Annotated in this window: 61 protein-coding genes, 1 CRISPR repeat array and 1 riboswitch (2 of these 63 running past the window's edge); of the genes, 32 read left to right on the forward strand and 29 right to left on the reverse strand. The window is 56.8% G+C overall.

The window, feature by feature from the left end:
* The 16 genes from rpsN to CPH17_RS13670 all read left to right on the forward strand — a co-directional run.
* On the forward strand, positions 1–300 hold the 3' portion of the coding sequence (gene rpsN / locus CPH17_RS13595; protein ID WP_074397840.1) for a 30S ribosomal protein S14. The gene continues 6 nt to the left of window position 1, outside the view; only the last 300 of its 306 coding nucleotides appear in the window; the start codon falls outside the window, past its left edge; its stop codon occupies positions 298–300.
* A 32-nt stretch (positions 301–332) separates the two neighbouring features.
* Entirely contained in the window at positions 333–725 is a 393-nt protein-coding gene (gene rpsH, locus CPH17_RS13600) for a 30S ribosomal protein S8 (RefSeq protein ID WP_074397839.1), read from the forward strand.
* Between the two features lie 9 nt (positions 726–734).
* Positions 735–1,265, forward strand: a complete 531-nt coding sequence (rplF, locus tag CPH17_RS13605) for a 50S ribosomal protein L6 (protein WP_074397837.1) — start codon at positions 735–737, stop codon at positions 1,263–1,265.
* Between the two features lie 9 nt (positions 1,266–1,274).
* Positions 1,275–1,625, forward strand: a complete 351-nt coding sequence (gene rplR, locus CPH17_RS13610) for a 50S ribosomal protein L18 (protein WP_027337520.1) — start codon at positions 1,275–1,277, stop codon at positions 1,623–1,625.
* A gap of 12 nt (positions 1,626–1,637) precedes the next feature.
* The gene (gene rpsE, locus CPH17_RS13615; protein ID WP_074397836.1) at positions 1,638–2,138 is read left to right on the forward strand and encodes a 30S ribosomal protein S5; all 501 of its coding nucleotides are present in this window, start codon (positions 1,638–1,640) and stop codon (positions 2,136–2,138) included.
* A gap of 6 nt (positions 2,139–2,144) precedes the next feature.
* Positions 2,145–2,327: a 50S ribosomal protein L30 gene (gene rpmD, locus CPH17_RS13620; RefSeq protein ID WP_074397834.1), complete on the forward strand. Its 183-nt coding sequence runs from the start codon at positions 2,145–2,147 to the stop codon at positions 2,325–2,327.
* 3 nt (positions 2,328–2,330) lie between these two features.
* The gene (gene rplO / locus CPH17_RS13625; protein ID WP_074397833.1) at positions 2,331–2,765 is read left to right on the forward strand and encodes a 50S ribosomal protein L15; all 435 of its coding nucleotides are present in this window, start codon (positions 2,331–2,333) and stop codon (positions 2,763–2,765) included.
* The gene (secY, locus tag CPH17_RS13630) at positions 2,766–4,097 is read left to right on the forward strand and encodes a preprotein translocase subunit SecY (protein WP_074397831.1); all 1,332 of its coding nucleotides are present in this window, start codon (positions 2,766–2,768) and stop codon (positions 4,095–4,097) included.
* A gap of 29 nt (positions 4,098–4,126) precedes the next feature.
* Positions 4,127–4,240 (forward strand): 50S ribosomal protein L36, encoded by a 114-nt coding sequence (gene rpmJ / locus CPH17_RS13635; RefSeq protein ID WP_008959154.1) that lies wholly within the window; start codon positions 4,127–4,129, stop codon positions 4,238–4,240.
* Between the two features lie 122 nt (positions 4,241–4,362).
* A complete protein-coding gene (gene rpsM, locus CPH17_RS13640; protein WP_074397829.1) occupies positions 4,363–4,719 on the forward strand; it encodes a 30S ribosomal protein S13 in 357 nt (118 codons plus the stop codon).
* A 39-nt stretch (positions 4,720–4,758) separates the two neighbouring features.
* Positions 4,759–5,145 (forward strand): 30S ribosomal protein S11, encoded by a 387-nt coding sequence (gene rpsK, locus CPH17_RS13645; RefSeq protein WP_027337525.1) that lies wholly within the window; start codon positions 4,759–4,761, stop codon positions 5,143–5,145.
* A gap of 12 nt (positions 5,146–5,157) precedes the next feature.
* On the forward strand, positions 5,158–5,778 hold the full coding sequence (gene rpsD / locus CPH17_RS13650; RefSeq protein WP_074397827.1) for a 30S ribosomal protein S4: 621 nt from the start codon (positions 5,158–5,160) through the stop codon (positions 5,776–5,778).
* A gap of 97 nt (positions 5,779–5,875) precedes the next feature.
* The gene (locus CPH17_RS13655) at positions 5,876–6,871 is read left to right on the forward strand and encodes a DNA-directed RNA polymerase subunit alpha (RefSeq protein ID WP_074397826.1); all 996 of its coding nucleotides are present in this window, start codon (positions 5,876–5,878) and stop codon (positions 6,869–6,871) included.
* 39 nt (positions 6,872–6,910) lie between these two features.
* On the forward strand, positions 6,911–7,297 hold the full coding sequence (rplQ, locus tag CPH17_RS13660; RefSeq protein WP_096299871.1) for a 50S ribosomal protein L17: 387 nt from the start codon (positions 6,911–6,913) through the stop codon (positions 7,295–7,297).
* 159 nt (positions 7,298–7,456) lie between these two features.
* The gene (locus CPH17_RS13665) at positions 7,457–8,785 is read left to right on the forward strand and encodes a D-alanyl-D-alanine carboxypeptidase (protein ID WP_096299873.1); all 1,329 of its coding nucleotides are present in this window, start codon (positions 7,457–7,459) and stop codon (positions 8,783–8,785) included.
* An 81-nt stretch (positions 8,786–8,866) separates the two neighbouring features.
* Positions 8,867–9,742, forward strand: a complete 876-nt coding sequence (locus CPH17_RS13670) for a DMT family transporter (protein ID WP_231898031.1) — start codon at positions 8,867–8,869, stop codon at positions 9,740–9,742.
* Positions 9,743–9,749: 7 nt separating this feature from the next.
* Here the strand turns inward: CPH17_RS13670 and CPH17_RS13675 are convergent, their stop codons facing one another.
* The 6 genes from CPH17_RS13675 to CPH17_RS13700 all read right to left on the reverse strand — a co-directional run bounded on the left by CPH17_RS13675 (position 9,750) and on the right by CPH17_RS13700 (position 13,879).
* Positions 9,750–10,487: a DODA-type extradiol aromatic ring-opening family dioxygenase gene (locus CPH17_RS13675; protein ID WP_096299875.1), complete on the reverse strand. Its 738-nt coding sequence runs from the start codon at positions 10,485–10,487 to the stop codon at positions 9,750–9,752.
* 55 nt (positions 10,488–10,542) lie between these two features.
* The gene (locus tag CPH17_RS13680) at positions 10,543–10,944 is read right to left on the reverse strand and encodes a DoxX family protein (protein ID WP_197703494.1); all 402 of its coding nucleotides are present in this window, start codon (positions 10,942–10,944) and stop codon (positions 10,543–10,545) included.
* A 93-nt stretch (positions 10,945–11,037) separates the two neighbouring features.
* On the reverse strand, positions 11,038–11,958 hold the full coding sequence (locus CPH17_RS13685) for a LysR family transcriptional regulator (protein ID WP_096299879.1): 921 nt from the start codon (positions 11,956–11,958) through the stop codon (positions 11,038–11,040).
* On the reverse strand, positions 11,955–12,569 hold the full coding sequence (gene thiE / locus CPH17_RS13690; protein ID WP_096299881.1) for a thiamine phosphate synthase: 615 nt from the start codon (positions 12,567–12,569) through the stop codon (positions 11,955–11,957). Before thiE ends, CPH17_RS13685 begins: the two co-directional genes overlap by 4 nt.
* Complete coding sequence (gene thiM / locus CPH17_RS13695; RefSeq protein ID WP_096299883.1) at positions 12,559–13,368, reverse strand: hydroxyethylthiazole kinase; 810 nt, start codon at positions 13,366–13,368, stop codon at positions 12,559–12,561. Before thiM ends, thiE begins: the two co-directional genes overlap by 11 nt.
* A 23-nt stretch (positions 13,369–13,391) precedes the next feature.
* A riboswitch (TPP riboswitch) is annotated at positions 13,392–13,488 on the reverse strand.
* 46 nt (positions 13,489–13,534) lie between these two features.
* Positions 13,535–13,879: a hypothetical protein gene (locus CPH17_RS13700; RefSeq protein WP_074397813.1), complete on the reverse strand. Its 345-nt coding sequence runs from the start codon at positions 13,877–13,879 to the stop codon at positions 13,535–13,537.
* Between the two features lie 329 nt (positions 13,880–14,208).
* On the opposite strand from CPH17_RS13700, the gene gloA reads away from it, so the two are divergent.
* Together gloA and CPH17_RS13710 are read left to right on the forward strand one after the other, a co-directional pair.
* A complete protein-coding gene (gene gloA / locus CPH17_RS13705; RefSeq protein WP_096299885.1) occupies positions 14,209–14,742 on the forward strand; it encodes a lactoylglutathione lyase in 534 nt (177 codons plus the stop codon).
* Position 14,743: 1 nt separating this feature from the next.
* Positions 14,744–15,106, forward strand: coding sequence for a DUF6164 family protein (locus CPH17_RS13710; protein WP_096299887.1), 363 nt, complete (start codon positions 14,744–14,746; stop codon positions 15,104–15,106).
* On the opposite strand, the gene CPH17_RS13715 is transcribed toward CPH17_RS13710, so the two are convergent.
* Both CPH17_RS13715 and ampC read right to left on the reverse strand, forming a co-directional pair.
* The gene (locus CPH17_RS13715; RefSeq protein ID WP_096299889.1) at positions 15,098–15,778 is read right to left on the reverse strand and encodes a cupin domain-containing protein; all 681 of its coding nucleotides are present in this window, start codon (positions 15,776–15,778) and stop codon (positions 15,098–15,100) included. The genes CPH17_RS13710 and CPH17_RS13715 overlap by 9 nt on opposite strands.
* Before the next feature lie 100 nt (positions 15,779–15,878).
* Complete coding sequence (gene ampC / locus CPH17_RS13720) at positions 15,879–17,051, reverse strand: class C beta-lactamase (RefSeq protein ID WP_096299891.1); 1,173 nt, start codon at positions 17,049–17,051, stop codon at positions 15,879–15,881.
* 144 nt (positions 17,052–17,195) lie between these two features.
* Here ampC and CPH17_RS13725 point away from each other — a divergent pair, with 144 nt between their 5' ends.
* Entirely contained in the window at positions 17,196–18,071 is an 876-nt protein-coding gene (locus CPH17_RS13725) for a LysR family transcriptional regulator (RefSeq protein ID WP_096299893.1), read from the forward strand.
* Positions 18,072–18,095: 24 nt separating this feature from the next.
* Here CPH17_RS13725 and CPH17_RS13730 read toward each other — a convergent pair whose 3' ends face one another.
* Genes CPH17_RS13730 through CPH17_RS20050 form a run of 4 tightly spaced genes read right to left on the reverse strand, consistent with a single transcriptional unit; the run spans position 18,096 to position 20,977 of the window.
* The gene (locus CPH17_RS13730) at positions 18,096–19,181 is read right to left on the reverse strand and encodes a metal ABC transporter solute-binding protein, Zn/Mn family (protein ID WP_096299895.1); all 1,086 of its coding nucleotides are present in this window, start codon (positions 19,179–19,181) and stop codon (positions 18,096–18,098) included.
* A 41-nt stretch (positions 19,182–19,222) separates the two neighbouring features.
* Entirely contained in the window at positions 19,223–20,113 is an 891-nt protein-coding gene (locus CPH17_RS13735; protein ID WP_096299897.1) for a metal ABC transporter permease, read from the reverse strand.
* Positions 20,097–20,831, reverse strand: coding sequence for a metal ABC transporter ATP-binding protein (locus CPH17_RS13740; RefSeq protein WP_096299899.1), 735 nt, complete (start codon positions 20,829–20,831; stop codon positions 20,097–20,099). Before CPH17_RS13740 ends, CPH17_RS13735 begins: the two co-directional genes overlap by 17 nt.
* Positions 20,828–20,977, reverse strand: coding sequence for a hypothetical protein (locus CPH17_RS20050; protein WP_172822112.1), 150 nt, complete (start codon positions 20,975–20,977; stop codon positions 20,828–20,830). The genes CPH17_RS13740 and CPH17_RS20050 overlap by 4 nt, the downstream gene beginning before the upstream one ends.
* Positions 20,978–21,205: 228 nt before the next feature.
* Here CPH17_RS20050 and cas1f point away from each other — a divergent pair, with 228 nt between their 5' ends.
* From cas1f to cas6f, 6 genes are all read left to right on the forward strand, one after another.
* The gene (cas1f, locus tag CPH17_RS13745) at positions 21,206–22,180 is read left to right on the forward strand and encodes a type I-F CRISPR-associated endonuclease Cas1f (protein ID WP_096299901.1); all 975 of its coding nucleotides are present in this window, start codon (positions 21,206–21,208) and stop codon (positions 22,178–22,180) included.
* Positions 22,177–25,521, forward strand: a complete 3,345-nt coding sequence (gene cas3f, locus CPH17_RS13750; protein ID WP_096299903.1) for a type I-F CRISPR-associated helicase Cas3f — start codon at positions 22,177–22,179, stop codon at positions 25,519–25,521. Before cas1f ends, cas3f begins: the two co-directional genes overlap by 4 nt.
* Before the next feature lie 224 nt (positions 25,522–25,745).
* A complete protein-coding gene (csy1, locus tag CPH17_RS13760; RefSeq protein ID WP_096299905.1) occupies positions 25,746–27,110 on the forward strand; it encodes a type I-F CRISPR-associated protein Csy1 in 1,365 nt (454 codons plus the stop codon).
* Positions 27,103–28,104, forward strand: coding sequence for a type I-F CRISPR-associated protein Csy2 (gene csy2 / locus CPH17_RS13765; protein WP_096299907.1), 1,002 nt, complete (start codon positions 27,103–27,105; stop codon positions 28,102–28,104). The genes csy1 and csy2 overlap by 8 nt, the downstream gene beginning before the upstream one ends.
* A gap of 15 nt (positions 28,105–28,119) precedes the next feature.
* Positions 28,120–29,160 carry a type I-F CRISPR-associated protein Csy3 gene (csy3, locus tag CPH17_RS13770; RefSeq protein WP_096299909.1) on the forward strand — a complete coding sequence of 347 codons (1,041 nt, stop codon included), beginning with the start codon at positions 28,120–28,122 and terminating at the stop codon, positions 29,158–29,160.
* Between the two features lie 3 nt (positions 29,161–29,163).
* Positions 29,164–29,733 carry a type I-F CRISPR-associated endoribonuclease Cas6/Csy4 gene (gene cas6f, locus CPH17_RS13775; RefSeq protein WP_096299911.1) on the forward strand — a complete coding sequence of 190 codons (570 nt, stop codon included), beginning with the start codon at positions 29,164–29,166 and terminating at the stop codon, positions 29,731–29,733.
* Between the two features lie 129 nt (positions 29,734–29,862).
* Positions 29,863–34,630: direct repeats of the CRISPR family, unit length 28 nt; unit sequence GTGCGCTGCCGCCCAGGCAGCTCAGAAA.
* Between the two features lie 17 nt (positions 34,631–34,647).
* Here cas6f and CPH17_RS13780 read toward each other — a convergent pair.
* Positions 34,648–34,950, reverse strand: coding sequence for a hypothetical protein (locus CPH17_RS13780; protein ID WP_074397791.1), 303 nt, complete (start codon positions 34,948–34,950; stop codon positions 34,648–34,650).
* Positions 34,951–35,014: 64 nt separating this feature from the next.
* Positions 35,015–35,950, reverse strand: a complete 936-nt coding sequence (locus tag CPH17_RS13785; protein ID WP_096299913.1) for an alpha/beta hydrolase — start codon at positions 35,948–35,950, stop codon at positions 35,015–35,017.
* A gap of 118 nt (positions 35,951–36,068) precedes the next feature.
* Between CPH17_RS13785 and CPH17_RS13790 the strand changes: the two genes are divergently transcribed.
* Positions 36,069–37,103 (forward strand): acyltransferase family protein, encoded by a 1,035-nt coding sequence (locus tag CPH17_RS13790; protein WP_096299914.1) that lies wholly within the window; start codon positions 36,069–36,071, stop codon positions 37,101–37,103.
* Here the strand turns inward: CPH17_RS13790 and CPH17_RS13795 are convergent.
* Positions 37,100–37,675, reverse strand: coding sequence for a hypothetical protein (locus tag CPH17_RS13795; protein ID WP_074397789.1), 576 nt, complete (start codon positions 37,673–37,675; stop codon positions 37,100–37,102). The two genes, CPH17_RS13790 and CPH17_RS13795, sit on opposite strands and share 4 nt — an antisense overlap.
* Before the next feature lie 545 nt (positions 37,676–38,220).
* On the opposite strand from CPH17_RS13795, the gene glnA reads away from it, so the two are divergent.
* The 4 genes from glnA (at position 38,221) to ntrC (ending at position 42,932) form a co-directional block, all read left to right on the forward strand.
* On the forward strand, positions 38,221–39,627 hold the full coding sequence (gene glnA / locus CPH17_RS13800) for a glutamate--ammonia ligase (RefSeq protein WP_074397788.1): 1,407 nt from the start codon (positions 38,221–38,223) through the stop codon (positions 39,625–39,627).
* An 80-nt stretch (positions 39,628–39,707) separates the two neighbouring features.
* Entirely contained in the window at positions 39,708–40,244 is a 537-nt protein-coding gene (locus CPH17_RS13805) for a DUF4124 domain-containing protein (RefSeq protein ID WP_231896475.1), read from the forward strand.
* Positions 40,245–40,449: 205 nt separating this feature from the next.
* Positions 40,450–41,508, forward strand: coding sequence for a nitrogen regulation protein NR(II) (gene glnL, locus CPH17_RS13810; RefSeq protein WP_074398582.1), 1,059 nt, complete (start codon positions 40,450–40,452; stop codon positions 41,506–41,508).
* Positions 41,505–42,932, forward strand: a complete 1,428-nt coding sequence (gene ntrC / locus CPH17_RS13815; RefSeq protein ID WP_074397787.1) for a nitrogen regulation protein NR(I) — start codon at positions 41,505–41,507, stop codon at positions 42,930–42,932. The genes glnL and ntrC overlap by 4 nt, the downstream gene beginning before the upstream one ends.
* A 26-nt stretch (positions 42,933–42,958) precedes the next feature.
* Here ntrC and CPH17_RS19975 read toward each other — a convergent pair whose 3' ends face one another.
* The 3 genes from CPH17_RS19975 to CPH17_RS13825 form a co-directional block, all read right to left on the reverse strand.
* Positions 42,959–43,135, reverse strand: a complete 177-nt coding sequence (locus CPH17_RS19975; RefSeq protein ID WP_156524136.1) for a DUF6435 family protein — start codon at positions 43,133–43,135, stop codon at positions 42,959–42,961.
* A gap of 65 nt (positions 43,136–43,200) precedes the next feature.
* The gene (locus CPH17_RS13820; RefSeq protein ID WP_096299915.1) at positions 43,201–43,749 is read right to left on the reverse strand and encodes a YqiA/YcfP family alpha/beta fold hydrolase; all 549 of its coding nucleotides are present in this window, start codon (positions 43,747–43,749) and stop codon (positions 43,201–43,203) included.
* A 7-nt stretch (positions 43,750–43,756) separates the two neighbouring features.
* Entirely contained in the window at positions 43,757–43,888 is a 132-nt protein-coding gene (locus tag CPH17_RS13825) for an entericidin A/B family lipoprotein (RefSeq protein WP_096299918.1), read from the reverse strand.
* 771 nt (positions 43,889–44,659) lie between these two features.
* Between CPH17_RS13825 and CPH17_RS20400 the strand changes: the two genes are divergently transcribed.
* Positions 44,660–44,785 carry a hypothetical protein gene (locus tag CPH17_RS20400; RefSeq protein ID WP_269457706.1) on the forward strand — a complete coding sequence of 42 codons (126 nt, stop codon included), beginning with the start codon at positions 44,660–44,662 and terminating at the stop codon, positions 44,783–44,785.
* A gap of 36 nt (positions 44,786–44,821) precedes the next feature.
* Here CPH17_RS20400 and CPH17_RS13830 read toward each other — a convergent pair whose 3' ends face one another.
* The 3 genes from CPH17_RS13830 to CPH17_RS13840 all read right to left on the reverse strand — a co-directional run bounded on the left by CPH17_RS13830 (position 44,822) and on the right by CPH17_RS13840 (position 48,054).
* Positions 44,822–46,273, reverse strand: a complete 1,452-nt coding sequence (locus tag CPH17_RS13830) for a sodium/glutamate symporter (protein WP_096299920.1) — start codon at positions 46,271–46,273, stop codon at positions 44,822–44,824.
* Between the two features lie 115 nt (positions 46,274–46,388).
* Positions 46,389–46,928, reverse strand: a complete 540-nt coding sequence (locus CPH17_RS13835) for a phosphatase PAP2 family protein (protein ID WP_074397783.1) — start codon at positions 46,926–46,928, stop codon at positions 46,389–46,391.
* Entirely contained in the window at positions 46,891–48,054 is a 1,164-nt protein-coding gene (locus CPH17_RS13840) for a glycosyltransferase family 4 protein (protein ID WP_096299922.1), read from the reverse strand. Before CPH17_RS13840 ends, CPH17_RS13835 begins: the two co-directional genes overlap by 38 nt.
* Before the next feature lie 128 nt (positions 48,055–48,182).
* Between CPH17_RS13840 and CPH17_RS13845 the strand changes: the two genes are divergently transcribed.
* Entirely contained in the window at positions 48,183–48,848 is a 666-nt protein-coding gene (locus tag CPH17_RS13845; RefSeq protein ID WP_096299924.1) for an SDR family oxidoreductase, read from the forward strand.
* Here CPH17_RS13845 and CPH17_RS19980 read toward each other — a convergent pair.
* The 8 genes from CPH17_RS19980 to ugpA all read right to left on the reverse strand — a co-directional run.
* A complete protein-coding gene (locus CPH17_RS19980) occupies positions 48,834–48,977 on the reverse strand; it encodes a hypothetical protein (protein ID WP_156524135.1) in 144 nt (47 codons plus the stop codon). The two genes, CPH17_RS13845 and CPH17_RS19980, sit on opposite strands and share 15 nt — an antisense overlap.
* A gap of 153 nt (positions 48,978–49,130) precedes the next feature.
* Entirely contained in the window at positions 49,131–49,499 is a 369-nt protein-coding gene (locus CPH17_RS13850; protein WP_074397780.1) for a DUF1428 domain-containing protein, read from the reverse strand.
* Positions 49,496–49,885, reverse strand: coding sequence for a YciI family protein (locus CPH17_RS13855; protein ID WP_074397779.1), 390 nt, complete (start codon positions 49,883–49,885; stop codon positions 49,496–49,498). Before CPH17_RS13855 ends, CPH17_RS13850 begins: the two co-directional genes overlap by 4 nt.
* Complete coding sequence (locus CPH17_RS13860) at positions 49,882–50,727, reverse strand: YciI family protein (protein ID WP_074397778.1); 846 nt, start codon at positions 50,725–50,727, stop codon at positions 49,882–49,884. The genes CPH17_RS13855 and CPH17_RS13860 overlap by 4 nt, the downstream gene beginning before the upstream one ends.
* Positions 50,728–50,805: 78 nt before the next feature.
* A complete protein-coding gene (locus CPH17_RS13865) occupies positions 50,806–52,035 on the reverse strand; it encodes an RNA polymerase sigma factor (protein WP_074397777.1) in 1,230 nt (409 codons plus the stop codon).
* A 121-nt stretch (positions 52,036–52,156) separates the two neighbouring features.
* Entirely contained in the window at positions 52,157–53,212 is a 1,056-nt protein-coding gene (locus CPH17_RS13870) for a sn-glycerol-3-phosphate import ATP-binding protein UgpC (RefSeq protein ID WP_096299926.1), read from the reverse strand.
* Position 53,213: 1 nt separating this feature from the next.
* Positions 53,214–54,056: a sn-glycerol-3-phosphate ABC transporter permease UgpE gene (gene ugpE, locus CPH17_RS13875; RefSeq protein WP_027337570.1), complete on the reverse strand. Its 843-nt coding sequence runs from the start codon at positions 54,054–54,056 to the stop codon at positions 53,214–53,216.
* Between the two features lie 22 nt (positions 54,057–54,078).
* Positions 54,079–54,330: the 3' end of a sn-glycerol-3-phosphate ABC transporter permease UgpA gene (gene ugpA / locus CPH17_RS13880; RefSeq protein ID WP_027337571.1), read on the reverse strand. 633 nt of this gene lie beyond the right edge of the window; 252 of the gene's 885 nt are visible here — the last part of the coding sequence; its start codon lies off the right edge, out of view; its stop codon occupies positions 54,079–54,081.

Here is a 54,330-nt window from a genome sequence, read left to right on the forward strand (position 1 = left end):
AAGAAGAGCATGGTAGAGCGTGAGCTTAAGCGCACCAAGCTGGTCGAGAAATACGCGGCCAAGCGCGCTGAACTCAAGGCAATTATCATCGATGTGAACGCTTCTGAGGAAGATCGCTTCGAGGCGACGCTGAAGCTGCAGCAACTGCCGCGTGACTCAAGCCCGGTACGTCAGCGTAACCGCTGCCGCATTACCGGACGTCCGCACGGTTTTTACAACAAGTTCGGCCTCGGCCGTAACAAGCTGCGTGAAGCCGCCATGCGTGGCGACGTTCCTGGTCTCAAAAAGTCCAGCTGGTAACGCCACGTAGAATCATCAGGAGCGCACATTAAATGAGCATGCAAGACACTCTGGCGGATATGTTTACCCGTATCCGCAATGCGCAGATGGCCACCAAGGAGACGGTTACCATGCCGTCTTCCAAGTTGAAAGTGGAAGTGGCCCGCGTGCTGAAAGAAGAGGGCTACATCACCGATTTCGCGGTGGCTGAAAGCACCAAGCCCGAACTAACCGTAACGCTCAAGTACTTTGAGGGTAAGCCGGTTATCGACCATATCCAGCGGGTTTCCAAGCCGTCTCTGCGCCGTTACATGGGCAAGGACAACCTGCCTAAGGTCGCCGATGGCATGGGTATCGCGATCGTTACCACCTCTAATGGGGTGATGACCGATCGTGCCGCTCGCCAGGCGGGTGTTGGTGGCGAAGTCATCTGCACCGTATTCTAGGAGGCTGGAATGTCCCGCATAGCGAAATATCCGGTTAAAGTGCCTGCCGGCGTTGAGATCAAAATTGACGCTGACCAGCTGACCGCCAAAGGCGGCCAGGGCACGCTATCAATGACCATTCACCACGATGTGGTAGTGGCTCAAGAAGATGGCCAGCTGACCTTCGCCCCGAGTGAATCTGCCAAGAGCTGGGCAATGGCCGGTACAACCCGCGCCTTGGTTCAGAACCTGGTGACGGGCGTATCCGAGGGTTTCACAAAGACTCTCGAAATTGTTGGCGTCGGTTATCGTGCCCAAGCAAAGGGCCAGACGCTCAATCTTTCACTGGGCTTCTCGCACCCGGTCGACTACGAACTGCCGAAAGGTGTCTCAGCGGAAACGCCGAAAAACACCGTGATCGTGCTGAAAAGCGCGGACAAACAGCAGCTCGGCCAGTGCGCCGCGGAAATCCGCGCCTTCCGTCCTCCCGAGCCGTATAAAGGCAAGGGTGTCCGGTACGCCGACGAGCAGGTGCGTCGCAAAGAAGCCAAGAAGAAGTAAGGCAGGGTTATGAACGCGAAGAAAGAATCTCGTCTCCGTCGTGCCCGCCGCGCTCGCGCCAAGATCCGCGAGCTGGGCGTGTATCGCCTGTGCGTCAACCGTACCCCGCGTCACATCTATGCGCAGATTATCTCGCCGGATGGTGGCAAAGTGTTAGCCAGTGCTTCTACGCTGGACAAAGCACTGCGCGAGGGTGCGACTGGTAACTCAGAAGCCGCCACGAAAGTCGGCGAGCTGATTGCCAAACGCGCTAAAGAAGCAGGCATCACCCAGGTGGCCTTCGACCGTGCTGGCTTTAAGTATCACGGTCGCGTCAAGGCTTTAGCCGACGCCGCACGTGAAGGCGGCCTGGAATTCTAAAGGGTTTTTACGATGGCGAAGAACGAACAGCAAAGCGGTGATCTGCAGGAAAAGCTTGTGCAGGTCAATCGCGTCGCCAAGGTGGTCAAAGGTGGTCGTATTTTCGGCTTCACCGCGTTGACCGTCGTTGGTGATGGTAAAGGTCGTGTCGGTTTCGGTCGTGGTAAGGCGCGTGAAGTGCCGATCGCGATTCAGAAAGCGATGGATCAAGCTCGTCGCAACATGGTCAAGGTCAACCTTTCAGGCCACACGCTGCAATACCCGGTTAAAGCCCGTCACGGTGCTTCAAAGGTATACATGCAGCCGGCGTCTGAAGGTACCGGCATTATCGCCGGTGGTGCTATGCGCTCTGTACTAGAGCTCGCTGGCGTCCACGACGTACTGGCCAAGTGTTACGGTTCCACCAACCCGGTTAACGTGGTTCGGGCGACTGTTAAAGGTCTCTCTTCCATGCAGGCACCGGAAGACGTGGCCGCCAAGCGCGGTCTGTCTGTCGAAGCGATCACGGGGTAAGACACCATGGCAGCAACGATCAAGGTTACCCAGATCCGCAGCACCATCGGCGTTCTGCCCAAGCACAAGGCTACTATCAGTGGTTTGGGCCTGCGTCGCATCGGTCATTCGGTTGAGCTGGAAGACACCCCTGCCGTACGCGGCATGATCCACAAGGTGAACTACCTTGTGCGCGTTGAGGGAGAGTAATCCATGAAACTCAATACCTTGAGCCCGGCACCGGGCTCTAAACACGCTGCAAAGCGCGTTGGTCGTGGTATCGGTTCCGGTCTGGGTAAGACCGCTGGCCGTGGCCACAAAGGCCAGAAAGCACGTAGCGGCGGTAGCGTTAAGCCAGGTTTCGAAGGCGGTCAGATGCCATTGCAGCGCCGTCTGCCGAAATTTGGTTTTACCTCGGCCAAGTCGCTGGTGTCAGAAGAAGTGCGCTTAGCTGAGCTGGCTCAAGTAGCTGGTGACGAGGTAACCCTCGACACGCTGAAGCAAGCTAACGTGCTGAAGGATGCGACGCTACACGCGAAAATCATCCTTTCTGGCGAACTGAAAAAAGCGGTTACCGTTCGCGGAATCAAGGTCACCAAAGGTGCCCGTGAAGCGATCGAAGCCGCTGGCGGCAAGGTAGAGGACTAAATGGCCAAGTCAGGAAACATGCCGGCGATGGGCAGCGGTCTGAGTGAACTGTGGGCGCGTTTGCGCTTCGTGCTCCTCGCCATCGTGGTGTACCGTATCGGTGCCCACATTCCCGTTCCCGGTATCAATCCTGACCAGCTTGCTGCCTTGTTTAGGGAGCAACAGGGCACCATCCTGGGCATGTTTAACATGTTCTCGGGTGGCGCCCTGGAGCGCATGAGTGTCCTCGCCCTGGGTATTATGCCCTATATTTCGGCGTCGATTATCATGCAGCTGATGACTGCGGTCTCTCCTCATCTTGAACAGCTCAAGAAAGAGGGTGAGGCCGGCCGCCGCAAGATTAGTCAGTACACCCGCTACGGCACGGTGATACTGGCCTTTGTTCAGGCTGTCGGTATGTCCGTCGGTTTGGCTAGCCAAGGTATCGCGTACACGGCTGACTTCAGCTTCTATTTTACCGCCGTGATTACGTTCGTATCAGGCGCGGTATTCATGATGTGGCTGGGTGAGCAGATTACCGAGAAAGGCATCGGCAACGGTATTTCGTTGCTGATCTTTGCCGGTATTGTGGCTGGGCTTCCCAGTGCCGTGGGCCAGGCGTTTGAATTGGCCCGCAACGAAGGGGCCTGGAACGTACTGCCTCTGTTAGCGTTAGCGGCACTGGGTATTGCCACTGTAGCGTTTGTGGTGTTCATCGAGCGCGGTCAACGCCGCCTGAAAGTGAATTATCCGCGACGCCAAGTCGGCAACAAGATGTATGCAGGGCAAAGCAGCTACCTGCCGCTGAAAGTGAATATGGCGGGCGTTATTCCCGCCATCTTCGCTTCCAGTATCCTGCTCTTCCCGGCCTCGATCGGCCAGTGGGTAGGTGCAGGCGATGGTATGGAGTGGTTGCAGCGTGCCTCGCAAGCATTAGGCCCCGGCCAGCCGCTTTACATCTTGCTTTTTGGGGCGGCAGTGGTATTCTTCTGCTTCTTTTACACAGCGCTGGTCTTTAACCCCAAGGATGTAGCTGACAATCTGAAAAAGTCAGGTGCGTTTCTACCGGGTATTCGTCCTGGTGAGCAGACCGCTCGCTACATTGACAAGGTCATGACGCGTTTAACGTTGTTTGGTGCCTTGTACATCACTGCGGTTTCCCTGATGCCCCAGTTTTTGATCGTAGCGTGGAACGTGCCGTTCTTCTTTGGCGGTACCTCGTTACTGATCGTGGTTGTGGTTATCATGGACTTCATGGCCCAGGTGCAGTCGCACCTCATGTCGCATCAATATGACTCAGTGATGAAGAAGTCCAACCTGAAAGGCTACGGTAGTGGCGGCATTATGCGCTAAGGCGCGTGCCGTCCGTATTGGAGAGAACGATGAAAGTTCGAGCTTCCGTAAAGAAAATGTGCCGTAACTGTAAGATCATTCGTCGCAATGGCGCAGTTCGCGTCATTTGCAGCGAACCACGGCATAAGCAGCGTCAGGGTTAATTTCCTGGACTGTATTAAGCGGGTGCCGGCATACCCCTTGCCTTTTGGCAGCTAAAGGGGTATGCTGTTGCGCCTTTTAAAGATGATTAACGAGCAAGCCGCTCAAATTTCGGAGTAAGCTGATGGCCCGTATTGCAGGCGTCAATATCCCGGACAACAAGCATGCGGCGATCTCGCTGACCTATATCTTCGGGATTGGCCGTACTCGTGCAGAGCACATCTGTGCTGCTGCCGGTATTGCGCTGACTGCCAAGATCCAGGACCTGTCTTCTGAAGAAGTCGACACCCTGCGTTCTGAAGTTGGTAAGTACACCGTAGAAGGCGACCTTCGTCGTGATGTTACGCTGAACATTAAGCGTCTCATGGACTTAGGCTGCTACCGTGGTCTGCGTCATCGTCGTAGTCTTCCGCTGCGTGGTCAGCGGACTAAGACTAACGCGCGTACCCGTAAGGGCCCGCGTAAGCCGATCCGCAAATAACACGCACGTTCTGGCGTAAAGACAGGAATAGACATCAACATGGCTAACCCGCGTAGTAACCGTAAAAAGGTTAAAAAGCAGGTAGTGGATGCGGTTGCGCATATCCATGCCTCTTTTAACAACACGATCGTGACGATCACAGACCGCCAGGGCAACGCTCTGTCATGGGCGACTGCCGGTGGTTCGGGTTTTCGTGGTTCTCGCAAGAGCACCCCGTTCGCTGCTCAAGTGGCAAGCGAACGTGCAGCAACTGCTGCAGCCGAGTATGGTGTGAAAAACGTCGACGTGCTGGTCAAAGGCCCCGGTCCCGGTCGTGAATCCGCCGTGCGCGCACTGAATGCCGCCGGCTTCCGCGTGCAAAGCATTATCGACGCGACGCCCATCCCCCATAATGGCTGCCGTCCGCCGAAGAAACGCCGCGTTTAAGGAGACAGATTCATGGCCCGTTATATTGGACCGAAGTGCAAATTGTCTCGTCGTGAAGGCACCGATCTCTTTTTGAAGAGTGGCGTGACTCCCTTCGAGAAAAAGTGTAAATCCGAGCAAATCCCGGGTGTACACGGCCAGCGCCGTCAGCGTCTTTCAGACTACGGCTTGCAGCTTCGCGAGAAGCAAAAAGTACGTCGTATGTATGGCGTACTCGAAAAGCAGTTCCGCAACTACTACAAAGAAGCCGCTCGCCTGAAAGGCGCGACCGGTGAAGTATTGTTGCAGTTGCTCGAATCCCGACTGGATAATGTCGTCTACCGCATCGGCTTCGGCTCGACTCGCTCTGAAGCGCGTCAGCTGGTCAGCCACAAGGCGATTGCCGTGAACGGTCGCACCGTTAACGTGGCTTCCTACCAAGTGAAGCCGGGTGACGTTGTTTCCATTCGCGAAAAGGCGAAGAACCAGGCTCGCATCCAAAACGCGTTGTCCATTGCGGCCAACCGTGGTGATGTGGCGTGGATCGAAACCGACGCCAAGAAGATGGAAGGCACTTTCAAGGCTCTGCCTGAACGCGGTGACCTGACTGCCGACATCAACGAAAACCTGATCGTCGAGCTGTACTCCAAGTAAGCAAAGTCTGCTTCTTGTTGATCTGGTGCAGGTCTACTGCCAGCACCAGGTTATCCCGAGTACCAAGTATCCGTTTGGCAGCCTGAAAGGTGTTCATATGCAGCGTTCAGTGACAGAGTTTCTCCGTCCTCGTGACATCAAGGTCGAAGAAATCAGCGCACATCACGCCAAAATCGTCCTCGAACCGTTCGAGCGTGGTTTTGGTCACACCCTGGGGAATGCACTGCGCCGCATTCTGCTTTCGTCAATGCCCGGCTGTGCCGTGGTAGAGGCCGAAATTGCGGGTGTCGAGCACGAATATAGTGCCCTCGAAGGGGTGCAGGAAGATGTCATTGAAATCCTCCTGAACTTGAAAGATGTTGCGATCAAGATGCACAGCCGCGATGAGGCGGTGCTCTCGCTGAACAAGCAGGGCCCAGCCGTCGTCACCGCTGGCGACATTGCGCTTGATCATAGCGTCGAAATCGTCAACCCGGATCACGTCATTGCACACGTCAATGAAGGTGCCGAGCTGAAGATTCAGCTTAAGGTAGCGCTGGGTCGTGGTTACGAACCGGCTGATGCCCGTGGCTCTGATGAAGAGACCCGTGCTATTGGTCGCTTGCAGCTGGATGCCACCTTCAGCCCTGTCCGCCGTGTTTCCTATGCGGTTGAGGCTGCTCGTGTTGAGCAGCGCACCGACCTCGATAAGCTGATTATCGACTTGGAAACCGACGGTACCCTGGATCCGGAAGAGGCTATCCGCCGCAGTGCGACCATCCTGCAAGAGCAGCTGGCCGCCTTCGTCGACCTGGAAGCAGATAAAGAGCAGGTAGTCGAAGAGGAAGAGGATCATGTTGATCCTATCCTATTGCGCCCCGTAGACGATCTTGAGTTGACCGTTCGCAGCGCGAACTGCCTAAAAGCCGAGAATATTTACTATATTGGTGATCTTATCCAGCGCACTGAAGTTGAGCTGTTGAAGACACCGAACCTCGGCAAGAAATCCCTGAATGAAATCAAGGATGTTTTGGCAGCGCGTGGCTTGTCCCTCGGCATGCGGTTGGAAAATTGGCCGCCGGCTAGCCTGAAGGACGACAAGGCCTCCGCGTGAGTGTCGACTCGAGTCCCAGTTTGGTAAGGAATCACAACCATGCGTCATCGTAAGAGTGGTCGTCATCTGAATCGTACCAGCTCGCATCGGCAGGCCATGTTCAAGAACATGTCTGTCTCGCTGGTCGAACATGAAGTTATTAAGACAACCCTGCCTAAGGCCAAGGAATTGCGTCGCGTTATTGAGCCGCTAATCACCTTGTCTAAGCAGGACAGCGTTGCCAATCGTCGTTTGGCATTTTCCCGCACGCGCTCTAAAGAAGCCGTCGGCAAATTGTTCAACGAGTTGGGTCCGCGTTACGCCGAGCGTCCGGGTGGTTACGTCCGTATTCTCAAGTGCGGTTACCGCACCGGCGACAATGCGCCCATGGCGTTCGTTGAGCTTGTCGATCGTCCCGTCGTTGAAGAGGCCGTGGCAGAGGAGTAATTCGCTGCTGACGCCCCGTCAACGCTAAAACCGACCCCTTACGGGTCGGTTTTTTTTATATCGCCGTTTAGCCAGTTCTGCGTATATACTCAGGACGTTAGCCTGATACGCAGATTAAACAAGATCGCGGTGGTTAAAAGTACAATTCTAGGGGGATGTATGATAGCGAGGCGATGGCGGCTCGGCGCGTCTATTCAAAGCGGCGCGCTGTTTATAGGATTACTGTTAATCGTCACCGCATTGCCCCTTCAGGCGGCTAACCCTCGCTATGCTGGGATGGTCGTTGACCTGGATGAAGGTGAAGTTCTCTACTCGGAAAATGCCGATGCTCGTCGCTATCCCGCTTCGCTAACCAAAATCATGACGCTCTACCTAGCCTTTGAAGCGCTCGACGAAGGGCGTTTGCGTTTGGATCAGGCGTTGCCGGTATCTTCCCAGGCAGCGTCCATGCCCGCGTCAAAATTATGGCTATCGTCTGGCAGTTCAATTTTAGTTGATGAGGCCATTCGAGCCTTAGCCGTACGTTCGGCCAATGACGTGGCGGTCGTCATGGCGGAGGCAATCGGAGGAAGTGAGGGTCGCTTTGCCCAATTGATGACCGAAAAAGCCCGGGAACTGGGGATGCCCAACACCACCTTTCGCAATGCCTCAGGGCTTCCCGATGACCAGCAGATAACCACGGCTCGGGATATGGTGACGCTGGCGGTTCGGGTAATGCAGGATTTCCCCGATTATTATCATTACTTCGGCCTGCAAGAGTTCACCTATCGGGGTACCAAGCACACCAGTCACAATCGCCTGGTGCGTGATTACCCCGGTGCGGATGGCTTGAAAACCGGCTTTATCCGCGCCTCGGGTTTCAATGTGGTGACGACCGCGATGCGCGGTGATCGTCGGCTGATGGGCATTGTGATGGGCGGTTTTACTGCGCAGTCGCGAGACAAGCACATGGCCAGTCTGCTGGATCGAAGTTTTGCCCGGGCAACGCTACGGGACCAGCGTAATTGGGTGGCCGATTTGAGCTTTTCCGACGAGTATATGGCCTTTTCATCGGCACCAAAAGACATGCCAGCACCCCCACAGCCGTCAGAAACGTCACCCGTGGTAGCGACTTATACGCCGGAAGCGGAGCCGTCTGAGCCAACCCCAGAGGCGCCTACCGAAGCGCAGGATCGCGAGCCGCAAGAGGACCCACTGCAAGCTTTTATTGATCGCGAGCGTGTTATGGCATCGCGTGCCTCAGCAAGTGGCTGGGGTATCCAGGTGGGCGCTTTCAGTCAAGAAGATCAAGCTCAGCGCTATGCGCGTGAAGCGGCCGGGTATTTGCCCCGTGATGTAGAAGGGCAAGTGGCAGTCGATGCATCGGTAGGCCAAACGCCGGTATTTCGTGCTCGGCTCATGGCGCTCGAAGAGCAGCAAGCGCGTCAAGCCTGCGAGCAATTGCGTTCGCGAGGAATGGATTGCTTAGTCGTTAACGCCAGTCTCTAGCGCGGTATGGTGCGATCACCCCGCCAAAGGCTTTTGGCGGGGTTTTTTGCTTTTAGGTGAGGAAGAACAAAGGAGATCGCGGTGACCACGTCCCTGAAAGGCATCCTCTGCATGTGTCTGGGCGTTTTGTTCCTGGCGCTAGGGGACGCCGTTTCCAAATGGCTAGGTGAGGTGCACTCGCCGCTGCAGATCATTTTTTTCCGTACCCTGATCTCGCTGCCGCTGATTGCCCTGCTCGCTCACTTTGCCGGTGGCCTGCGCAAGCTGCGCACCAAACGACCACGCGTACACCTGCTGCGCGGGTTGATATATACCGCTACGATGGTCTGTTTTGTACTGGGGTTAACGCTATTACCGCTGGCTGAGGCGACCGCGATTGCCTTTGTGGCACCGCTGTTTGTCACCCTGCTGTCGGTACCGTTGCTGGGTGAGCGTATTGATCCCCCGGTGCTGATTGCGTCGCTTGTGGGGTTTGTTGGGGTGCTGATTGTCGTGCGCCCCAGTGGCGATGCGTTTCAACTGGGTGCCTTAGCTTTGGTCGGAGCGGCACTATTCTATGCCTTGATGATGATTACCGCGCGCCGCTATGGGGGGCGCGAGCACCTTTGGGCAATGTTGTTTTACATGACCTGTGTGCCCTTGGTGGTGACCGGGCTGACATTGCCGTGGGTGTGGCAGACGCCGCAGCCATGGCACTGGGTCGGTTTTTTGGCTTCAGGCGTGTTGGGCGTGGCGGCCACCGCCTTTATCACCTTGGCGTTTCGCTTTACGCCAGCGGCGATAGCCGCCCCGTTCGATTACACCGCCATGCTGTGGGCTGTGCTGCTCGGCTGGTGGTTCTGGGGGGAGCTACCCGACCTGTGGGTATGGGTCGGCAGTGCGTTGATTATGGCCAGCGGCCTGGCGATTGCCTACCACGACCGACGCACGACCCTGAAACGTCGTCCAACCGCCTAGCCTGGGCCTAAGCGAACTGGTAGACATCCATGGCGAGAACGCCATGCTCTACGCTATGGTGCAGCTGTGTGGCTTCGCCACCGGCGCCCATGGCCACCAGCAGCGGCTGGAAGTGCTCAGGCGTCGGGTGATTTTGCCGGGCATGGGGTGCGCTTTCCCAGTCGAGCAGGGCTTCCCGGTCGCCGTTGCTGAGGCGCGCGTTGACCCACTGGGCAAAGGCATCCACCCAGAGCGGCATGGGGCTGTCCGGCGGCATGATTTCATACAGGTTGTGGGTCAGGCTGCCCGAGCCGATTACCAGGATGCCCTCATCGCGCAGCGCCGATAGCTGTTCACCCAGCGTCACGAGCGCTGCATTGCTCCAGCGTACGGGAAGCGACAGCGACACAACCGGCACATTGGCGTCAGGAAACATCAACGAAAGGGGCACCCAGGCGCCGTGATCCAGGCCGCGTTCGACCCGCTCGGCGTCGAGCAGCCTGGCCAGTCGCTCTGCCAGCTCAGGGTCGCCGGGAGCTGGATACCGACAGTCGAAAAGCGCCTGAGGGAAGCCGCCAAAATCATGAATCGTCTCCGGCTTGGCGCTGACGCTGACTTTGAGCGCGGTGCTCTCCCAATGGGCCGACACCACGATCACTGCCTTGGGGGAAAGCCGCTTGCCCAGCCCGCGCAGAAACGCGTGGGCTGGCGTCTTATTCAGGGCCAGCATGGGCGAACCATGGGAAATAAACAGGCTAGGTAACATGGGGAAACTCCATCGTGGGCCGACACCAGCAACCAGGCCAGTGCCAGCGTCAAGCTTATGCCAATCGGCGGTTCAACACCCAGCTGCCACTGCCCAGGCCTGCCTGAACGAGCAGCGCAATCGCCCAGAATACCGGAAACTCCCAGCCACCGCCGGGGTTGGAGAACACCCAGCCATTGCCAAGGTGTGCCCAGGCAGCGCCGAGCAGTACCGGCACCAGGGCCAGGCTCACCCAACGGGTATACACGCCGAGCACCAGGGCGATGCCGCCGCCCACTTCAGCAGCGATGGTCAAATAGGCCATGAAACCGGGTAAACCCAGCGACTCGAAGTAGGCAACGGTGCCGGGTAGGGTGAATACAAAAACTTTCATCAGGCCGTGGGCCAGGGCCATCACGCCCAGGCTGATGCGCAGCAGGGCAGTGGTGTGACGGGGTAGGGAAGACGAAGGGGTCATGGCGGTCTCTCTCGTGGTAGTAGGCATCACGCGGGATGCGATGGCACCACTATACGACCGCGCGGGAGCTCGATAATCCCTTGGCCAAGCACTTCACTGTTGCGCAACAGGCGACAATCCCATTTCCGTTTCCCACGACGGCGGGTCGCCCCAGGCGTCCGCGAGTATATCAATGAAACGCGCCACCTTGGCGGGCAGGTGGCGCCGGGCGGGATACAGAGCGTGAATCTCCAACAGCGTTGGTGGCGCCTTCAAGAGAATGGGCACCAACCGCCCGCTGGCGATGCTCTCGGGCAGCAGAAAGCTAGGCTGCTGGGCAATTCCCAGGCCTGCCTCGGCGGCCTGGGTCAGCATATCGCCGTTGTTGCTCTCAAGCGGCCCCGAGACGGCCAGCGTTTGTTTGCCGACGTACCAGTGGCCGCTGTTCTGGCCGCTGCGATAGCGCAGGCAGCGGTGCTGCGAGAGGTCTTCAATACGCGCTGGCGTGCCGTGCTGCGCCAGGTACTCAGGTGAGGCGCAAAACACCAGCTGACAGCGGGTAAGGCGCTTTGCAATCAGGCTGGAGTCGGGCAGGCTGCCAATCCGGATGGCCAGATCGTAGCCTTCTTCCAGCAGGTCTACCCGGCGATCGTTCAGGTCCAGGCGGATGTCGAGGCCGGGGTGCGCCTGCATGAACCGGGCGACCTGTGGTGCGAGGTAGCGTGTGCCGAAACTCATGGGGCCGTTGATGCGCAGCCGCCCGCTGACGGTACAGGTGCCGCTGCTCACTTCAGCGGCGGCTTCTTCCAGAGCAAGCAAGATACCCTGCGCCCGGGCCAGGTAACGCTCGCCGGCCTCGGTAAGATGCAGCCGCCGCGTGGTGCGCTGAATCAATCGGGCGCCCAGCGCTTCTTCCAGTGCCATTACCTGTCGAGATACCCGCGTTCGTGAGAGATCGAGCGCTTCAGCGGCGCGGGTGTAGCTACCCAGCTCGGCGACTTTGACGAAAGCCGTGATGTCATCAAGGCGATTCATTGGTCGCTAAACGCCAGCGCCGCCTGGCGTGGATCAGGCTGACCGCAGATCGCCGATATGACCGCCAGCCCATGGGCACCGGCGCGCCGCACGGCGCTTGAGTGGCTGGCATTGAGCCCGCCGATGGCCACACTGGGTAGCGGGCAGGCATTGACCAGGGAGGCGAGCCCGCCAAAACCAATCGGCTGGGCGTGATCTTGTTTGCTGGGCGTGGCAAACACCGGCCCGATGCCCACGTAATCAAGCAGGTCGGTGGGTACTGCCTGAAGCTGCTCCACTGTGTTGATCGAAAGTCCCAGTATGGCCTCCGGCCCCATTGCCAGGCGTGCCTGGTGCACGGCCGTATCGCTTTGCCCGACGTGCAGTCCATCCGCCTGGCTTGCCAATGCCACCTCGAGGCGGTCATTAATAATCAGTGGCACCCCGCTACCCGCCAGCACGGCTTTCAAGCGCCGTGCCTGGTCGATCATGTCGGCGTCACTGGCATGCTTGTCGCGTAGTTGTACAATGCTAACGCCGCCGCTGACGGCTTCGCGGACGGTGTTCTCAAGCCCATGGCGCTGACACAGCGTTGCATCGGTGACCAAATAGAGCGACAGATCAAGCAGCATGCGACACCTCCCGCTGGGCGAACTGGCTGAGCTCGTCCGGGGTGAGTTGGTACAGTGCATCCAAGAAGGCAACGTAAAAACTTCCCGGCCCCTTAGTTATAGCCCCTGCGCGTTGACCGGCCAGGGCAAAGCACGCCATTGCTGCACTGCTGGCGTCCAGCGGCGCGTCGGGGGTTGCTGCGACAAACGCCGCCACCAAGGCGCTAAGCCCACAGCCTAGCGTTGTAACTCGGGGCATCATTGGGTGGCCGCCGTTGATGATGTAGCACTTGTCGCCATCGGTAATCACGTCCCGCTCCCCGGTCATGGCGACCACACAGCGATACTGCTCGGCTAGAGCCATGGCGGCTGCCAGGGCATCCTCGGTAGCGGCGGTCGCATCGACGCCGCGGCCCTGGTGGTTTAATCCATTGAGCGCAAGTATTTCGGAGGCATTAGCGCGAATAACGCTGGGTTGGTGGGTCAATAGTGCTGTGCAGACGGTCTGGCGATAGCCGGTGGCACCAACGGCCACTGGGTCTAGAACCCAAGGAACGCTACAGGCATTCGCGGTCTTTGCGGCGATAAGCATGGCATCGGCCCAAGGAGCTGAAAGGGTTCCGATATTAATCGAGAGCGCACCAGCTAGCTGGGTAAACTCTGCCACCTCTTCTTGGGCATGTAGCATGGCGGGGGAGGCGCCAGCGGCAAGCAACACATTGGCGCTGCTGTTCATCGCCACATAGTTGGTAATGCAATGGACTAGCGGAGTGCTAGCATGAAGTTTTGCGAGGGAGTCACCAAGTGGGGGTAGCGTCATAGCATCCTCCCGACGGGGGAGGTGGCAAGCGCGCCACGACTCCCTACGCCGGTATTAGCCGGTTCAGGTTATAAGGGTGCGTCTCAGCCCGTTCTGTCACGAGCGCCCCTGTCGTGTTGATACTATCTTCGTGTTGAGCCGGTCTGTAAAGCCCTGGCAGCGGCATCTAGCGAAACGAGATGCGTGTTCCGTAGGTGAGCATTTCATCAGGTGTCATGGCTTTTCCCTCAACGCCAATCATTTCGTCGCCGCATTGATCAGCAAACGTCAGGATGCCGTGGGTTAAGCCTAATTCACCCAGCGTATCGCGGATTTCGCCAGTGCCCAGGAAAGTGCTGACGTGTCCTTCGGCATTGGATAAATCGGAGACACCGTTGGCATGGTGAAAACGGACTTTATAGATACCGTCCATGGATTCCACTTCCACAATTGGCGAAAAACCGTTGCGGAGCGCTTGGGAAAGCTGCTTCAACGTGATGTGATCGCCAAGGGTCATATCAATCGAGGTCATTACCGGCTCCTGATGGACGCGCTCAGCTAGATATTACCTAGCGTCTTGTATAACGACATAATTAAAGCGTAGGACGTTTGCATAGGAATTCCAGAGCAAGACGCGTTAGAAGCCGGCTTTGGGGCGTGGTAGCACGGGGTGGGCGGTGCACTCAGTACATTGAGCTCGAGGGACATAAGGCCTCTTGTCCAGGGTTGGTAATTTGTCAGATTGCCCTCATGATGAAGCGATAGACACCGAAATTGGGCAATCATAAGGGTAAGTAGAGACATTGTGCAGAGTCTCTAAAGGCTTATACAAAGTAACCGATACGTCAAAGGAGATAGCGCATGCCGTTTCAAGGTGAACAGCATCCAGGAGTGAAACCTGCCCCTAAGCAGACCCAAGGCTTCCGCCTGAACCACACCATGTTGCGGGTCAAGGACCCCAAGCAGGCGCTGTCGTTTTATTCCCGGGTGTTTGGCATGCAGGTGATGCGTCGGCTCGATTTCGAGGAAATGCAGTTCTCGCTTTACTTCCTTGCGAACCTCGAAGGCGGCGAAGACGTACCCGAAGAGACAAAGGCGCGCACCGCCTGGACGTTTAGCCAGAAGGGTCTTCTAGAGCTGACCCACAACTGGGGAACAGAAAACCAGGACGACTTTGCCTACCACGATGGCAACGCCGAACCGCAAGGCTTTGGTCATATTTGCTTTAGCGTACCCGATTTAGTCGCAGCACAGGCATGGTTCGACGAGCACGACGTGACGTTTGTCAAACGGGCCGATCAGGGCAAAATGAAGGATGTAATTTTCGTCAAAGACCCGGATGGCTACTGGATCGAAGTGATCCAAGCGGACCTGATGGCCGGTAAGGGCGAATAGCATGGCACATCTGCTTTTCCGCCTGCGCCACGTAACCGACGAAGAGGCCATGGAAGTGCGTCAGTTACTCGATGCCCACGGCATGGATATCTACGAGACGCAGGCGGGCTTCTTTCGGCTGGGTGTCGATGCGATTTGGCTGCGTGATAAACGCCAGCTTGAGGATGCCCAGGCGCTGCTGGCCGAGTACCAAACCGAGCGCCAGACGCGCGCCAGGCAGGAACATCATGACGCGCTAGCGCGCGGCGATGCGCCAACCCTATGGCAGCGCTTCACCGCCCACCCCGTGCAAGTCACGCTGGTGGGCGTGGCCATCGTCATGCTGATCGCGTTAACGCTCCTGCCCTTTCTCGCTTTAGGCTGATCCGGCCTGAGCGGGCGGCAAGTGACCGCGTTTGAGATATAGCTGCACCCCGTCGGTTCCGGCGGTGAGTGTCAGTGCCATGCCGCTGGGATAACGACACCAGCTACCCGCTGTGTATTCACTGTCGCCGTCGCTCAACGTACCTTCCAGAACGAAAAACTCCAACCCACCGGTTAGCACCGGATAGCTGATGGCTTGCCCTGCCTCCCAGTGCTCCAGGCTGACGCGCTCTTGTTTAAACGTGTGCAACATTTTATAGGCGATGCCCGGTCGGCGGTCTGGCTGCCAGGGCAAGCGATGGGCGGGCACCGCCAGTTGTAACTCATCGTTGGGGTCAAACTGATGGAGCTTGACCAGAATCAGCGCGCCTTCATCGCCAATCTGCGGCGTATGGCCTGTACCGATAGGGTTGCGCAGATAGCTACCGGCGGCGTAACGGCCATGCTCGTCGGCAAAGACGCCCTCCAGCACTAAAATCTCTTCACCACCACCGTGGATATGGCGGTCAAACTGGCTGTTGGGGGCGTAGCGAACAAGGCTTGTGGCGCGCGCCACTTCATTGCCAATACGGTCAAGCATCATCCGTTCGACGCCAGCGCTGGGCGAGGCCACCCAGCGGTAATCTTCCGGTGTCACACAGGCAAAGCGGGTAAAGTCGGCGTTTAAACGCATGGGGCTGACTCTTGCAGGCAAAGGAAGTGGTGCTAGTCTCCTTATCGCTGCGCAAAAATGCAACTTTCGCTGATTCCGTTCCTGTGCTCAGCGCCATTGCTCAGGGCTTGTCGGTCAGCGCGGTAAAGATATGGTGCGCTGCCTCGATGCGCGCCTGATTGGGGTAGTTGCGGTTTGCCAGCATCACAATACCGATCTGCTCGCTGGGCACAAAGGCCACATAGCCGCCAAAGCCATTGGTCGATCCGGTCTTGTTGTAGAGCGCCTGCTGCCTGGGGGGCAGCGGTGGGCTTAGGCGGTTGACTGGGTTGGCTTCGAGTATCATCTCAAGCGAATTGCCTTGTTCAAGCGCATCAAGTGCGACCGGATAGGCGTAGCTTTCCCAGCCCAACCCTTGAGTCATATCACCGACCTCAAGGTAACCGGTTCGCGTGGTTTCCATGGCTTGGCTCAGTGATTCATCAAGCTCAGCGCTATCCATATTGGCTTCCACAAACGTCAGTACGTCTGCCGCTGTTGATTTCAACCCGTAGGCTTGGGCATCCAGTACGCCAGGATTCACCCTGATCGGTTCATCTTCTTTCGAGTAACCGTAGGCATAGCTCGCCATCTGATCGTCAGGAACCTGGTAATAGCTATGATCAAGGCCCAGCGGAGTCAATATCCGCTCTTCCATCAGCGTATTAAATGGCTTGCCCAGGCTTTGCGCGGCGAGATAACCGAAAAGCCCTATGCTCGGGTTGGAATAGAGCCGGTGGCTGCCAGGTGCAGATTTCGGCTGCCATTGGCGATAGTAGTCGACCATCGACTCTTCACTTTGTACCTCTTCCGGAAATTGCAGGGGGAGTTCGCCCGCCGTGTAAGTACCCAGTTCCAGCAGCGTAATATCATCAAAGGCGCTGCCTTCAAGGGCGGGCAGGTGGCGGCTGGCTGGGTCAGAAAGCGAAAGGGCGTCGCTGGACTGCGCGTGGGCCGCCAGCGTCGCGGTGAATATCTTGCTGACGGAGCCAAGCTCGAACAGCGTCTCTTCGGTCACCGGTGTCTGTGCTTCCAGGTCGGCGACACCATAATTAAAATAATGCTGTTGGCCATCAATGCTAAGCGCAACGGTCATCCCTGGGATATCATGTTCAGCCATCAGGGATTCGATAGTACTGTTGACTAGCGCCTCCACGTCTTCGCTATGGGGCGCGGCTAATGCCCACCCTGGGCAGCTTAAAAGGAGCGATCCTGTCATGATAACCCGCGTTTTTGCTGCTAATATCTTACCCATGCTGAAGCCTTGTTCCGTGAGTGAAGTGAGGAATGCGCTGTCGCTCGCCCCGCGAAGGCGTGGCAAAGCGTTAATTTACGACCTGCGGGGTGAGCTAACAAACAGTTATATTTTGTACGAGCCATTAGAAAAATTGGGGGCAGCGTGGCGCGTTCTTACTTGCCGCTGAAGGCTTTACGCGCCTTTGAGGCGTCGGCGAGGCATCTGAGTTTTACGCGCGCAGCAGACGAGCTGTGCGTGACCCAGGCCGCGGTTAGCCATCAGGTTAAGCTGCTCGAAGCCCAACTGAAGGTGCCACTGTTCAAACGGTTGCCCCGAGGCTTAATGCTCACCCAAGAGGGCGAGCGACTTTTGCCGGTGCTCAAGAGTTCGTTCGACCAGATTACCCACACGCTAGACCGGGTGGGTGAGAGCAGTTATCGGGACGTATTAAACGTTGGCGTGGTGGGAACCTTTGCGGTTGGCTGGCTGCTACCCAGGCTGGATGATTTTCAGCAACAGTATCCGTTTGTCGACTTTCGCCTTTCTACCCACAATAACCGGGCAGATATTGCAGCCGAAGGGCTCGACTTCGCAATCCGTTATGGGGCAGGTGCCTGGCACGGCATTGCAGCGCAGCCCCTGATGCCGGTATCGCTATCGGTCATGTGTATCCCTACTATTGCTACCCGCCTCGAAACGCCTGTCGATCTATTGGGCGAGACGTGGTTGCGTTCCTATCGCGCCGACGAGTGGGCAGAGTGGTTAGCGGCCGCAGGGTTGCCAAACAGCTATCCGATGACCAAGAGTATTGTGTTTGACTCTTCCATCGCCATGGTGGAAGCAGCGTTACAAGGGGCAGGAGTGGCGCTGGCGCCAACATCGATGTTTACCCGTCAACTAAGCAGTGGCGCCCTGGTCCAGCCTTTCGACGCCACTGTCAGCCTGGGAGGCTATTGGCTGACGCGCTTGCAAACACGCCCGGAAACCCGCGCAATGGCGTCTTTCCGAGCGTGGCTGCTAAAGGCGAGCAATGCTTGAGCCGCGTTGATTGCCCCGGCCCGGCTAGTGGCTATGCTCGCTGTGGTCGTGGTCGTGGTCGTGGTCGTGGTCGTGGTCGTCATCGTCATGCTCGTGATCGTCATGACCCGGCTCAGCCAGCGCATCGTGAAGCGTTTCGGCATTGTGGCGCATCATGCCTAAGTAAGTACTTGCTTCGCCTTCGCTGCTTAGTGCATCGGCATACAGCGTGCCTGCTACGCTAAGTCCGGTTTCTTCCGCCAGTTGATCCAACACCGACTGATTGGTCATGTTTTCATGGAACAGGGCTTCGACGTTTTCTTCTTCAATGACGTCGATCAACTCAGCCATGCTGGCACCGCTTGGATCGGCTTCGGTCGAGAGCCCTACCGGAGAGAGAAAACGCACGCCGTAGGCATCGGCAAAATAACCAAACGAGTCGTGGCCGGTGATCACACTGGTAGACGCCGGAATCTCTTCAATCAGCGCACGGATCTCGTCGTCGGCTTTCTCTATCTCGGCCAGATAGCGCTCGGCGTTTTCCTCATAGGTCTCGCGATTGTCGCCATCGGCTTCAATCAATCCATCGCGGATGTTCTCGACATAGGTTTCAGCGCGGGCCAGATCTTGCCAGGCGTGGGGGTCGTCATCGCCGTGGGCGTGGTCGGCCTCTTCGTCGTCTCCATTGTGGCCATGCTCGTCGTGATCATGATCGTCATGAGCGTGTTCGTCGTGGCCATGGTCATCGTGCCCGTGCCCGTGCCCGTCGTGATCATCCTGGCCAGCCCGGGCCAGCGGCTCGATGCCCTGGGTCGCGGTGACCAGCGCGCCGGCGTAATCGCTGGAGTCGATCAGGCGCTCCATCCAGCCTTCAAACAGCAGCCCGTTGAACACCACCAGGTCCGCATCGGCCAGCGCCCGCGCGTCGCCAGGGCTTGGGGTATAGACGTGGGCATCGCCGTCAGGGCCGACCAGCGAGCTCACCTCGACGTGCTCACCGCCCACCTGTTCGACCATATCGGCCAGAATCGAAAAACTGGTGACCACCTGTACGCGTTCGGATGCCATGGCGGCGGGTAACGCCAGCAGGGCTGATACGCCAACCAGCCAGCGAGAGGGGTGCAATCTCATTTAAGCGCTCCTAAAAGGGTCAATCGGGCCATGCCCGAGGATTAATGGCTCGGCTCTGCAGACAGCGGTGCGGTTTTACGGCGCCATCTGGCTGCCAAACTGTGATAACGGCCGAATAAGGCAGAGAGCAGATAGCCACTACCGGCCAATAGAATAATGCTGGGGCCTGAGGGAATATCGAGGTGGAACGACAGCAGTAATCCCCCGGTGCTGGCAATCATCGCAAGCGCCACGGCAATACCGATCAGGCCTTCCAGCCGCTTGCTCCAGAAACGCGCCGATGTAGCGGGCAGCATCATCAAACCCACCGCCATCAACGTGCCCAGGGTTTGAAACCCGGCGGTGAGATTGAGCACCAGCAGGCCCAAAAACACGCTGTGTACCCAGCCGCTGCGGCGGCTCTGGCCGCGCAAAAACAGCGGGTCCAGGCACTCCACTACCATTGCACGGAAAATCACCGCCAGGGTTAGCACGATCAGCGTGCTGATCCCGGCGATAAGCAGCAGCGCGGTGGAGTTGATCGCCAAAATGGAGCCAAACAGCACGTGGGTCAGATCCACGCTGCTGCCGCCAAGCGAAATCAGCATCACGCCTGCGGCCAACGAAATAATAAAAAAGCTGGCCATGGCGGCATCTTCGCGTTGGCCGCCCATTTTGGACACCGCCCCGGCAAGCAATGCCACCATCACCCCGAATAGCACCCCGCCGATACTCATAATCGGCAGTGAAAACCCGGCCAGCAGGAAGCCAAGCGCCACCCCAGGCAGAATCGCATGGGCCATGGCGTCGCCAATCAGGCTCATGCCGCGCAGCACCAAAAACACCCCAAGCGTGGGCGCCGCCAGCGAAAGCGCCAGGCCGCCTACCACCGCGCGACGCATAAAGCCGTAATCGAAAGGCGCGATAAACCAGGTATCAAGCAGTGCCAGCATGACGGCCTCCTAGCGTAAACGGCACCACTTCCGCCGGTGCGTGTTGGTGGCTAAGCGCGCCAGGCGAGACCCAGCGGCCATGCCCGCCGTTAAGCATCAGCACTTCATCGGCCAGTCGACGCAGATGGTCCATATCGTGGAGCACCAAAATAAGCGTTGCCCCGTCGTCGGCCATCTGGCGCAAAATGCGGATCAAAATATCCACCGTCTCGCCATCCACGTTGGCAAACGGCTCGTCGAGCAGTAGCAGCTCGGCCTCCTGCATTAGCGTACGACCGATCAGTGCGCGCTGGCGCTGGCCGCCGGAAAGCTCGCCCAGCGGACGGTGGGCCAGGTGCGAAATACCCAGCCGCGCCATGATCTCGCGGCCCTTACGGTAGTGCGCGGCACAGTAACCCTTCATCGCCCCATGGCTTGGCCAACTGCCGGTCATGACCAGTTCTTCCACGCTCATTGGGAAGGTCAAATCCAACGCCAACTGCTGGGGCAGCCAGGCGCGGCGCTCTTTGGGCACGGTGCACACCACCTTGCCGCTGATCGGGCGTAACTCGCCCATGATGGCCTGAATAAGTGTGCTTTTCCCCGCGCCATTGGCGCCAATCAGCGCGGTGATCGCGCCTGGTTGAAAGTCGCCTTCCACATGCTCAAGCACCGTGCGGTGTCCTTGGGCCAAATGCAGGTCGTGCAGTTGCAGGCGTGACAGTGAACGCTCACTCATAACGCCCACCCGTTAGCCCATAGCACCATCAACCAAAGCACCAGTAACGGCACCGAGACCGACAGCAGCCGCCGCAACGCCGACAGCGACATCAGCGAAAAATGACAAGGCCCTTCCTTGTTATGGCGATGTGAATGCTCACTCATTAAGCCGACCTCGCGAATAATCAAATAGGTTATAACATAACAATTGGCGACGCCAATAAATTTGCCACGTATTTTACTCGCTCAGCGGCACAGGGCAACGCCAAGCATGCAACGACAGCTCAAAAGTAATGTGCCGAAGCAATCATTTGTAGGAAAAGGCTGATGGGGGTCAATGGTCATTATTAATGAAGAATGGTTAGATGGAAAAAATGCAAAAGGACGGCCGCCATGGATGATTTTTCACCCAATGACCTAAAAACCATTCTTCACTCCAAGCGCGCCAACCTCTATTACCTGCAGCACTGCCGGGTGTTGGTGAACGGGGGCCGAGTGGAGTATGTCACCGATGAGGGCAGCAAATCCCGCTATTGGAATATCCCCATTGCCAACACCACCTCGATATTGCTGGGCACCGGCACCTCGATTACCCAAGCGGCCATGCGTGAGCTTGCCAAAGCAGGCGTGTTAGTCGGGTTTTGTGGCGGCGGCGGTACGCCGTTATTTGCTGCCAATGAAGTTGACGTGGATGTCGCTTGGCTGACCCCGCAAAGCGAGTACCGCCCCACGGAGTACCTGCAATACTGGGTGCGCTTCTGGTTTGATGATGCCAAACGCCTGGATGCTGCACGCGCATTTCAGCAAGCCCGCCTTGCCCGTATCGAAGCGCTGTGGACAAGCCGGGTGATGAAAGACGCAGGCTTTACTATTTCCACCGACCACCTGCATAGCGCGCTGACCCACCACCGCGAAGCGATCAAGCAAGCCCCCAGCACCGTCGATCTACTGACTTTGGAAGCGCGTTTAACCAAGACACTGTTTAAGCTGGCGGTAAACGCGGTCGAGTACGGTGATTTCACCCGCGCGAAACGCGGTACAGGCACCGACCCTGCCAACCGCTTTCTCGATCACGGCAATTATCTTGCCTACGGGCTGGCAGCGACCGCCACCTGGGTGCTGGGCATTCCCCATGGGCTGGCGGTACTCCACGGTAAAACCCGCCGGGGTGGTTTAGTCTTTGATGTGGCGGATTTGGTGAAAGACGCGGTGATTTTGCCCCAGGCGTTTATTTCCGCCATGCGCGGCGATGAGGAGCAGGAGTTTCGCCAAGCCTGCATTGAGCGCCTAACTCGCACCGAATCCCTCGACTTTATGATCGATACGCTCAAGGAAGTCGCCCAGGCGCTGGGGAGTGGCGACGCATGAATGTGCTGCTGATTTCCCAGTGCAATAAAAATGCTCTCAAGCAAACCCGGCGCGTGCTTGATCAGTTTGCCGAACGCCGTGGCGACCGCACCTGGCAAACACCCATCACCCAGGCAGGGCTGGAGACGCTGCGCAAGCTACTGCGCAAAACCGCCCGCAAGAATACTGCCGTTGCCTGCCACTGGATTCGTGGCCACGACCATAGCGAACTAATGTGGGTGGTGGGGGATGCCGCTCAGTTCAATCTCAATGGCGCAGTACCGACCAATACCACCGCCCGGGATATCCTACGCCGCCGGGATGAAAATGACTGGCACAACGGCGAAGATATTCTCTTGCTCACCGCGATGGCTGCGTTACTGCACGACCTGGGCAAAGCCTGCGACGCCTTCCAGCAGCGGCTTATAGGCAAACTGGAAGGGCGCAACTTATACCGTCATGAATGGATATCGCTACGCCTGTTCCAAGCATTTGTAGGAAGTGACGACGACGCTACCTGGCTGGCGCGTCTGGCCGACGGCGGCTATCAAGAGCAGGATTGGCTGGAGGGGTTGGAGCGTGACGGAATAGACGCTCCTATCTCTGCCGTGTTTAGCCAATTGCCACCGCTAGCTGCCGCGCTGGGTTGGCTAGTGCTTAGCCACCATCGGCTACCGCTAAAACCGCCGGAAAACGATGGCGATCACGAACGGCGCTGGGGCAGAGGAAAGGCGCCACTTCAGGCGGAGCAGCTAGGTGGGCTGTTTGCCTCTATTCATGCCGAGTGGAACGAGATTCCTGAGACCCAAGACCCTAAACGGATATCGCCGTACTGGCAGTTCAGTAAAGGCTTGCCTGTCAGTACACCGCGCTGGCGCGAACGAGCGGTAAAGTTGGCCTCTCGGCTACAGGCGCGGCTGCAAAATGGTAGCCACTGGCTGGACAGCCGCTACGTCATGCATTTAGCCCGGCTTAGCCTCATGCTGGCCGATCACCACTACTCAAGTTTGGAAGACCTTCAACATCGCGTGCGGGGCGAGCCAAATTATCCGTTGACCGCCAATACCGTGCGCAAAACAGGCAAGCCCAACCAGCCGTTGGATGAGCATATTCTGGGCGTTGAAAAACACGCAGCCGCGGTCGCCCGTGCGCTGCCTAGTGTCGACAGCCACCTGCCCTGTTTAGCGCGCCACAAGGGTTTTCGTAAACGCAGCAGTCACCCGCGTTTTCGCTGGCAGGATAAAGCCTTTGATCTGGCCCATTCGTTGAGGGAGCGTAGCCAGCGCCAGGGCTTTTTTGGCATCAATATGGCCTCCACCGGCTGCGGTAAAACCCTGGCCAATGGACGCATTATGTATGCGCTGGCTGACCCTCAACAGGGCGCGCGTTTTAGCATAGCGCTGGGGCTACGCACGCTAACGCTGCAAACCGGTCAGGCGCTGCGTGAACGTCTGCATTTAGGTGAAGATGAACTCGCTGTGCGGGTAGGTGGCAGCGCCAATAAAACCCTGTTTGAACACTACGAACAGGAAGCCGAAGCCAGCGGCTCGGCGTCTCAACAGGCGCTGATCGAAGAAGACGCCCACGTGGTGTTTGACGGCAATTTCGATAGCCACCCGGTGCTGCGCCGCCTTAATAATGAGCCGGGCACCCGCGCGCTGATCGCCGCGCCCATTTTGGTATGTACCGTTGACCATCTGATACCCGCCACGGAAAGCACGCGCGGCGGGCGGCAGATCGTGCCCATGCTGCGCCTAATGAGCAGCGACTTGGTGCTTGACGAAATCGACGATTTCGACATCAACGATCTGCCCGCGCTTACTCGATTAGTGAATTGGGCGGGGCTTTTGGGCTCTAGGGTGCTGCTGTCATCGGCCACTTTGCCGCCCGCATTGGTCGAAGGTTTATATGAAGCCTATCGCAGCGGCCGCGAAGCCTTTCAGCGCCATCGTGGCGAGCCGGGCTTGGCGGTGGATATCTGCTGCGCCTGGTTCGACGAGCACGACCGTCAGCATGAAAACTGCGCCAGTAGTGAGACCTTCAAGACCGCGCATCATGCCTTTGCCAAGCGGCGTTTAGAACGCCTATCGACTAGCCCGGTGCGCCGCCGTGGCGAGATTTTAGCATTGCCACCGCTGGGCAAACGCCCAGAAGAGATCAGGCCCGCGGTTGCAGAGCTGCTACGCGAGCATGCACTGGCGCTTCACCAGCAGCACCACTCCGTTGACCCTCACACCAGCAAACGCGTTAGCTTTGGCCTTATGCGTATGGCCAATATCGACCCCTTGGTAGATGTGGCCAGGGCGCTGTTTCAGCAGGGCGCCCCTGAAGGTATGCGCATTCACCTCTGCGTTTACCACTCACGTCACCCGTTGGTGATGCGCTCAGAAATTGAGCGCCGGTTAGACAGAACGCTGCAACGGGCCGAGCCTGAACGAGTGTTTCAGCAGCCCGATATCCGCCGCCTTCTGGATAGCAGCGAAGAAAACGACCATCTGTTTATTGTGCTGGGCTCACCGGTAACGGAAGTCGGCCGCGACCATGATTACGACTGGGCGATAGTAGAGCCTTCCTCCATGCGCTCGATTATCCAGTTAGCGGGCCGAGTGCGACGCCACCGCGAACAGGCGTGTGAATCGCCTAATATTTTACTGCTTGATACCAACCTCAAGCATTTTGAGCAGTCGGGAAAGCCTGCATTCCACAAACCTGGCTTTGAAACAGATATCAATTGGCGGCTAAGTAGTCACTTCCTTAGTGAGCTATTAACGGAAGATGAGTACAAGGTGATTGATGCCCGCCCGCGTGTGCTGGCGCGGGAAACGCTGCACGCCAAGCAAAGCCTCGTCGATCTGGAGCACGAGCGGCTGCATCAGCTGATGATCGAACAGCCTGCTGAGCCGTTAACCAAAAAAGAGATCAGGCTTGGCAAGCAGCCCAAGCCGCCACCACTTGGAGCTTACAGTTGGTATGCGGTACCGCAGGTGCACTTAACTGGTGTATTGATTCAGCGTGACCCGTTTCGCCAGCAACTCGAACCTGAAATAACCCTCGCACTGATACCTGATGAGGGCGGCGAAACCTGGACGCTACACCGCGTAGACGATGGCGCAAGGCGGGGCGAAAAGCTCTATGTACCGGTGGAGGAGAGCCTGCTGGTGCGGGTAGACCAGGCAAAAGAGCAGGGCGAGCGGATTCAGCCTTGGGGTGCCAGCGACTACTTAACGGCACTGGCTGACTTGGCCGAAGACCTGGATATCTCCCTTGATCGCGCCGCCCGTACCTTTGGCACGGTGACAGCTTCGGCTAGAGGCCAGCGATGGGGGTATCACCCGGTGTTGGGATTTTGGCGTAGCAAATGACGTTAAACCTGCTCGTTAATATCTGCGAGCGTTTCGCAAGCCAGGGTTTGTATGCCAGCAAGGGCTTCAGCGCTGTCATTAGCAAGCCAAGAGAGACTTGGAAATCGTGAGCATAAGCCTACAAATTGTTGGTCTTCTTCAGACCAAAGAATACTGAAGGTGTGATCGCTGTGATTTATCATCATTTCTATGCCAGCAGGGTGAAATAACCAAAAGGAAAACGTATGGCAAATAATAGCAGAGCAGCAGAAATTCGCTCTGGGATCGAAGCCTTCCTGAAAGAGCGCTTCGACATCAAAGCGGAAAAGCTAGCTCCGGATGACCCGAAATACCAGGCACTGATTGAGCAGTTCCAATTCGATACCTGGATCAACGATGCGGCAAGGCGGGTTGGCTCTCTTCAAGTGGTGACTCACTCTCTCAAGCAGGCCCACCCATATGCCAAGGGCTCAACTTTTTACGCTCCACCCGAATCACTAACCAGCTATGGCTTGGTAAGTAGCCATGTATTGCCCCCTGACTTTTCAGGTGATGTGGTAGGTGATGCTGCCGCGCTTGATGTTTATAAGCTTTTGAAGCTGGAGGTTGAAGGCAAATCGCTGCTTGAACGCGTGTTGGAAAATGATACCGATCTTGCAAAGGCGTTAAGCGATGACCCCGAACAAGCCCAAGTATGGATCAACGCCTTTGCGGCGATTACCGAAGCCCGCAGCGATCCCGCTTCCCACACCCACGCGAAACAGGTCTACTGGCTAGTGAGAGATGAAGCCCTAGAAGATGAAGACTATCATCTGCTAGCCCCGCTTTATGGCACTTCGCTGGCCCACTGCGTATTCCAAACCATTAACCATGACCGCTTTAGCGAAGCGGCTAAAGAGGCACGTAAAGCCAAGCGGGAAGGCATATACGCCGAGCAATCCTTGCATAGCTACCCCAATTTAGCTGTACAGAAAATGGGCGGCACCAAGCCGCAAAATATCTCGCAACTGAATAGCGAGCGTGGCGGTAACAACTATTTATTGGCATCGCTTCCGCCCAACTGGAATGTGCGTGATATTCGCCCGCCGCTAAAAGTCGCATCGGTTTTCTCCCACCCTGGAATATTTGGCAGCCGCTCAGAAGTGCGCTCCCTTGTTAAAGACCTCAAGCGCTTTCTGGAGACCAACCCCACCACGGATATGCACACCCGAGACCTGCGCGATGACTACACGGCCATGCTGATGGACGAGCTATCGCTGTTTGCTATGCAGATGCATAGCCTACCTGCGGGTTGGAGCGACGATGAAAAATGTGAACTGGTCGCCGAAGAAGCCTTCTGGCTAGATCCTGGCCGTGCCGAGGAAGATGCTGCTTTTCGTGAAGCGCGGAACAGCGTGGAATGGGTAGACGAGATTCGCCACCGTTTCGCTAGCTGGCTTAATACCGTGCTGGGTGAAAAGCTCCCATTAGGCGATGTGGAATTTCGTCACTGGAAGAAAACACTGGCGAAAGATGCTACCCATCAACGCCTGCAGGATCGTGACCGTCGATGGATGGAAAGCCTAATGGAAGATTTACACAACCTGCCAGGAGGTGATGACGATGAGTGAAGTGAAAAACCTCCTAGTCCTGCCGCGCCTGCGGGTGCAAAACGCCAACGCGATTTCCAGCCCAATGACCTGGGGCTTTCCTGCCATGAGCGCTTTTGTGGGCTTGATGCACGCCCTCGAGCGCAAGCTCTATGCAGAAGGTATCAACGTTTCACTCGGTAACTTCGGCGTTATTTGCCATGACTTAGAGGCTCAGGCAACTAAAGACCGTTATCAATACACGTTCCATTTAACTCGCACACCGCTTTCGTCGCCGAAAGATCGTGCCAAAATACAGAAAGATAGCAGCTATAAAGCACCTTCTATTGTGGAGGAGGGGCGGGTTCATCTGGATATTACGCTGATCTTCACGATTGATTCAGCCGCGGCAGAAAGTGAGCATGATGATATTGCCCAACAAATTGGTGAGATCGTTGGGGGTATGCGTATTGCCGGTGGCAGCGTCATCCCTAATCGCAGCGTGCCAAGCCACAAACAACGCCCGCAATGGGTCACGCTTGATGACAATGAAGAGCGGCGGGAAAAGCAGTTCGCGCGCCTAAAACGGCGTTGGTTGCCGGGCTTTGCGTTAACTCTGCGCGATGACTACCTCGCCGAGCACCACCAAACGCTGCAACAGCAAAACCCGGAAGCCAGTTTGCTGGATGCATGGCTAGACCTTTCACGGCTTAACCACTATTGCGCCCTTGAAAATAAAGGTGAATCCAACGAGAAGCCCCTTTGGCAGGTGCAGCGCCCCTATCGCGGCTGGCTGGTGCCTATCCCCGTGGGTTATGGCGCCATTTCCGATCTTTTTAATCCCGGAGAGGTGGCCAACGCCCGGGATACCAAAACTAAATTTCGCTTTGTCGAAAGCCTCTACTCCATCGGTGAATGGGTAAGCCCCCACCGCATGAAGCAACCTGAAGACCTGCTTTGGTACGTTGATAACAACGAAGAAGCGGGACTTTACCGGCTCAATAACGATTACCACCTTCGCGCCTCAGCACAGTAAACAAGGAGCTTTATCATGGCTAAAAACGATACCCTTAAAACCGCTTCCGTCCTCGCCTTTGAACGCAAGCTTGACCCCTCCGATGCCCTGCTTTACGCCAGTAACTGGGAAAAGCGGCAAGATGATCAGCAGTGGCAGCCGGTAGAAGTACGCGAAAAATCGGTACGTGGTACCATTTCCAACCGCCTGAAAGATTCAAGTAAAGAGCATAAAGATCCTGCTAAGTTAGATGCTCAGATTGAGAACCCCAATCCCCAATCAGTCGATGTCGCCACGCTGCCCCATAATGCAGATACCTTAGTAGCGCGCTTTACGCTGCGCGTATTGGCCGGTGCCGGCACGCCCTCTGCCTGTAATAACGCGGAGTACCAAGCAAAGCTGGAACAAGCAGTCGCCAAGTATAAACAGGCGCAAGGTTTTGGCGAGCTGGCGCATCGCTATGCCAATAACCTCGCGAATGGTCGCTTTCTGTGGCGCAACCGCATGGGCGCAGAGCAAGTTGAGGTAAGCGTTCGCCAATTGGCACAGGGCAAAACCACCAAAGAGTGGACGTTTGATGCACTGTCGCTCTCATTACGGGCTTTTGAGGACACCGCCGAGCTTAAAGAACTCTCCGGTGTTATTGCCTCCGCGTTGGCGGGTGAACAGCATTTACTGCTAGAGGTGGTGGCCTATGTGCGCGTGGGCAGTGGCCAGGAAGTGTTCCCGTCTCAAGAACTTATTATGGATCGTTCACGTGGAGATAAGAGCAAGACTCTATATAGCATTGGTGATGATAAAACAGGGGCGATCCACTCCCAAAAGCTGGGTAATGCTATTCGCACTATCGATACCTGGTACCCCAATGAGGTAGAGGAAGACCTTGGCCCTATCGCGGTAGAGCCGTATGGCTCGGTGACAACTCGCGGAAAAGCATACCGGCACCCCAAAGAGAAAAAAGATTTTTACAGCTTGCTCGACAACTGGATGCTTAAAGACCAAGTGCCTACGAAGGAAGACCAGCACTTTGTTATGGCGACCCTGATTCGCGGCGGTGTATTCGGCGAAGCGGGGTAAACCATGGATCACTATATCGACATTCGTTTACGGCCCGACCCTGACTTTGCCCCGGCAATGTTAATGGGCGCGCTTTATAACAAGCTGCACCGGGCGCTGTTTGATTTACAGGCCGAAGATGTAGGTGTCAGTTTCCCTAGCCATAAGCACGGTGTACGCGCTCGCACACTGGGTGATCACCTTCGCTTGCATGGCACGCAAGCGCGTTTGCAACAGCTAATGAGTGCAGATTGGCTAACCGGCATGCGCGATCATACTCAGGTGAGTGAGGTAATCGCTGCTCCCGCTAATGCGCAGCATATTAATGTCGCTCGGAAGCAGTTCAATACAGGGAGCGAAAGCCGTGCAAAACGATATGCCAAGCGGCATAACATTTTAGAAGATGAGGCTCGGAAAATTTACGCCAAAGTCGCGGCGCGGGGTATAGAACTGCCCTTTGTGCAGATAAATAGTCGTTCTACCCAGCAGCGATTCAGCCTGTTTATAGAACACCGCAAACCTCAGAAAAACTCGGTGGCGGGTGCGTTTAACTACTACGGTTTAAGCAGTAATGCTACCGTTCCGTGGTTTTGACCCTTTTTTTCAACATGAAAATTGGTAACCAATAATCAAGCACTTAGCGGTATCGCTCAAAAAAGAGTGATACCGCTTTTTTCGGCTAAAGCTCTTTAACAATCAGCACATTAATTTTGATATGCTCTAGTGCGCTGCCGCCCAGGCAGCTCAGAAAATAAAACCGACCCGACGCCGCTGCGCGCGCTTGTGCGCTGCCGCCCAGGCAGCTCAGAAAGCCCACGTCCACGCTGCCCGTTACGTCTAATTGTGCGCTGCCGCCCAGGCAGCTCAGAAAGCTTGAAACGATACCCAAAAATTGCGCCCTACTGTGCGCTGCCGCCCAGGCAGCTCAGAAAGACGACGATGACGGAAACCGTCGTCTGCTACCGTGCGCTGCCGCCCAGGCAGCTCAGAAATTCGCGCATGACCAACTGGTAAGGCACGGAAAGTGCGCTGCCGCCCAGGCAGCTCAGAAATCAGCCGGGTCGATTACACGACGCTCGATGACGTGCGCTGCCGCCCAGGCAGCTCAGAAATTCCTCCCACTCACAGGACTCGAAGCCGCCAGGTGCGCTGCCGCCCAGGCAGCTCAGAAAGTTGAAATGGGCGTGACCGGATTTGCGAAGCTGTGCGCTGCCGCCCAGGCAGCTCAGAAAAATATAGTTGAACGCAGTGGTGATTGCCTGGCGTGCGCTGCCGCCCAGGCAGCTCAGAAAATTAACGCCGCCGGCGAACTGGAGGTAAATCTGTGCGCTGCCGCCCAGGCAGCTCAGAAAGCGATAAACTGACGCTGACGTTTACTAAACGCGTGCGCTGCCGCCCAGGCAGCTCAGAAATCTCAAGCGTAGCGCGCGCCCTTCCGATTCGATGTGCGCTGCCGCCCAGGCAGCTCAGAAAAATGTCCACGCCGGGAACGTTGTTAACAAGGTGTGCGCTGCCGCCCAGGCAGCTCAGAAAATGCACTATTTACGGCAGAGGGACTATATTATGTGCGCTGCCGCCCAGGCAGCTCAGAAACGTACCCGGTCAACGTCGCGATGACGGCGGCTGTGCGCTGCCGCCCAGGCAGCTCAGAAAAAGCGCCGGGATACTTCGAGAACTCATCAAACGTGCGCTGCCGCCCAGGCAGCTCAGAAATCGTAGCTGTTCAGGCTCGCTTCGGCGTGTGCGTGCGCTGCCGCCCAGGCAGCTCAGAAAGTACACGGGCATTCCGTGCTTGTCCATCTGACGTGCGCTGCCGCCCAGGCAGCTCAGAAAAGCTTAAGCGGCTGGCCTGTCCGGTTTGGTGGGTGCGCTGCCGCCCAGGCAGCTCAGAAAAGCACCGCAAATCGCGCTTTATTGGGCGCTGGGTGCGCTGCCGCCCAGGCAGCTCAGAAATGGGTGATGGCGACGACAAGCCGACATTAGTAGTGCGCTGCCGCCCAGGCAGCTCAGAAAGCGCTGAGCGCGGGCGACGTGACCGCGTGCGCTGCCGCCCAGGCAGCTCAGAAAGCTTGCTTGAGCTGTTCCAGCGCGCCGGGTAGGTGCGCTGCCGCCCAGGCAGCTCAGAAAGGATGAATGGTACGAGCCGCCGATCCCGTTAAGTGCGCTGCCGCCCAGGCAGCTCAGAAAACCAACTCCACACTGTCGCCAATCGTCATGTCGTGCGCTGCCGCCCAGGCAGCTCAGAAATGTCGGCTGCATGTGCTCGGGCGTCGTGTCGTGTGCGCTGCCGCCCAGGCAGCTCAGAAAATGAACCAACTTCGTAGAGATATAGTGCGCTAGTGCGCTGCCGCCCAGGCAGCTCAGAAAAAATGAAATCGGTTTTCTGTGAGCAATACCCGGTGCGCTGCCGCCCAGGCAGCTCAGAAAGTACGTGGCGTTGAATTGCTCAGCTTTTAGCAGTGCGCTGCCGCCCAGGCAGCTCAGAAAAACTTCATGCTGAACAGTAACCACAAAGACGCGTGCGCTGCCGCCCAGGCAGCTCAGAAAACCAATAAGGAGGTTACATGAAAGCCTATAAAAGTGCGCTGCCGCCCAGGCAGCTCAGAAAATCAAACATCGCCACTTTCTCGCCTGTTCCTGGTGCGCTGCCGCCCAGGCAGCTCAGAAATTGAGCGCCTTCAATAGATCGGCCCTAACTGGGTGCGCTGCCGCCCAGGCAGCTCAGAAATTGTCCGAATAACCGAAACGCTGACGAGGTATGTGCGCTGCCGCCCAGGCAGCTCAGAAAAGCTTGCGCCTTGCGAGATTGCAGGCGAGGTAGTGCGCTGCCGCCCAGGCAGCTCAGAAAATTCAACACGCAGCCAGAAGGCGGGTTAACGCGTGCGCTGCCGCCCAGGCAGCTCAGAAATTGACGCTGAATAGGAAGTTGGGCATAGGCAAGTGCGCTGCCGCCCAGGCAGCTCAGAAACGGGAACGCCGCAAAGAGGAAGCCGAAGCCGAGGTGCGCTGCCGCCCAGGCAGCTCAGAAATGAATATTCGCGGGTATCGGGGTCGTAGTTGCGTGCGCTGCCGCCCAGGCAGCTCAGAAAACACGGCACCGTTGATCGGCTCGGCTGAGAGCGTGCGCTGCCGCCCAGGCAGCTCAGAAAAGACCGATGATGCGCAGTTTGAGCTTTGGCTTGTGCGCTGCCGCCCAGGCAGCTCAGAAAACTTGTCGACGTTATCCAGCCCCGCGCCGTAGGTGCGCTGCCGCCCAGGCAGCTCAGAAAGCTACAGAGGCGGGAGCGCTGACGGCTAGCGTGTGCGCTGCCGCCCAGGCAGCTCAGAAAACCCGCGGCGCTCTAACCGCTTTCGCCAGAGTGTGCGCTGCCGCCCAGGCAGCTCAGAAAGTTTGCCGGTGGCGGCGCCACTGAGCGCTATCGTGCGCTGCCGCCCAGGCAGCTCAGAAATCTAACCCTACCAGGGCAGAGTCTGGGTACGTGTGCGCTGCCGCCCAGGCAGCTCAGAAAGTCTGTTGTTGAAGATGCTCGCGCGTCCGGCGGTGCGCTGCCGCCCAGGCAGCTCAGAAATCATTAGTCGCCGGTGTGACGCTGGCCACCCGGTGCGCTGCCGCCCAGGCAGCTCAGAAAAGCCTGCCAAACCGGCATAGGCTGGTGTTGGGGTGCGCGGCCGCCCAGGCAGCTCAGAAAATTCTGCCGTTTGGCGGAAACATGACGGTTCTCGTGCGCTGCCGCCCAGGCAGCTCAGAAAAACATGATCAACGTCAATGAAGCGACGGGCGAGTGCGCTGCCGCCCAGGCAGCTCAGAAAATTGTGCGGCGTATAGCCTGCGTAGCGTCGTCGTGCGCTGCCGCCCAGGCAGCTCAGAAATATCCCCAAAGATGCCCCTACAGTACGCCTCAGTGCGCTGCCGCCCAGGCAGCTCAGAAAACGACGCCAGCCGGTAGTCCGATAAATATCACGTGCGCTGCCGCCCAGGCAGCTCAGAAAGGAGAGAAATAAATGTTTAAGAAAATCGCAGCGTGCGCTGCCGCCCAGGCAGCTCAGAAATAATTAAAAGGGATAACTAACAATGGTTAATAGTGCGCTGCCGCCCAGGCAGCTCAGAAAACTCACGTTGTTTCTCTAAACGCAACTTGATAGTGCGCTGCCGCCCAGGCAGCTCAGAAATTGCATTGGTTGGCAGTCGATAACAATACCGTGTGCGCTGCCGCCCAGGCAGCTCAGAAAAGAGAAGTATCCCACCAAGCCGACAACGGCGGGTGCGCTGCCGCCCAGGCAGCTCAGAAATGGTCGACAGAAGCTGCCCAATGATAATACCCGTGCGCTGCCGCCCAGGCAGCTCAGAAATCACGCAGCTGGGCGCGGATCTCCGCATTCACGTGCGCTGCCGCCCAGGCAGCTCAGAAAGTCGACAATGTCACCGGCCACGGCGTCGCGGTGTGCGCTGCCGCCCAGGCAGCTCAGAAAGTGGCGCGTGACTTTGCCGGGGAAGTGCCCGAGTGCGCTGCCGCCCAGGCAGCTCAGAAAAGGTAGGAAAAGGAGCACTCCACACCGTTCGGGTGCGCTGCCGCCCAGGCAGCTCAGAAATGGCCTGTGAAGCTTCTCCCGAGTCGATCGGCGTGCGCTGCCGCCCAGGCAGCTCAGAAACAAATAATTGCGGGCAACACGCGGTTAACCATGTGCGCTGCCGCCCAGGCAGCTCAGAAACTGATAATCCTGGGCCGTAAGACGAAACGGTATGTGCGCTGCCGCCCAGGCAGCTCAGAAATAACGGATTGGGCGCTTGAAATGGAATCAGATGTGCGCTGCCGCCCAGGCAGCTCAGAAAACCCTACGAAGCCTTGAACAGCGAAGGGTATCGTGCGCTGCCGCCCAGGCAGCTCAGAAAAAGGAAGCGTCGGACGGCGAATCCATCACTTCGTGCGCTGCCGCCCAGGCAGCTCAGAAAAATGCCGCGCAGTGTTACAAAGTTAGCGTACTGTGCGCTGCCGCCCAGGCAGCTCAGAAATATTCAAATGATCGTAGTGCTGGCACGTAGCGGTGCGCTGCCGCCCAGGCAGCTCAGAAATTCTGGATACGCATCCCGCAGCCGATGGACGCGTGCGCTGCCGCCCAGGCAGCTCAGAAATGGCACGTTGCGCATTAGTGCGCCCAGGTCGAGTGCGCTGCCGCCCAGGCAGCTCAGAAAAGGAGCAAGACCAGGGCAAGGAGGCCGACCAGGTGCGCTGCCGCCTAGGCAGCTCAGAAAGCCATGGCGATTGGCATGCTCCCCGGCATCGAGTGCGCTGCCGCCCAGGCAGCTCAGAAATCAGGGTTCCAGCGCAGGCGGACATGCTCGCCGTTAGCTGCCGCCCAGGCAGCTCAGAAAAGACCCGCCGCGTGGTCGATGCTCACAACTCGGTTAGCTGCCGCCCAGGCAGCTCAGAAATGATGGATTCAACCGTCATGGAGCGACACGAAGTGCGCTGCCGCCCAGGCAGCAAGTAGACATTTAAATGACCAGCCCTATTCCTCCGGTGCAGGCTCCATGGCCCGTTTGTCGTCGGGCAGGCGGACGGTGTCGCCTTTTTGGAGCTTGCCACGGCTGTCCAGGCGTTGGCCCTGGGCGTCGATGATGGCGACCACATCACCAATGCTGACGGCATCGTCCTCGCGGTAGCTGCGTACGTCGATGCGCACAGAGCAACCCTGATACCGCGCTGTGAGAATGTCGCCGGTGTGGGGCGTGGGGTCGAAATTGGCGTCTTTGGCGTAGAGCTGAGTTACGCTGGCGCTTCCTGGCTCATCCCATTCGATGTGTCGATGCATAACAAATTCCTTCTTCGTGTTGTGTTGCAAGGGACAAAGGTAAATGTCTTTACGTTAGCGTAGCCTATTCGCCGCTTTCGCTCTGGGCGGGTTGGCCGATGTGCTGGAACATAAAGGTAAGCGCCGCGGGCAGGCTGGCCCGCCATACTTGCCAGGTGTGTCCGCCGGGGTACAGGTCTAGATGTACGTCGTTGGGCTGAATTTTCTCCATGGACTGGCGCAGCTGGCGAGCATGGAGCTCAGCGTCAAATACATCACTACGCCCAGCGCTAATATACAGCGGCACGGGTAGCACATCGCTTTCCTTGGCAGCGGGGCGCGGCGTGACCTGAATGCGGTAATCTTCAAGGTGTGCGGTATAGTTTAGCTGTTCCCAAAGCTGGCGGTCGAACTCGCCCTGTTCGTTTAAAAACGCAGGGTGGCGATTGGCCGAGGAGTTGGCCGGTGGGAAAGGCGCGTAGCTGGCGGGGCTTAGCGCGGCCACCGCAGCGAACAGGTCGGGGCGTTCCAGGGCAAAATTAAGTGCTCCAAAACCGCCTGCGGAAAGCCCGGCTACGCCGCGCATCGCACGTTCATCGCCTACGCGGTAGCGTTCTTCTACGTGGGGCATAAGGTCATTGAAAAAGGCGCTGCGGGCCGCTTCGTTATGGCCATCAACCCACCAGCTACGGCTGCCGGGCATGATGAATACGCTGGGGAGGATGTGCCCGGCGCGGATCATTCGGTCGGCGGTCTGCTTTAAATTGCCTTTGGCTACCCAGTCGCGCTCGTTACCGAACGAGCCATGTAGAAGGTAAACCACTGGGTAAACCGTATCGCTGTCATCAGCGTACCCATCGGGCAAATATACCGTGTAGGGGTAAGGGTTACCCAAGGTGGTCGAATCGAAATGGTGTCGTTCAACACTGCTAGCGAGGGCGGTCGAACAGGTGGCCAATAAGCCCGCGAATAAACCAAACAGGCTGACGGCCCCGAGCCGCCAAGGGGGGCGTTTTCTCATGAGCACCTCGTCTGCTGGGAATTATCGAGTATCGATGAGGTCGGACAGCCCACGGCGTGAGATGTTCAGATCGCTAATGCGTAAAGCGTAGCGCAACAACACACTAGCGGGAGGACTCGTGCAAAAAGTTGAAGAGATCTTTTGGCTTAGAGCCTACGGCTGTATCGCCGTTTTTTTATTCCACTTGATGGATCAGGTGAATAACTACGTAGACAATCTCGTTACCGATTTCATGCGTATTCCGCTGGTGCTGGGGACGCCGATTTTCTTGTTTATATCGGTGTTTGTGTTCGCTATTCGTTACGATAAAGAAGTGCCCGAAGGGTTCATACGCCAGCGCGTTAAGTACATCATGCTGCCTTATTTTGTCTATGGACTTATTTATTCAACGGCGGAGTGGGTGCGGGCATGGGGAGAGGGCGATCCGATCAGCTTCTGGGCCAATGCTGTCCAGTATTTTGTTTACGCGGGCTGGCACGGCTACTTCCTGATTATCGCCATGCAGTTTTATGTCGGCTATTGGCTGTTTACCCGTTGGCGTCTTTGGCGGGTCAATCCGGTGCCGTGGTTCTGGCTTTCCTGTTTGATCAGCATGGGCTATTGGGGAACGGCCTACTGGTATGGCGTCGACCCGCCTGGGTACCTGCTGTGGGTGGCGCCGCTGGGCTGGCTGTATCTGTTTTTCCTGGCCCTAGTGCTGGTTCGGTATTACCCATTGGCGCCAAACGGTATTAAAGCCGAGCGACCGTTATGGATGAAATATCTGGCTCTACCGGCCTGCCTGGGGATTTTTGTGCTCGGACTGTGCATCGCAACGCTCGCCCACTTGCCGGACTTCACCTCGAAAGAGGTGTGGATCATTCCGTTCTTTGTGTTGTTTACCCTATGCGCCACGCGACGGCTTAAAGGCTACACCGCGCCCAACTGGGTGCGCAAAATCAATGTTTATTCGTTTGGCATTTACTTGGCGCATCCGATGTTTTTCATCGTCACCGATTTAGTGATCGCGCCTTTATCGCTGCCAATTGTGGTCTATGCCGCGATTCTTGCCGTGGTAAGCATGGTGGGGTGCATCGTATTAAGCAACGTGGTCAACAAGTCGAGGATCGGGTCGATGATGTTCGGCAAACAGCTGAATGTGGCGATGCGCTAGGCAATATGACCTGTTGGGGGGATAGGCGCTTGAGAAGTGAAGGTATGGATACGGGTCGGGCAGGCATGCAAACGCTGTAAGAAGTCGTGTATGGCGCTACGGTCGAGTTCAGGGTCGAAACCTCCCAGACGTTCGAGCCATGTACGTCGCACCGCTATGTAAGGGGGCGATTGCAGTGTGGTGGCTAAAAAGCGTTGCAGTAATCGTGCTGGCAAAGTGGGTTCGCTGGCGCCGAGTACAACAGCCTCAACGGCGTAGCTATCCAACATAGGAAAAAGCGCCCGCCATAAGGTCGCTGGTAGTGCGGTGGCGTGCAGCGCAAAAATCAACCATTCGGCCTGGCTGGCGGCAGCGGCGTGATTAAGCCGTGCGCCCAGGGTGGTGGCCGGCGAGACGATGCAGTGCGCAGCAAAACGTTGCTCGATGAGTGATAATCGATTGTCATGGTTAAGGCTGGTTACCTGCAGCGAATAGGCGGGGTGGTCGGCGGCTGCATGGTAAATGGCATGAAGGTGGCGCGGCAATTGGGCACCGGTGACGCAGGTGTCGATAATAAAACATACCGACTTCATGGGGGTGCCCTCCGGCCTTGTGTGTTTATTTTTTGTTTAGTGTAACTGACTGTGTCTAAAAGTTTAATATAGTATCTATTGTTTGGTGCGCAAGCAAATAATGTTTGCTGTGCTCAGGGCTTACAACGCAATGCACTTTTTTGGTGCTAGCGGGCTTGTTTTTGCACAAACTTGGTGCTTTTGTTGTCCTTATAAAGCCGTATATTGGTAGTCAAGCTCTAGATGCAACATGAAGTGGCACGGTTTTTATTTTTAAAGTGCATTTAAAACAATGACTTGATGTTTTTTTATGCCATATTGGTGCAATAGTGGCACGCAATCTGCATTGTTACCTGTAGCGGCTAAGTAAGTCATAGGCAAAGCGCCTTGCGGCGTGCTACAACATTAGCCGGTTTCGTTATCGCTAGGCGTTCTGTTGAATGCAATGAACAAACGTTGAGTGAACAAGCAAGGCAGGCGTGCCATGATGCACGCGTTATGTCGAACAACATTTATCGGTAGCTTACTGTCGTTAGCTTTAAGCCACGCTCATACCGGAGGACACTATGTCAGCCAAGACTCTCGCGCTAATTGAAGAGCATGATGTTAAGTGGGTAGATCTACGTTTCACCGACACCCGCGGTAAAGAGCAGCACGTCACCGTGCCTGCCCGCGATGTGGACGAAGAGTTTTTCGAGAACGGTCAGATGTTTGATGGCTCCTCCATCAACGGCTGGAAAGGCATTAACGAATCCGACATGATTTTGCGTCCGGAAGACGGCACTGCCTACCTCGACCCGTTCACCGAAGACGCTACGCTGGTGCTACGTTGTGACATCATCGAGCCGGCGACCATGCAGGGCTACGATCGTGACCCACGCTCTATTGCCAAGCGTGCTGAGGCTTACTTACAGTCAACCGGTCTTGGCGACACCGCTTTCTTTGGTCCGGAGCCTGAGTTCTTTATTTTTGACGAAGTTCACTGGAAATCCGACATCCAGGGCGCCATGTACAAAATCACCTCTGAAGAAGGTGCATGGGCCACGGATAGCCAGGTAGAAGGCGGCAATTTAGGCCACCGCCCGCGCGTTAAAGGCGGCTACTTCCCGGTTCCGCCGGTAGACAGCTTCCATGATATCCGCGGTGCGATGTGTAATACCCTGGAGGCCATCGGCCAGTCGGTAGAAGTTCATCACCACGAAGTATCTAATGCCGGTCAGAACGAAATCGGCGTTAAGTTTAATACGCTGGTGAAGAAAGCCGACGAAGTGCAGGAAATGAAGTACGTGATCCACAATGTGGCGCACGCCTACGGCAAAACCGCTACCTTCATGCCAAAACCGCTGGTTGGCGATAACGGCTCTGGTATGCACGTTCACCAGTCGTTCTGGAAAGACGGTAACAACCAGTTCGCAGGTGATGAGTACGCGGGTCTTTCCGAGATGGCGCTGTACTATATTGGCGGTATCATCAAGCACGCCCGTGCACTGAACGCCTTCACTAATGCCTCTACCAACTCTTACAAGCGTTTGGTACCGGGCTTCGAAGCGCCGGTCATGTTGGCTTACAGTGCCCGTAACCGTTCGGCGTCGATTCGTATTCCGTATACGGCCAGCCCGAAAGGCAAGCGTGTTGAAACGCGCTTCCCTGATCCGACGGCTAACCCGTACCTGGCCTTCGCAGCGATGCTGATGGCCGGTATCGACGGTATCAAGAACAAGATCCACCCTGGCGATGCCATGGACAAAAATCTCTACGATCTGCCGCCGGAAGAAGGTAAATCGGTACCCACCGTGGCGAGCAGCCTGGATCAGGCGCTGGAAGCGCTGGACACCGATCGTGCATTCTTGACCGAAGGTGGCGTGTTCACCGACGAAATGATCGATGCCTACATCGAACTCAAAATGGAAGACGTGGAGCGTATTCGCATGACCACGCACCCGGTTGAGTTTGATATGTACTATAGCTGCTAAGAACAGCTGCTAATCTCACCTATGTGGTGCTGATAAGCCTAAACCCCGCCACGGCGGGGTTTTTTTGTTTAGGGGGACGCATGTGGCGCAAGGCGTTAATGAGGCAGGCTAGGGTGTACTGGGTAGCTGGCTTTGCTCTGCTGTTGGCGGCGGTGGCCGTGAACACGGCAGCCTCGTCGACGGTTTACCGAGCCGTGGATGAAAACGGCAACGTTACCTTTTCCGACACGCCAAGTGGCGGTGGCGAAGCGCTAGAGCTTGCCCCGCTGCCTGGATTGCCAAGCCAGTACGCGGATAGGCAAGAAAAGCCGCCTGCCGCCACATCGCCAGGTCAGCCCTTTATGCCCTACGATCGCTTTCAGATTCGCTCGCCTAGCGCGGGTGCTGAGGTGGACGCTAACACACCGGTGACGTTGAGTATTGCGCCTCAGCTTCGCGATGATCATCAGGTACAGCTACGCGTTAATGGCGAGCTTAGCCAGTCGGCGCTGCATAGCAATGTGTTCTGGCTGGCGAACCTGCCCGCCGGTCGGCATCAGCTTCAGGCGGAGCTATTGGATAGCCAAGGGCGTCGCCAGCATCGCACAACAGCGGTGACAATCGAAGTGGCAGATTAGCGCGAATGCGCCATTATGGTGCATAAGAAATCGGTGAGGGCACTGACCTGCGCTAAAACGGCACGCCATGCACCGCTACGCGGCGCAAGTGCCGTGCAGATCAGCGCGGAGGCATATTTGGCGCGCTTTTTGCAGTTCCCTCTACATCTTTCCAGCGGAAGGCTGAACCAAGATAATGGATGAGGCGACTTTGCAAGACATCACCATGCACCAACGTTTACTTGAACACCTTACGACGGCGGTGCTACTGCTGGATGGACGGCTTAACGTGTGCTGGATGAATCCCGCCGCTGAGGCGTTGCTGGCGGTTAGCCTGAGCCGTGTGCAAGGCATGAGCCTCGACGGGCTGCTGGGCGGTGATGAAAGCATTGATGACGTGCTGGCCAAGGCCCGGGATGCGTTTCATCCCTTTACCCAGCGCGAGGCGCGCATTACGCCGCTGAATAGTGAGACGCTGACCGTCGATTATACGGTGACGCCGCTCTCCGAGACGGAGTTATTGCTAGAGGTCGAGCCGCGTGATCGGCTGATGCAGATTTCCCGCGAGGAAGCGCTAACCACTCGCCAGGAAACCATCAAGGTACTGGCCCGCGGCCTCGCCCACGAAGTGAAAAACCCGCTGGGCGGCATTCGCGGGGCGGCGCAGTTGCTGGAGCGCGATCTCGACAACCCGTCGCTGCGCGAATATACCCACATCATTGTAGAAGAGGTCGACCGGCTGCGGGATCTGGTGGATTCCATGCTGGGCCCGAACTACATCGTCAAGCACGAGCCGGTCAACATCCACAAGGTACTGGAACGTGTTCGTTCGCTGTTGATCGCCGAGCACCCACACGTTGATATCCAACGCGATTACGACCCCAGCCTGCCGGATTTATCCGGTGATGAATCCCAGATGATCCAGGCGGTATTGAACGTGGCGCGCAATGCGGTGCAGGCGATGAGCGATGCCCAGACTCAACAGCCGACGCTTGTGCTGCGCACCCGTGCGCGTCGCCAGTTCACCCTGGGAGCCGAACGACATCGCCTGGTTAGCGAAGTAGGCGTGATTGATAACGGCCCCGGCATTCCCAGTGCGCTGCAAGAAACCCTGTTTTATCCGATGGTGTCAGGCCGCGCCGAAGGTAGCGGGCTTGGCCTGTCAATCGCCCAATCCATTTTGCACCAACATCAAGGACTGATCGAATGCGACTCACGCCCCGGACACACCGAATTTCGTCTATTGATTCCATTGGTTATTAATTCCACCGGAGAAGCGTCATGACTGAGCCTGCCCGTAATGATGTTGCGCGGGTCGTCATTGTTGACGATGATCGCGCGATTCGCTGGGTACTTGAACGCGCGCTGGCGCAACCCGATCTTGAGGTTGAATGTATCGAACGGGCCGACACAGCCCTTTCGCGCTTGCTCGAAAGCCCGCCGGATGTACTCGTCACTGATATTCGCATGCCGGGGATCGATGGCCTGGATTTAATGGGGCGTGTGCGTGAGGCGCACCCCGATTTACCGGTCATTGTGATGACCGCGCACTCCGATTTGGATAGCGCAGTGGCCTCCTATCAAGGCGGTGCATTCGAGTATCTGCCCAAGCCATTTGACGTTGATGAGGCCCTGGCTTTGGTGCGCCGCGCCATTGCGCATGCCCGTGAACGTCAGCGCCCGGTCAGCGTGCCAGAAGGGCTCAATGCGGAAATTATCGGCGAAGCGCCCGCCATGCAAGAGGTGTTCCGCGCGATTGGGCGGCTTTCTCACTCGCACATTACCGTACTGATCAACGGCGAATCAGGCACCGGTAAAGAGCGTGTTGCCGAGGCGCTACACCAGCACAGCCCCCGCCAAGGCAAGCCTTTTATTGCGCTGAACATGGCGGCGATTCCGCGTGACTTGATCGAGTCGGAGCTGTTCGGCCACGAGAAGGGGGCGTTTACCGGTGCGACGTCGCAGCGCCAGGGCCGCTTTGAACAAGCCAATGGTGGCACGCTGTTTTTAGATGAAATTGGCGATATGCCCGCCGAAACGCAAACGCGTTTGCTGCGTGTACTGGCCGACGGCGAGTTTTACCGGGTGGGGGGGCATACGCCAACGAAGGTCGATGTGCGCATTATCGCGGCCACCCACCAGAACCTTGAGTTACTGGTAGAAGATGGACGCTTCCGTGAAGACTTGTTCCACCGTCTAAACGTTATCCGCATTCACTTGCCGAAGCTTGCCGAACGACGCGAGGATATTCCGCGGCTGACGAGTCATTTCTTGGCCGAAGCGGCCAAAGAGCTGTCCACCGATATCAAAGTATTAACCCCTGAAGCCGAAGCCCACCTCACGCGCTTGCCCTGGCCGGGCAATGTCCGGCAGTTGGAAAACATCTGTCGCTGGCTGACGGTGATGGCCTCGGGGCGCGAAGTGCTGGTGGAAGACCTGCCGGCGGAGTTGCGCTCATCTAGCGCCTCGGAAACCAGCGCCTACGGTGATTGGCGTAGCGCGTTTCGTGATTGGGCAGACAACGCGCTGGCAGAAGGGCATACCCATCTACTGGAAGAAGCAGTGCCCGATTTTGAGCGAATTTTAATCGAGACAGCCCTTAAACATACCGGTGGTCGCAAAGGGGAAGCCGCTGAATTGCTGGGTTGGGGGCGAAATACCCTTACCCGTAAGCTGAAAACGCTCTTACCCGCGTTAGCGGACGAGTAGCCGCCGGCATATAAAAGTCGCCGGCGCTATGCGCCTTCTTTCTTCAGACGCTCAATTTCAGCGAGAAGAGCGTTAGCTTCTTCCGTAAGGGTGGCATTAGCTCGCATGTCGCCGTTACGGGAGGCTTCCATAGCGGCTTGCAGCTTGCGTTCGTAGGCTTGCTGTAGCTTCTTTTTGGGGTCGCGCTTAAATGGGCCAAACATGGACGCTCTCCTTTTGTGTGTACATGCTTTGTACACCTATTGGGCGCGCTTGTCGAATGTTTTGCTTAGCGACGAGAACAAGCAATCGTACTGGCGTGCAATACGGCGCTGCAGCGTGTTAAGAAGGCATCGAAGTCGCTGAGTAGGGTGTCCAGGCTTTCGTGGAGCCGGTGGTCATCATCCACCATGCGCAACGATAGGCGCTGCCGCTCAGCCCATTCAATAACCGGGCGGTGGGGAATTACCTCGTCCTGCCAGCCGTGAATAATGTGGGTGCAATGGGCTTGGAGGGTGGGGGAGGTTTCGGGGTAATGCGCCAACCCGAGTGCTGGGGCCAATAAAAAGCAGCCCAGGACGGGCTGCTGTGAACTGACCGCCGCGCTGAGCCAGCCGCCTAGGCTTGAACCGGCAAAAACACAGCGCTCAGGGTTGTCTCCCCTGGCCGAAAGCGTCGCCAGCAGGTGCTGAAGGCGTTGTGGCGGCTCGGGTTGATTACGGTAATCCATCACGACGGCCTCGCAGTCGTCGAGCTTTTCGGCAATGCCCTTTAGCGCCTGCATTTTTAGCGCGCCGGGGCCGCTTTCTAAACCATGTGATAGGTAAACCGTTAGCATAATCTCGTTAACTCGCTGATTTTTGGATGGCTTCTCCACCTTGCTCGATGTCTTCACCCGCACCGCGCATGGTGTTGCAGCCGCTCACTAACAGTAAGATGGTAATGCTAATAATGCCAAGGGCCGTCAAGCGTTTCATAGAAGCCTCCTTTCAGGCGGGTCACCCCTTCGTGGGGTATTAGCTAGATTAGCAAACGTTAGCTATTTAGCGACACCGCTAGTATGTACCTCTTTTGCCATATCACCATGCTGTTTTGTCGCATGTGCCATTACGCTACATGTTTTGTGTGCCACTGGGAGGGACAGGTCGCCTAATTTATTTTATCTAAGTATATGTTTTAAAAGATTAATAATTTTTATCGACGTGTTTGGCCCGGGGCGTGCTTTATTTGGTTTGTATGCGAGATGTCATGAAAAATTGTGTTATTCGCATCCAATGTCACTGTTATTTAAGTTGCAGGTCAAATGAGTAGTGAAAGAATGCCGTTAAAGAAAGTTGCTCGAAGTTGGAAGGTAAGGTTGGAAGGTAACGCAGTAAGAAGGTAGTAAAGCAGTAGAAAGGTAAAGCGGGTGAGGAGAGTGTCGTTACATCAAAAGGAAGGCAGGACGCCATTTGGTAAATAACGGAGCATTCAAAGGAATTGGCACTCTCCGCTTTAGCGCCAGGACGCGCTAAACATCGACGCCAAGGAATGGCAACGATGCGAAATTACCACTTTGTTTCGGCAAAGTGGTTTTTTTGCGTCTCAATCTTCGTGCTGCGGCCGGTTTGTCCCTTGGACGCATAACATTGGTACAGCTAGGCTGTATGTTTTGGTCTATCCTATGAGTTAAATGATATCAGCGGTTAACAACGACGAAGTCAATAACGTCAGTAAAGCCGCAGACTCACAGGGACAAGCATATGACCATGGGATTGATGTTAGGCATGTTTGTGCTGTTTTCAGTTTTTTCCGCCGTTGGGGTGTACATGGCGATCAAGACGACGCTCACCCCCCTGATGGATGACCGAGACGACCTGCCACCGCAATGGTAAGGCTGTTACGCCATTTCATCCCATCACGGCCAGGTCTTAGCTCTTCCAGCGCCCTTTGCCGCGATCAGGCACCATACGCCCGAAATAGAGTAAGCCAAATGCGAGCCACCCTACGGTTAACAGGCTGGCAAAAATAAGCACGGCTAAGGCGCCAAATTCGGCAATCAACGGCAAGGCGGCGGCTGTAAACAGCCCACCTCCCACAATCGGTTCAAACATCAGCTGTTTATAACCAAAACTCTCTAGTGCGCCAGACTCATTTTTCGGGTCTGCCATGCGCATCAACAGTAGGCCGGTCACGGTGACCCCCATTGACTGGCCAAAATCACCTACTCCACGTTCAAACCAGTTTTCAGGGATAACGCGGGGAGCAATCACAATGAGTACGAATAGCCCCCAGGCAATCCCCGCTACAGCGAGTAGCAGGAAGGGGAGAAAGTAATCTCCCAAGGTGGTGAGTGAAAGGGTGGCGAGTGCTGCCACGATGGTAAAGTCCAGCGCGGTGCCTGCAATGCGCGACATGGTGCGGCTAGACACATGGCGGTGTAACTCAAACCGCATCACCACCAGTTGAACGATGACGCCACCGATCATGGCGATAGGGAACAGAGGAACGTGAGCAAGAACTTCTAAGCCTCCATCGCGAGCCCAGGTGACTTGCTCAATCCACTGTAGCCCAGACAGAATTAGCCAGCCGATCAAAATGGCGATGCCCACTAAGCCGATATGCAGACTTAGTGGGTCCGTCGTACCCGACTCTTGCACCAGATCTTTTTTGAACTCGCTGAACTCTTCAGTGGAAGGTCGCTCGTCTTCATGCATTAGCTCGTCCGGGTCATCAGCGTGCTGGCTCTCATCCTTAAGGTGGATGATCCCGCGGCGCGCGGCAATATTGATCAGTACAGTGCCAATCAACACCCCCGCTACAATACCTACTGTTGCCAAGCCCAGGGCAAGATCCGCCCCCTCTTCAAAACCTAGCTCTTCAAAGGTGTCGGCCATGCCAGCCGCTGTACCGTGACCGCCCTCAAAGCCGATTTCGATTAACGCACCCACCATGGGGTTCATGTTGAACACCGGTACCAATACCAGCAGTGCCAGGCTCAAGCCGACAACATATTGGCCCCACGCCATTGTTTGGCCGACCACCACTTGTGGCCCCGCGCGCAACCAAATAGTGCGTAAACCGGGGATTGTTTTACCAATAAACAACGCCGCGAAGACAACATTAATCAGCAAGCTTGGCAGCGCTGCCCAGCTCTCTTGCACATAGGCAGGAAACAGACCAGGGCTCTCTTCAAAAAAACTAGGCAGAACGCGACCCAGCACATCTGGGCCCATCACTAACAGCAGTAAGCCGCCAATGACCGAGCTAGGCAGGAAGAGTCGTCTTAACCAGGGAAGCCATAGTCGCAGAGCATTGCTGGCTAAAAGAACTAATGCAATGGTGACTAGCGCGATAAATAATTCACCCACCGTCATAGTCATCTCATCACTCCTTGATGCAGGCACACCGCTATTAACGCCAAGCGGGCGCATTCAAAAAGACAGGGTTGAATTAACCAAAGTGGTTAGTGACTATTTACGCGAAAACCAGTCGGGGTTACCCCATCCAATAGAGGCTTGCCAAGGCAAAAGCGCATCCCAACGCGGCACCCGCTAACACGTCGCTGACATAGTGCAGGCCCAGGCCGACTCGGGATATCGCAATTAGCACCGATAGGGGGATGACCACAGGCAATAACCACGGCGTGTGGGCGGCCACCAAGATGCTAAACATCACTGCGTGCATGGTATGGCCGCTGGGGAAACTGTAACGGTCGCGGGCCGGTTCACAGCACTCAATGCCTGCACCGTAAGTAATAAAGGGACGCTCACGGCATAAGCGGGTTTTTACCAATCGGTAAATCGCTATGGCGACGCTGGCGATCACCGTGTACTGCATGACCCGCCAAGCACCATTAGGCTGAAGCCAGGGTTGCGCCATAATCAGCAGCACCCAAATCGGCCAATCGCCCAAGCGGCTGGCGGCCTGCAGGGTGAGTCGCCAGGGACGATAGAGCGACAAACGCGACACGCGCTGGCAAAACTGCCATTCCAGCAAATCAAGACGGTCGAATACGACGAGGGGACGGGGTCGCATGATAAGCCTCCTGGGCCTTTAGAAGATAATGAAGGAACTGCTGGGCGATGCCCGACCAGTTCTGTTCAAGTGCTCTCAAGCGGGCCAGGCGACTATATTTTGCGTAGTCCGCCGGGTGCTGACATAACGACACCGCGGCTTGGCAAAATGCCGCTGGATCGTCGATGGGTACGGTGATGCCGTTGTAGCCGTTTTGAATCAGCTCGGCGCTGGCCGCGTGGCGGTAAGCCACCACGGCTAATCCGCTTGCCATGGCTTCGCTAACCACATTTCCCCAGGTTTCAGACAGCGATGGAAAGATAAACAGGTCGGCGCTTGCGTAATGTTGGGCGAGCGCGTCGGGGTCAATAAAGCCAGTAAAATGCGCATCGGGAAGCGCATGTTCAAGCTGAGCTCGCGCGGGCCCGTCGCCAACGATAACGTGTGCCATGTCGGGGCGAACGTTGCGCATGGCGTGATAGGTTTCCTGTAGCAGTGCTAGGTTTTTCTCAGCGGCGAGTCGGCCTACATACAGCGCCACCGGCTGATGGTCGTTAACCCCCCAGCTACGCCTTAATTCAGGGTCTCGGTGGGTAGGAGAGAAGCGCTCCCCATCGATACCACGTGACATGACTTGAACGTCGTTGATACCTTGCTGGCGAAGCTGGCGGGCCTGAAGATGAGTGGGCACCAGCGTTAACCCACAGCCATTGTGGAAATAGCGTAAGTAGCGGCGGGTCGCTGAGGCGAGCCAGGGGACGCCGTAATCGCCGCAGTAGTGGTCAAAATTGGTGTGCCAGCCAGCGACCAAAGGGATGCCCAGCCGCCGGGCGGCCTGGCGGGCCGACCAGCCCAGCGGGCCCTGGGTGGCGAGGTAAATCACATCGGGGCGATTCGCTTTCCAGAACTTGCGCAGGGTTGCGGGGCGACAAAAGCCCACCTGAACCTCGCGGTAGCCAGGTATTGAACAGCGGGGCACCTGTAACTCAGCACGGACCAGGGGAGCTTTGGCCGCACAAGCGGGTTTCGGCCGGATGACATCGATGTCGACCTGGTGATGCGCCAGCTCCCGGCTGAGTCGGCTCAGGGTGTGCGCGACGCCGTTGATTTCCGGAGCCCATGTTTCGCTGACGATGCAAAGCCGCATGTTCCATTCGCTCTTTCATCCATTTGCGCCAGTGTGGCTGGTGCGCATGACACAGCCGAGACAGCCTGGTGAATAAGCGATGACAGGCGATGATTCATGACCCAATCACTGAGAATGGAGAGTAGACGATGACATCCACCGTATTAATTACCGGCGCCAACCGGGGTGTTGGGTTGGCACTTGCTGAGCACTACGCTGAAGCGGGCTATCGAGTGCTAGGGGTTTGCCGGCAGTCCTCAGAAGCACTTGATCGTGTGGCCGATCAAGTGGTTGAGGGGATTGATATCACTCAGCCTGAGGACGTTGCTAGGCTTGCCGGGGCGCTTGAGGGCCAGACGTTGGATCTGCTCATCAACAATGCCGGCCTGTTGCGCGATGAGTCGCTGGGCAGTATTGATTTCGACAGTATACGCGAGCAAATGGAAATCAACGCTTATGCACCGCTGCGTGTTACGCAGGCTCTATTACCTCACCTTAACAAAGGCAGTAAGATTGCCAATATCACCAGCCGGATGGGCTCAATTGCGGATAACGATTCGGGCGGCCGTTATGGTTATCGGGCGTCTAAAGCAGCGCTCAATGCGTTTGGCAAATCGTTGGCGATGGACTTGAGACCGCGTGGAATTGCCGTGGCTCAGTTGCATCCCGGCTATGTGCAAACGCGCATGGTGAACTTTGGGGGGTTGATCAGCCCTCAAGACGCCGCGTTGGGCATCGCCGCCCGCATTGACGCGCTAACGCTCGACACTAGCGGTGGGTTTTGGCATAGCAATGGCGAGTCACTCCCCTGGTGAGGGCGTGCGGGGTGGGCGTGAGTTCTTGCGCTCACGCCTGCGCTGTTTTGCTAGCGCATTGCCATTCGCCAGCTCGACCAGGTAAGTAATTTCTTCTTCGCTAAGGGGTTTTCGCGGTTGGTTAGCCATTATTGTCACCGTTAGTCAGGCCTTTAATGGCACGCTACCGGTCAACCATGACATTGATATGAACGCCGCCCTAGCGCTGTGCTTTCACCGTAGTGGCCCAGGTCAATGCAAGGGCATGCTGGACCACTGACAGCACTGCGCTAATGCATGTTTTCATTCATCAATGATGCTTTCAAAGCCCCCAAAGATGAGTCGCTTGCCATCAAACGGCATCGGGTTAACGTCCATCTCTAGGCGCGGATCCTGCATGACTTTGGGCATAGCCTCATCGCGCACGGCGCGGGATGGCCACTCTATCCAGGAGAAGATGATGCTTTCGTCATCCCTGCGCTTGACCGCCATGGTGAAGGAGGTCACTTCTCCTTCGGGGACATCGTCTCCCCAGCACTCCACGACCCGCAGTGCGCCGTGCTCCTTGAAAACAACGGCCGCGGCACGGGCATGCTCAATAAATTCCGCTTTATTAGCGGTGGGCACGGCAGCGACGAAACCATCAACATAAGGGTGTGTAAGCTCGCTCATGGCTGTTCTCCAGGTTCTTTTTTTGGTTCTGCTTTAGGGGGAAGTTCTCGAACGGGGCGTACCTCAATGCTACCCAGCCTGGCGGGTGGGATGCGGCTAGCCAGCTGCAGCGCCTCATTCAAGTCGTGGGCTTCAAGCAGATAGAAGCCTGCCAGTTGCTCTTTGGTTTCTGCGAAGGGGCCATCGGAGATTAACGTCTCGCCATCGCGCACGCGTACGGTGGTTGCCGTCTCCGTTGGTTGTAATGGCTGCCCGGCCAGGTAGTGGCCGCTGGCGCTCAGACGCTCTACCCCGGCGATGCACTCCTGATTAAGGTCTTGCCATGCCTGTTCGCTCATGGCGTTGATGAGTTGTTCCTGGTAATACACCAGCGCAACGTACTTCATGGGTTACCTCCTTCACTTGCCAGTGGGCAGTGTTCCGTCGATACGTTGATCATCCACTGAATGCCAAAGCGGTCGGTGGCCATGCCAAACCCTGGTGACCAGAAGGTCGCTTCGAACGGCATGGTAATCTTTCCCCCCTCTGCTAGCTGGGCAAAGGTTCGGGCGGCCTGCTCGATATCCTGATACTCCAATTGAACCTCTACCCCTTGGGGTGGTGTATAGCAGTCACCCGCCATATCCGCGCCCATTAAGCGACGACCCCGTAGGTTCAGTGATGCATGGATGATGCGGTCGTGGAGTTCCGGTGGTGAGTGTTCAGCGGCGGGTGTTTCAGCATAGGTCAACAGGCACTCCAGCTGCCCGCCGGTCACGTCGGCATAGAACTGCATGGCTTCACGGCAGGTGCCGGGAAACGCGACGTGCACGTTCATGGCATCCGGTACACGAGCGAGGGTACGGTGCTGCTCGAGACCAGCACCGGGCTCGAAATCCTCCAGTGAGAAGTAACGCCGTAGCTCTAGGGTGACGTTGCCATCGGCATCCTGGGTGGGCCACTGCTGGGCCCACTCAATGGCCGCCTGCAGGGACGGGGCTTCGAGCACGCTGTAACCGGCAATACGCTCACTGGCTGGAGACAGCGGCCCGGGGATGAGGGTGGGCTCACCATTCTCGAAACGGATCAGGCACCCTTCGCTGGTCGGATGTAAGCCGTCGCCGCTCAAAAACACGCCTGCCTCGGTCATTCGCTGGTTATAAGCGGCCATGGCGGCGAGCATGTCCTGAGATGGCATAGCGCCATTTTCGGTGTTGGCATCGGCGCGGCGTATCAGCATGAATTTCATTGAGAGTCCTTTTAATGTGATGGTAGATACTCTCTAGACGTTTGGTGTGTCCATAAATCGACAGGCTCGGTCACTTTTTTATGGTGAATTTTCCAGCTCGGCCAAGCGGCTGATTAGGAAGCGCTTTTCTGGGGCCTGGGTGGCCAATTGCAGCGCCTGGTGATAGGCACTGCGCGCGGCTTCATGCTGACCTTGGCGACGCAGTAAATCTGCTTTAGCGGCATAAAATAGATGATAGCGGCTGATTTGCGGATGATGCGCGATGTCGTCGAGTAATTTCAGGCCGGTATCGGGAGCACCGTTCATGGCAATGGCGACGGCGTAGTTCAGCGTCAGGATTGGCGATGGAAAGCGTCGGCATAGGGCATCGTAGAGCCTCACAATGCGTGCCCAGTCGGTCTTATCGGCGCGGCTGGCCTTGGAATGCACGGCGGCAATCGAGGCCTGAAGGGTATAGTAGCCGAGCGGTGTTAATGCCAATGCCTGTTCTAGCCATTCGATGCCGGTGGCAATCTCCTCTTGATGCCATAGGCGGCGATCCTGGGCTTCCAGCGTCATCAACTCGCCGGCGCTATTTTGACGTGCATCCCGGCGGGCATTATTGAGCAGCATCAGCGCCATTAGCCCAAATACTTCGCCCCGTGGCAGCAGTCTTGCCAGCTCAGCGCCAAGCCGTAATGCCTCGCGGGCCAGGCTGATATCGACCACCGCAGTGCCCATGCTGCTGGAGTAGCCTTCGTTGAAAACTAGGTAAATCACTTGGAGCACATCGGGTAGGCGCTCGGGGAGTTCTTTCTGGGCAGGCACCGTATAAGGGATATGCGCATCGCGAATTTTACGTTTGGCCCGTACGATACGTTGGGCCAGCGTCGTGGGTTTCATCAGCAGTGCGCTGGCCACCTGCTCGGTGGTCAACCCGCACATTTCGCGTAGGGTCAACGCAATGCGGGCTTCTATACTCAGGCTTGGATGGCAGCAGGTGAAGAGAAGCCGCAACGAGTCGTCTTCAATAGCGGCATCGTTGATCTCCAACGCCTCTTCAATAGGCAATAGCATGTGGGCCCGTCGGCGGGCGGTGCTGCGCTGACGAATTTGATCAATCCCACAGTGATAGCCGGTACGAATCAGCCATGCTTGGGGGTTGTCAGGCTCACCGCTCACGGGCCATTGTTGGACAGCCGCAACGAAAGCGTCCTGCATGGCTTCTTCGGCAAGCTCGAAATCTCCCAACAGGCGAATCAACGTCGCCTGAACGCGCCGGGAGTAAATACGATACAGCGAGTCGAGGGCAGAAGGCTCGATACTCATGGCCGAAAGTCCATGGGTGGTCCTCACACAGGGTTAAAAAATCAGCTAGGCGTCAATTTCACTTTCTCAAACGTAGCCTATGATGACCCTGTTGACTGACTATTTCCCTGAACTGACGGACTCAATCCCCGGTGCGCTGCCCTGTGGTGCTGTTGAAGGGGTGTAAGGCGTCGCGGGTAACGTAAAAGCGCAGCGTTTCCCCCTCGGCGACCGGCGGCTGGCCGGATACGCGAATCACCGTGGGTTGGTCGCTGTCGGCAAGGTTCACATATAGATGGCTTTCGGCACCGGCGGCTTCAAATAACTGTAGGGTTGATTCAACGATTAAATGCTGGCCTGCCGGCGGGGCCAGGTGCATGTCATCCGGGCGAATGCCGACGATGTCGGTGCCCTCGGGCAGGTTATCCAGCAGGCCGTTGGCGCCGCGAGCGTGCAGGTACTCGACCGGCACCATGTTCATGGCCGGTGAGCCGATAAAGCCTGCCACGAACATGGTCGCGGGGCGTGCGTAGATCTCCATGGGCGTGCCCACTTGCTCGATCTGACCGGCGTTCAGCACCACCAAGCGGTCGCCCAGTGTCATGGCTTCCAGCTGATCGTGGGTGACATATAGGCTGGTGGTTTTCAGGCGCCGTTGTAGCTGTTTGATCTCCACGCGCATTTGCACGCGCAGTTTGGCGTCCAGATTGGAAAGCGGCTCGTCGAACAGAAAGGCGGCGGGTTCGCGCACTAGCGCACGGCCCATGGCCACCCGCTGGCGCTGGCCGCCGGAGAGTTTGCGCGGTTTGCGATCCAAAAACTCTTCTATCTCAAGCATTTCGGCGGCAACTTGCACACGTTTTTCAATCTCGTCCTTGTTAAAACCGCGGTTTTTCAGCCCATAGGCGAGATTGTTGTACACCGTCATATGCGGGTAGAGCGCATAGTTCTGGAACACCATGGCGATATCGCGCTCGGCGGGTTCGAGCTTATTGACCACTCGGTCGCCGATTTTGAGCGTGCCCTCGGTGATGGTTTCAAGCCCCGCCACCATGCGCAGCAGGGTGGATTTACCACAGCCTGATGGCCCTACCAGCACCACGAACTCACCGTCATGCACCTCAAGGTCCACGCCTTTGACTGCCTGAACGTCACCGCTATAGGTCTTCTTCAGCCCTTCCAAGGTAATACTCGCCATCTTATTTCTCCGTCTCGGTCAGGCCTTTCACAAACAGGCGTTGCATAAATAGAATGACTAACACTGGTGGTAACGCCGCCATGACCACCGCCGCCATAATAAGGTGCCATTGGGGATTCTCCTCGGCGGTCATGCGCTGGATACCCATGACGATGGTGTAGTAATCGGCGTCAGTGGTGATCAGCAGCGGCCACAGGTACTGGTTCCAGCCGTAAATAAACATGATGACGAACAGCGCAGCGATGTTGGTGGTCGACAGCGGCAACAGAATATCCTTGAAGAACTTCAGCGGGCCTGCGCCGTCCACGCGCGCCGCTTCGAGCATTTCCTCGGGAACGGTCATGAAAAACTGGCGAAATAGGAACGTGGCCGTGGCCGAGGCGATCAGCGGGATGGATAGGCCGGCAAAGCTGTTGAGCATGCCGAGATCGGCGACCACCTGGTAGGTGGGCAGAATGCGTACCTCAACCGGCAGCATCAGGGTGATGAAAATCAGCCAGAAGAAAAACACCCGAAATCGAAAGCGGAAATAGACAATCGCAAAGGCCGATAAAATCGAAATAAATAGCTTACCGATGGTGATCGCCAGCGCCATGATCACGCTGTTGAGAAGCATGGTGCCCGCTGCGGGCGCCCCGGCGCGGGAAATGCCGGTTTGCCACATGGTGGTGTAGTTATCGATGCCGTTCCCGCCAGGCAGCAGCGGCAGGGTGCCGCGTAAAAATTCACCGGGCTCCTGGGTCGAGGCGACGATGGCGATGTAAACCGGCAGCATCACCAGGGCGACCCCCAAAATCAGAATCGTATGGGCAAAGAAATTGCTCCAGGGGCGGTTTTCTACCATCACAATACTCCAGAGGGCAGCCTCAGTAGTTGACGCGCCGCTCAATAAAGCGGAACTGGATAATGGTCAGCACGACCACAATGGCCATCAAGATCACCGATTGAGCGGCGGATGAGCCCAGATTCAGACCTACGAAGCCATCGGCATATACTTTATAGACCAGCGTATTGGTGGCCTGAGAGGGGCCACCTTCGGTGGTGGCGTGAATGATGCCGAACGTATCGAACATTGCGTAGACCACGTTCACGACCAGTAAAAAGAAGGTGGTGGGCGA

Origin of the sequence: Halomonas sp. hl-4, from assembly GCF_900215475.1 — a bacterium.
Lineage (GTDB): Bacteria > Pseudomonadota > Gammaproteobacteria > Pseudomonadales > Halomonadaceae > Vreelandella.

Excerpts from the sequence above, each read along its gene's own strand:
- rpsH (WP_074397839.1), top strand. The coding sequence starts at position 333 with ATGAGCATGCAAGACACTCTGGCGGATATGTTTACCCGTATCCGCAAT.
- rplF (WP_074397837.1), top strand. The coding sequence starts at position 735 with ATGTCCCGCATAGCGAAATATCCGGTTAAAGTGCCTGCCGGCGTTGAG.
- rplR (WP_027337520.1), top strand. The coding sequence starts at position 1,275 with ATGAACGCGAAGAAAGAATCTCGTCTCCGTCGTGCCCGCCGCGCTCGC.
- rpsE (WP_074397836.1), top strand. The coding sequence starts at position 1,638 with ATGGCGAAGAACGAACAGCAAAGCGGTGATCTGCAGGAAAAGCTTGTG.
- rpmD (WP_074397834.1), top strand. The coding sequence starts at position 2,145 with ATGGCAGCAACGATCAAGGTTACCCAGATCCGCAGCACCATCGGCGTT.
- rplO (WP_074397833.1), top strand. The coding sequence starts at position 2,331 with ATGAAACTCAATACCTTGAGCCCGGCACCGGGCTCTAAACACGCTGCA.
- secY (WP_074397831.1), top strand. The coding sequence starts at position 2,766 with ATGGCCAAGTCAGGAAACATGCCGGCGATGGGCAGCGGTCTGAGTGAA.
- rpmJ (WP_008959154.1), top strand. The coding sequence starts at position 4,127 with ATGAAAGTTCGAGCTTCCGTAAAGAAAATGTGCCGTAACTGTAAGATC.
- rpsM (WP_074397829.1), top strand. The coding sequence starts at position 4,363 with ATGGCCCGTATTGCAGGCGTCAATATCCCGGACAACAAGCATGCGGCG.
- rpsK (WP_027337525.1), top strand. The coding sequence starts at position 4,759 with ATGGCTAACCCGCGTAGTAACCGTAAAAAGGTTAAAAAGCAGGTAGTG.
- rpsD (WP_074397827.1), top strand. The coding sequence starts at position 5,158 with ATGGCCCGTTATATTGGACCGAAGTGCAAATTGTCTCGTCGTGAAGGC.
- CPH17_RS13655 (WP_074397826.1), top strand. The coding sequence starts at position 5,876 with ATGCAGCGTTCAGTGACAGAGTTTCTCCGTCCTCGTGACATCAAGGTC.
- rplQ (WP_096299871.1), top strand. The coding sequence starts at position 6,911 with ATGCGTCATCGTAAGAGTGGTCGTCATCTGAATCGTACCAGCTCGCAT.
- CPH17_RS13665 (WP_096299873.1), top strand. The coding sequence starts at position 7,457 with ATGATAGCGAGGCGATGGCGGCTCGGCGCGTCTATTCAAAGCGGCGCG.
- CPH17_RS13675 (WP_096299875.1), bottom strand. The coding sequence starts at position 10,487 with ATGTTACCTAGCCTGTTTATTTCCCATGGTTCGCCCATGCTGGCCCTG.
- CPH17_RS13680 (WP_197703494.1), bottom strand. The coding sequence starts at position 10,944 with ATGACCCCTTCGTCTTCCCTACCCCGTCACACCACTGCCCTGCTGCGC.
- CPH17_RS13685 (WP_096299879.1), bottom strand. The coding sequence starts at position 11,958 with ATGAATCGCCTTGATGACATCACGGCTTTCGTCAAAGTCGCCGAGCTG.
- thiE (WP_096299881.1), bottom strand. The coding sequence starts at position 12,569 with ATGCTGCTTGATCTGTCGCTCTATTTGGTCACCGATGCAACGCTGTGT.
- thiM (WP_096299883.1), bottom strand. The coding sequence starts at position 13,368 with ATGACGCTACCCCCACTTGGTGACTCCCTCGCAAAACTTCATGCTAGC.
- CPH17_RS13700 (WP_074397813.1), bottom strand. The coding sequence starts at position 13,879 with ATGACCTCGATTGATATGACCCTTGGCGATCACATCACGTTGAAGCAG.
- gloA (WP_096299885.1), top strand. The coding sequence starts at position 14,209 with ATGCCGTTTCAAGGTGAACAGCATCCAGGAGTGAAACCTGCCCCTAAG.
- CPH17_RS13710 (WP_096299887.1), top strand. The coding sequence starts at position 14,744 with ATGGCACATCTGCTTTTCCGCCTGCGCCACGTAACCGACGAAGAGGCC.
- CPH17_RS13715 (WP_096299889.1), bottom strand. The coding sequence starts at position 15,778 with ATGCGTTTAAACGCCGACTTTACCCGCTTTGCCTGTGTGACACCGGAA.
- ampC (WP_096299891.1), bottom strand. The coding sequence starts at position 17,051 with ATGGGTAAGATATTAGCAGCAAAAACGCGGGTTATCATGACAGGATCG.
- CPH17_RS13730 (WP_096299895.1), bottom strand. The coding sequence starts at position 19,181 with ATGAGATTGCACCCCTCTCGCTGGCTGGTTGGCGTATCAGCCCTGCTG.
- CPH17_RS13735 (WP_096299897.1), bottom strand. The coding sequence starts at position 20,113 with ATGCTGGCACTGCTTGATACCTGGTTTATCGCGCCTTTCGATTACGGC.
- CPH17_RS13740 (WP_096299899.1), bottom strand. The coding sequence starts at position 20,831 with ATGAGTGAGCGTTCACTGTCACGCCTGCAACTGCACGACCTGCATTTG.
- CPH17_RS20050 (WP_172822112.1), bottom strand. The coding sequence starts at position 20,977 with ATGAGTGAGCATTCACATCGCCATAACAAGGAAGGGCCTTGTCATTTT.
- cas1f (WP_096299901.1), top strand. The coding sequence starts at position 21,206 with ATGGATGATTTTTCACCCAATGACCTAAAAACCATTCTTCACTCCAAG.
- cas3f (WP_096299903.1), top strand. The coding sequence starts at position 22,177 with ATGAATGTGCTGCTGATTTCCCAGTGCAATAAAAATGCTCTCAAGCAA.
- csy1 (WP_096299905.1), top strand. The coding sequence starts at position 25,746 with ATGGCAAATAATAGCAGAGCAGCAGAAATTCGCTCTGGGATCGAAGCC.
- csy2 (WP_096299907.1), top strand. The coding sequence starts at position 27,103 with ATGAGTGAAGTGAAAAACCTCCTAGTCCTGCCGCGCCTGCGGGTGCAA.
- csy3 (WP_096299909.1), top strand. The coding sequence starts at position 28,120 with ATGGCTAAAAACGATACCCTTAAAACCGCTTCCGTCCTCGCCTTTGAA.
- cas6f (WP_096299911.1), top strand. The coding sequence starts at position 29,164 with ATGGATCACTATATCGACATTCGTTTACGGCCCGACCCTGACTTTGCC.
- CPH17_RS13780 (WP_074397791.1), bottom strand. The coding sequence starts at position 34,950 with ATGCATCGACACATCGAATGGGATGAGCCAGGAAGCGCCAGCGTAACT.
- CPH17_RS13785 (WP_096299913.1), bottom strand. The coding sequence starts at position 35,950 with ATGAGAAAACGCCCCCCTTGGCGGCTCGGGGCCGTCAGCCTGTTTGGT.
- CPH17_RS13795 (WP_074397789.1), bottom strand. The coding sequence starts at position 37,675 with ATGAAGTCGGTATGTTTTATTATCGACACCTGCGTCACCGGTGCCCAA.
- glnA (WP_074397788.1), top strand. The coding sequence starts at position 38,221 with ATGTCAGCCAAGACTCTCGCGCTAATTGAAGAGCATGATGTTAAGTGG.
- CPH17_RS13805 (WP_231896475.1), top strand. The coding sequence starts at position 39,708 with ATGTGGCGCAAGGCGTTAATGAGGCAGGCTAGGGTGTACTGGGTAGCT.
- glnL (WP_074398582.1), top strand. The coding sequence starts at position 40,450 with ATGCACCAACGTTTACTTGAACACCTTACGACGGCGGTGCTACTGCTG.
- ntrC (WP_074397787.1), top strand. The coding sequence starts at position 41,505 with ATGACTGAGCCTGCCCGTAATGATGTTGCGCGGGTCGTCATTGTTGAC.
- CPH17_RS19975 (WP_156524136.1), bottom strand. The coding sequence starts at position 43,135 with ATGTTTGGCCCATTTAAGCGCGACCCCAAAAAGAAGCTACAGCAAGCC.
- CPH17_RS13820 (WP_096299915.1), bottom strand. The coding sequence starts at position 43,749 with ATGCTAACGGTTTACCTATCACATGGTTTAGAAAGCGGCCCCGGCGCG.
- CPH17_RS13825 (WP_096299918.1), bottom strand. The coding sequence starts at position 43,888 with ATGAAACGCTTGACGGCCCTTGGCATTATTAGCATTACCATCTTACTG.
- CPH17_RS20400 (WP_269457706.1), top strand. The coding sequence starts at position 44,660 with ATGGGATTGATGTTAGGCATGTTTGTGCTGTTTTCAGTTTTTTCCGCC.
- CPH17_RS13830 (WP_096299920.1), bottom strand. The coding sequence starts at position 46,273 with ATGACTATGACGGTGGGTGAATTATTTATCGCGCTAGTCACCATTGCA.
- CPH17_RS13835 (WP_074397783.1), bottom strand. The coding sequence starts at position 46,928 with ATGCGACCCCGTCCCCTCGTCGTATTCGACCGTCTTGATTTGCTGGAA.
- CPH17_RS13840 (WP_096299922.1), bottom strand. The coding sequence starts at position 48,054 with ATGCGGCTTTGCATCGTCAGCGAAACATGGGCTCCGGAAATCAACGGC.
- CPH17_RS13845 (WP_096299924.1), top strand. The coding sequence starts at position 48,183 with ATGACATCCACCGTATTAATTACCGGCGCCAACCGGGGTGTTGGGTTG.
- CPH17_RS19980 (WP_156524135.1), bottom strand. The coding sequence starts at position 48,977 with ATGGCTAACCAACCGCGAAAACCCCTTAGCGAAGAAGAAATTACTTAC.
- CPH17_RS13850 (WP_074397780.1), bottom strand. The coding sequence starts at position 49,499 with ATGAGCGAGCTTACACACCCTTATGTTGATGGTTTCGTCGCTGCCGTG.
- CPH17_RS13855 (WP_074397779.1), bottom strand. The coding sequence starts at position 49,885 with ATGAAGTACGTTGCGCTGGTGTATTACCAGGAACAACTCATCAACGCC.
- CPH17_RS13860 (WP_074397778.1), bottom strand. The coding sequence starts at position 50,727 with ATGAAATTCATGCTGATACGCCGCGCCGATGCCAACACCGAAAATGGC.
- CPH17_RS13865 (WP_074397777.1), bottom strand. The coding sequence starts at position 52,035 with ATGAGTATCGAGCCTTCTGCCCTCGACTCGCTGTATCGTATTTACTCC.
- CPH17_RS13870 (WP_096299926.1), bottom strand. The coding sequence starts at position 53,212 with ATGGCGAGTATTACCTTGGAAGGGCTGAAGAAGACCTATAGCGGTGAC.
- ugpE (WP_027337570.1), bottom strand. The coding sequence starts at position 54,056 with ATGGTAGAAAACCGCCCCTGGAGCAATTTCTTTGCCCATACGATTCTG.